The 56,429-nt window shown below is 74.0% G+C and carries 51 protein-coding genes and 1 pseudogene (2 of these 52 cut by a window edge); 30 read left to right on the forward strand and 22 right to left on the reverse strand.

Annotated elements, in window-relative coordinates; all coding sequences use genetic code 11:
• Positions 1-464: the end of a putative bifunctional diguanylate cyclase/phosphodiesterase gene (locus tag ACFPP6_RS28725; protein ID WP_382048336.1), read on the forward strand. The gene continues 1,708 nt to the left of window position 1, outside the view; 464 of the gene's 2,172 nt are visible here — the last part of the coding sequence; its start codon lies beyond the left edge, outside the window; the stop codon is at positions 462-464.
• Between the two features lie 103 nt (positions 465-567).
• On the opposite strand, the gene ACFPP6_RS28730 is transcribed toward ACFPP6_RS28725, so the two are convergent.
• The gene (locus tag ACFPP6_RS28730; protein WP_382048339.1) at positions 568-1,032 is read right to left on the reverse strand and encodes a DUF779 domain-containing protein; all 465 of its coding nucleotides are present in this window, start codon (positions 1,030-1,032) and stop codon (positions 568-570) included.
• 266 nt (positions 1,033-1,298) lie between these two features.
• Between ACFPP6_RS28730 and ACFPP6_RS28735 the strand changes: the two genes are divergently transcribed.
• The 6 genes from ACFPP6_RS28735 to ACFPP6_RS28760 all read left to right on the forward strand — a co-directional run bounded on the left by ACFPP6_RS28735 (position 1,299) and on the right by ACFPP6_RS28760 (position 6,105).
• Positions 1,299-2,021: a GGDEF domain-containing protein gene (locus ACFPP6_RS28735; protein WP_382048342.1), complete on the forward strand. Its 723-nt coding sequence runs from the start codon at positions 1,299-1,301 to the stop codon at positions 2,019-2,021.
• Positions 2,022-2,526: 505 nt separating this feature from the next.
• Positions 2,527-3,912: an outer membrane protein assembly factor BamB family protein gene (locus tag ACFPP6_RS28740; RefSeq protein ID WP_382048345.1), complete on the forward strand. Its 1,386-nt coding sequence runs from the start codon at positions 2,527-2,529 to the stop codon at positions 3,910-3,912.
• Between the two features lie 288 nt (positions 3,913-4,200).
• Positions 4,201-4,608 (forward strand): hypothetical protein, encoded by a 408-nt coding sequence (locus ACFPP6_RS28745; protein ID WP_382048347.1) that lies wholly within the window; start codon positions 4,201-4,203, stop codon positions 4,606-4,608.
• Between the two features lie 102 nt (positions 4,609-4,710).
• A complete protein-coding gene (locus ACFPP6_RS28750; RefSeq protein WP_382048557.1) occupies positions 4,711-4,887 on the forward strand; it encodes a helix-turn-helix transcriptional regulator in 177 nt (58 codons plus the stop codon).
• Positions 4,871-5,287 (forward strand): hypothetical protein, encoded by a 417-nt coding sequence (locus ACFPP6_RS28755; RefSeq protein ID WP_382048350.1) that lies wholly within the window; start codon positions 4,871-4,873, stop codon positions 5,285-5,287. Before ACFPP6_RS28750 ends, ACFPP6_RS28755 begins: the two co-directional genes overlap by 17 nt.
• 566 nt (positions 5,288-5,853) lie before the next feature.
• Positions 5,854-6,105, forward strand: a complete 252-nt coding sequence (locus ACFPP6_RS28760) for a hypothetical protein (protein ID WP_382048353.1) — start codon at positions 5,854-5,856, stop codon at positions 6,103-6,105.
• Positions 6,106-6,383: 278 nt separating this feature from the next.
• Here ACFPP6_RS28760 and exaC read toward each other — a convergent pair whose 3' ends face one another.
• Together exaC and ACFPP6_RS28770 are read right to left on the reverse strand one after the other, a co-directional pair.
• On the reverse strand, positions 6,384-7,907 hold the full coding sequence (exaC, locus tag ACFPP6_RS28765; RefSeq protein WP_382048356.1) for an acetaldehyde dehydrogenase ExaC: 1,524 nt from the start codon (positions 7,905-7,907) through the stop codon (positions 6,384-6,386).
• 72 nt (positions 7,908-7,979) lie between these two features.
• Positions 7,980-9,287: a GAF domain-containing protein gene (locus ACFPP6_RS28770; RefSeq protein WP_382048560.1), complete on the reverse strand. Its 1,308-nt coding sequence runs from the start codon at positions 9,285-9,287 to the stop codon at positions 7,980-7,982.
• Positions 9,288-9,457: 170 nt separating this feature from the next.
• Between ACFPP6_RS28770 and ACFPP6_RS28775 the strand changes: the two genes are divergently transcribed.
• Both ACFPP6_RS28775 and ACFPP6_RS28780 read left to right on the forward strand, forming a co-directional pair.
• On the forward strand, positions 9,458-9,757 hold the full coding sequence (locus tag ACFPP6_RS28775) for a hypothetical protein (RefSeq protein WP_382048359.1): 300 nt from the start codon (positions 9,458-9,460) through the stop codon (positions 9,755-9,757).
• A 372-nt stretch (positions 9,758-10,129) separates the two neighbouring features.
• Positions 10,130-10,822 carry a hypothetical protein gene (locus ACFPP6_RS28780; protein ID WP_382048361.1) on the forward strand — a complete coding sequence of 231 codons (693 nt, stop codon included), beginning with the start codon at positions 10,130-10,132 and terminating at the stop codon, positions 10,820-10,822.
• A 179-nt stretch (positions 10,823-11,001) separates the two neighbouring features.
• On the opposite strand, the gene ACFPP6_RS28785 is transcribed toward ACFPP6_RS28780, so the two are convergent.
• Entirely contained in the window at positions 11,002-11,181 is a 180-nt protein-coding gene (locus tag ACFPP6_RS28785) for a zf-HC2 domain-containing protein (RefSeq protein WP_382048364.1), read from the reverse strand.
• Positions 11,182-11,251: 70 nt separating this feature from the next.
• On the opposite strand from ACFPP6_RS28785, the gene ACFPP6_RS28790 reads away from it, so the two are divergent.
• A complete protein-coding gene (locus ACFPP6_RS28790) occupies positions 11,252-11,827 on the forward strand; it encodes a sigma-70 family RNA polymerase sigma factor (protein ID WP_382048367.1) in 576 nt (191 codons plus the stop codon).
• 89 nt (positions 11,828-11,916) lie between these two features.
• On the opposite strand, the gene ACFPP6_RS28795 is transcribed toward ACFPP6_RS28790, so the two are convergent.
• Both ACFPP6_RS28795 and ACFPP6_RS28800 read right to left on the reverse strand, forming a co-directional pair.
• A complete protein-coding gene (locus ACFPP6_RS28795) occupies positions 11,917-12,396 on the reverse strand; it encodes a copper chaperone PCu(A)C (protein WP_382048370.1) in 480 nt (159 codons plus the stop codon).
• A complete protein-coding gene (locus ACFPP6_RS28800) occupies positions 12,393-14,960 on the reverse strand; it encodes a heavy metal translocating P-type ATPase (RefSeq protein ID WP_382048563.1) in 2,568 nt (855 codons plus the stop codon). Before ACFPP6_RS28800 ends, ACFPP6_RS28795 begins: the two co-directional genes overlap by 4 nt.
• A gap of 621 nt (positions 14,961-15,581) precedes the next feature.
• Between ACFPP6_RS28800 and ACFPP6_RS28805 the strand changes: the two genes are divergently transcribed.
• The 3 genes from ACFPP6_RS28805 (at position 15,582) to ACFPP6_RS28815 (ending at position 19,144) form a co-directional block, all read left to right on the forward strand.
• Complete coding sequence (locus ACFPP6_RS28805; protein WP_382048373.1) at positions 15,582-16,856, forward strand: cytochrome P450 family protein; 1,275 nt, start codon at positions 15,582-15,584, stop codon at positions 16,854-16,856.
• Between the two features lie 7 nt (positions 16,857-16,863).
• Positions 16,864-17,832: an L-tyrosine/L-tryptophan isonitrile synthase family protein gene (locus tag ACFPP6_RS28810; protein WP_382048376.1), complete on the forward strand. Its 969-nt coding sequence runs from the start codon at positions 16,864-16,866 to the stop codon at positions 17,830-17,832.
• Positions 17,833-17,974: 142 nt separating this feature from the next.
• Positions 17,975-19,144, forward strand: coding sequence for a serine hydrolase domain-containing protein (locus ACFPP6_RS28815; protein WP_382048566.1), 1,170 nt, complete (start codon positions 17,975-17,977; stop codon positions 19,142-19,144).
• Positions 19,145-19,273: 129 nt separating this feature from the next.
• Here the strand turns inward: ACFPP6_RS28815 and ACFPP6_RS28820 are convergent, their stop codons facing one another.
• From ACFPP6_RS28820 to ACFPP6_RS28830, 3 genes are all read right to left on the reverse strand, one after another.
• On the reverse strand, positions 19,274-20,095 hold the full coding sequence (locus ACFPP6_RS28820; RefSeq protein ID WP_382048378.1) for an ABC transporter ATP-binding protein: 822 nt from the start codon (positions 20,093-20,095) through the stop codon (positions 19,274-19,276).
• Between the two features lie 4 nt (positions 20,096-20,099).
• Positions 20,100-21,101, reverse strand: coding sequence for a FecCD family ABC transporter permease (locus ACFPP6_RS28825; RefSeq protein WP_465269384.1), 1,002 nt, complete (start codon positions 21,099-21,101; stop codon positions 20,100-20,102).
• A 78-nt stretch (positions 21,102-21,179) separates the two neighbouring features.
• Positions 21,180-22,241: an ABC transporter substrate-binding protein gene (locus ACFPP6_RS28830; protein ID WP_382048384.1), complete on the reverse strand. Its 1,062-nt coding sequence runs from the start codon at positions 22,239-22,241 to the stop codon at positions 21,180-21,182.
• A gap of 321 nt (positions 22,242-22,562) precedes the next feature.
• On the opposite strand from ACFPP6_RS28830, the gene ACFPP6_RS28835 reads away from it, so the two are divergent.
• Entirely contained in the window at positions 22,563-23,282 is a 720-nt protein-coding gene (locus tag ACFPP6_RS28835; protein ID WP_382048569.1) for a PIG-L deacetylase family protein, read from the forward strand.
• Positions 23,283-23,320: 38 nt separating this feature from the next.
• Here the strand turns inward: ACFPP6_RS28835 and ACFPP6_RS28840 are convergent, their stop codons facing one another.
• The 3 genes and pseudogenes from ACFPP6_RS28840 to dhaL form a co-directional block, all read right to left on the reverse strand.
• On the reverse strand, positions 23,321-24,592 hold the full coding sequence (locus ACFPP6_RS28840) for a PP2C family protein-serine/threonine phosphatase (protein WP_382048387.1): 1,272 nt from the start codon (positions 24,590-24,592) through the stop codon (positions 23,321-23,323).
• A gap of 81 nt (positions 24,593-24,673) precedes the next feature.
• Entirely contained in the window at positions 24,674-25,195 is a 522-nt protein-coding gene (locus ACFPP6_RS28845) for a PTS-dependent dihydroxyacetone kinase phosphotransferase subunit DhaM (protein WP_382048572.1), read from the reverse strand.
• Positions 25,175-25,795 (reverse strand): annotated as a pseudogene (dhaL, locus tag ACFPP6_RS28850) (dihydroxyacetone kinase subunit DhaL); the annotation flags it as partial. The pseudogene dhaL and the gene ACFPP6_RS28845, both read right to left, overlap by 21 nt.
• A gap of 251 nt (positions 25,796-26,046) precedes the next feature.
• On the opposite strand from dhaL, the gene ACFPP6_RS28855 reads away from it, so the two are divergent.
• The gene (locus tag ACFPP6_RS28855; RefSeq protein ID WP_382048390.1) at positions 26,047-26,727 is read left to right on the forward strand and encodes an esterase/lipase family protein; all 681 of its coding nucleotides are present in this window, start codon (positions 26,047-26,049) and stop codon (positions 26,725-26,727) included.
• A gap of 115 nt (positions 26,728-26,842) precedes the next feature.
• Here ACFPP6_RS28855 and ACFPP6_RS28860 read toward each other — a convergent pair whose 3' ends face one another.
• Positions 26,843-28,108: a glycoside hydrolase family 18 protein gene (locus ACFPP6_RS28860; RefSeq protein ID WP_382048392.1), complete on the reverse strand. Its 1,266-nt coding sequence runs from the start codon at positions 28,106-28,108 to the stop codon at positions 26,843-26,845.
• 368 nt (positions 28,109-28,476) lie between these two features.
• Between ACFPP6_RS28860 and ACFPP6_RS28865 the strand changes: the two genes are divergently transcribed.
• Entirely contained in the window at positions 28,477-29,649 is a 1,173-nt protein-coding gene (locus tag ACFPP6_RS28865) for an acyl-CoA dehydrogenase family protein (protein ID WP_382048395.1), read from the forward strand.
• Between the two features lie 121 nt (positions 29,650-29,770).
• Here ACFPP6_RS28865 and ACFPP6_RS28870 read toward each other — a convergent pair whose 3' ends face one another.
• Positions 29,771-30,148: a hypothetical protein gene (locus ACFPP6_RS28870; protein WP_382048398.1), complete on the reverse strand. Its 378-nt coding sequence runs from the start codon at positions 30,146-30,148 to the stop codon at positions 29,771-29,773.
• A 206-nt stretch (positions 30,149-30,354) separates the two neighbouring features.
• On the opposite strand from ACFPP6_RS28870, the gene ACFPP6_RS28875 reads away from it, so the two are divergent.
• The 5 genes from ACFPP6_RS28875 (at position 30,355) to fxsA (ending at position 36,188) form a co-directional block, all read left to right on the forward strand.
• Positions 30,355-30,798: an Lrp/AsnC family transcriptional regulator gene (locus tag ACFPP6_RS28875; protein WP_030365423.1), complete on the forward strand. Its 444-nt coding sequence runs from the start codon at positions 30,355-30,357 to the stop codon at positions 30,796-30,798.
• Between the two features lie 84 nt (positions 30,799-30,882).
• On the forward strand, positions 30,883-32,526 hold the full coding sequence (locus tag ACFPP6_RS28880) for an amidohydrolase (protein ID WP_382048402.1): 1,644 nt from the start codon (positions 30,883-30,885) through the stop codon (positions 32,524-32,526).
• Between the two features lie 526 nt (positions 32,527-33,052).
• On the forward strand, positions 33,053-34,744 hold the full coding sequence (gene lnt / locus ACFPP6_RS28885; RefSeq protein WP_382048405.1) for an apolipoprotein N-acyltransferase: 1,692 nt from the start codon (positions 33,053-33,055) through the stop codon (positions 34,742-34,744).
• Positions 34,741-35,502 (forward strand): glycosyltransferase, encoded by a 762-nt coding sequence (locus tag ACFPP6_RS28890; protein WP_168094108.1) that lies wholly within the window; start codon positions 34,741-34,743, stop codon positions 35,500-35,502. The genes lnt and ACFPP6_RS28890 overlap by 4 nt, the downstream gene beginning before the upstream one ends.
• 62 nt (positions 35,503-35,564) lie before the next feature.
• Positions 35,565-36,188 (forward strand): FxsA family membrane protein, encoded by a 624-nt coding sequence (fxsA, locus tag ACFPP6_RS28895; RefSeq protein WP_382048408.1) that lies wholly within the window; start codon positions 35,565-35,567, stop codon positions 36,186-36,188.
• Positions 36,189-36,329: 141 nt separating this feature from the next.
• Here fxsA and ACFPP6_RS28900 read toward each other — a convergent pair whose 3' ends face one another.
• Together ACFPP6_RS28900 and yczE are read right to left on the reverse strand one after the other, a co-directional pair.
• On the reverse strand, positions 36,330-36,704 hold the full coding sequence (locus ACFPP6_RS28900) for an RNA polymerase-binding protein RbpA (RefSeq protein ID WP_004948858.1): 375 nt from the start codon (positions 36,702-36,704) through the stop codon (positions 36,330-36,332).
• Positions 36,705-36,960: 256 nt separating this feature from the next.
• Entirely contained in the window at positions 36,961-37,668 is a 708-nt protein-coding gene (gene yczE, locus ACFPP6_RS28905; RefSeq protein WP_382048412.1) for a membrane protein YczE, read from the reverse strand.
• A gap of 154 nt (positions 37,669-37,822) precedes the next feature.
• On the opposite strand from yczE, the gene ACFPP6_RS28910 reads away from it, so the two are divergent.
• Positions 37,823-39,346 carry an SCO1417 family PLP biosynthesis transcription factor gene (locus ACFPP6_RS28910; protein ID WP_382048415.1) on the forward strand — a complete coding sequence of 508 codons (1,524 nt, stop codon included), beginning with the start codon at positions 37,823-37,825 and terminating at the stop codon, positions 39,344-39,346.
• Positions 39,347-39,767: 421 nt separating this feature from the next.
• Here ACFPP6_RS28910 and ACFPP6_RS28915 read toward each other — a convergent pair whose 3' ends face one another.
• Together ACFPP6_RS28915 and ACFPP6_RS28920 are read right to left on the reverse strand one after the other, a co-directional pair.
• Positions 39,768-41,390: a hypothetical protein gene (locus tag ACFPP6_RS28915; protein WP_382048418.1), complete on the reverse strand. Its 1,623-nt coding sequence runs from the start codon at positions 41,388-41,390 to the stop codon at positions 39,768-39,770.
• Between the two features lie 57 nt (positions 41,391-41,447).
• Positions 41,448-41,642 carry a hypothetical protein gene (locus ACFPP6_RS28920; protein WP_058047788.1) on the reverse strand — a complete coding sequence of 65 codons (195 nt, stop codon included), beginning with the start codon at positions 41,640-41,642 and terminating at the stop codon, positions 41,448-41,450.
• A 351-nt stretch (positions 41,643-41,993) separates the two neighbouring features.
• Between ACFPP6_RS28920 and ACFPP6_RS28925 the strand changes: the two genes are divergently transcribed.
• The 4 genes from ACFPP6_RS28925 to ACFPP6_RS28940 all read left to right on the forward strand — a co-directional run bounded on the left by ACFPP6_RS28925 (position 41,994) and on the right by ACFPP6_RS28940 (position 45,809).
• A complete protein-coding gene (locus ACFPP6_RS28925; protein WP_168093846.1) occupies positions 41,994-42,407 on the forward strand; it encodes an ankyrin repeat domain-containing protein in 414 nt (137 codons plus the stop codon).
• Positions 42,408-42,697: 290 nt separating this feature from the next.
• Positions 42,698-43,930 carry a glycosyltransferase family 4 protein gene (locus ACFPP6_RS28930; RefSeq protein ID WP_382048421.1) on the forward strand — a complete coding sequence of 411 codons (1,233 nt, stop codon included), beginning with the start codon at positions 42,698-42,700 and terminating at the stop codon, positions 43,928-43,930.
• Positions 43,930-44,871 carry an NAD-dependent epimerase/dehydratase family protein gene (locus ACFPP6_RS28935; RefSeq protein WP_382048424.1) on the forward strand — a complete coding sequence of 314 codons (942 nt, stop codon included), beginning with the start codon at positions 43,930-43,932 and terminating at the stop codon, positions 44,869-44,871. Before ACFPP6_RS28930 ends, ACFPP6_RS28935 begins: the two co-directional genes overlap by 1 nt.
• The gene (locus tag ACFPP6_RS28940) at positions 44,868-45,809 is read left to right on the forward strand and encodes a phytanoyl-CoA dioxygenase family protein (protein WP_382048427.1); all 942 of its coding nucleotides are present in this window, start codon (positions 44,868-44,870) and stop codon (positions 45,807-45,809) included. Before ACFPP6_RS28935 ends, ACFPP6_RS28940 begins: the two co-directional genes overlap by 4 nt.
• A 239-nt stretch (positions 45,810-46,048) precedes the next feature.
• Here ACFPP6_RS28940 and ACFPP6_RS28945 read toward each other — a convergent pair whose 3' ends face one another.
• From ACFPP6_RS28945 to ACFPP6_RS28960, 4 genes are all read right to left on the reverse strand, one after another.
• A complete protein-coding gene (locus ACFPP6_RS28945; RefSeq protein WP_382048430.1) occupies positions 46,049-47,008 on the reverse strand; it encodes an aKG-HExxH-type peptide beta-hydroxylase in 960 nt (319 codons plus the stop codon).
• Positions 47,009-47,379: 371 nt separating this feature from the next.
• Positions 47,380-48,219, reverse strand: a complete 840-nt coding sequence (locus ACFPP6_RS28950; protein ID WP_382048432.1) for a class I SAM-dependent methyltransferase — start codon at positions 48,217-48,219, stop codon at positions 47,380-47,382.
• 22 nt (positions 48,220-48,241) lie between these two features.
• A complete protein-coding gene (locus ACFPP6_RS28955; RefSeq protein WP_382048435.1) occupies positions 48,242-49,063 on the reverse strand; it encodes a class I SAM-dependent DNA methyltransferase in 822 nt (273 codons plus the stop codon).
• Positions 49,064-49,100: 37 nt separating this feature from the next.
• A complete protein-coding gene (locus ACFPP6_RS28960; protein WP_382048438.1) occupies positions 49,101-50,564 on the reverse strand; it encodes a YcaO-like family protein in 1,464 nt (487 codons plus the stop codon).
• Positions 50,565-50,750: 186 nt separating this feature from the next.
• Between ACFPP6_RS28960 and ACFPP6_RS28965 the strand changes: the two genes are divergently transcribed.
• The 4 genes from ACFPP6_RS28965 to ACFPP6_RS28980 all read left to right on the forward strand — a co-directional run.
• Positions 50,751-51,506: a sulfotransferase family protein gene (locus tag ACFPP6_RS28965; protein ID WP_382048441.1), complete on the forward strand. Its 756-nt coding sequence runs from the start codon at positions 50,751-50,753 to the stop codon at positions 51,504-51,506.
• Complete coding sequence (locus tag ACFPP6_RS28970) at positions 51,503-52,933, forward strand: sulfotransferase family protein (RefSeq protein WP_382048444.1); 1,431 nt, start codon at positions 51,503-51,505, stop codon at positions 52,931-52,933. Before ACFPP6_RS28965 ends, ACFPP6_RS28970 begins: the two co-directional genes overlap by 4 nt.
• 80 nt (positions 52,934-53,013) lie before the next feature.
• On the forward strand, positions 53,014-54,900 hold the full coding sequence (locus ACFPP6_RS28975; RefSeq protein ID WP_382048447.1) for an ATP-binding cassette domain-containing protein: 1,887 nt from the start codon (positions 53,014-53,016) through the stop codon (positions 54,898-54,900).
• Between the two features lie 77 nt (positions 54,901-54,977).
• Positions 54,978-56,429 carry the 5' portion of a glycoside hydrolase gene (locus tag ACFPP6_RS28980; RefSeq protein WP_382048450.1) on the forward strand. 546 nt of this gene lie beyond the right edge of the window, so 1,452 of the gene's 1,998 nt are visible here — the first part of the coding sequence; it begins with the start codon at positions 54,978-54,980; its stop codon lies off the right edge, out of view.

The following is a 56,429-nucleotide window of genomic DNA, read 5'->3' on the forward strand; positions in this document are numbered from 1 at the left end:
TCGCCGACACGGTGGCCGTCCTCGACAGCTCCGGCCTGGACCCGTCGGCCCTGTGCCTGGAGGTCACCGAGAACGCCCTCATCGGCGCCGACGAGGAGGAGCTGCGGCCGCTGCGCCAGCTCGCCGACCTGGGCGTGGACATCGCCCTGGACGACTTCGGCACCGGCTACTCCAACCTCTCCTACCTGCGCAGACTCCCCGTCAGCACGCTCAAGCTGGACCGTTCCTTCACCCGCGGCATGCAGTGCGCGCCGGCCGACCCCGTCGACGTGAAGATCGTCGAGGGGATCGTCTCGCTCGCCCACACCCTCGACCTGTCGGTGACGGTCGAAGGGGTGGAGACGGGCACGCAGGCGGAGCATCTGCGGATACTGGGGTGCGACACCGCCCAGGGCTGGTACTACGCGCGGCCGGGCCCGCCGGAGCGGCTGCACACGCTGTCGCTGGTGGACGCGGCGTCGTGACGGGCGTGCCTTTTGGGATGGGCGTGCTCTTCGGGATCGGCGTGCTTCTTCAGGATGGGCGTGCTTCTTCGGGATGGGCACGCCTTTTGGGATGGGCGTTCCGTCAGCCGAGCTGCTGAGCCTCGTGATCCGTCAGGAGCCGTGACCGCAGCAGGAAGCGCTGCCCTTCCGGAGCTTCGAGGGAGAAGCCGCTGCCGCGGCCGGGCACCACGTCCACGGTGAGGTGGGTGTGGCGCCAGCGCTCGAACTGGTCGGCGGACATCCAGAAGCCGACCCGTTCCGCGACGCCCTCCACCGTCAGCTCGGCGAGCAGGACGTCCGAGGCGCCCGTACGGAACTCGCCCTCCGGGTAGCACATCGGCGAACTGCCGTCGCAGCAGCCGCCGGACTGGTGGAACATCAGGGGGCCGTGCCGCTCGCGCAGCAGGCGCAGGAGGCGGGCTGCGGCGGGGGTGAGGGCGACGCGCGAGAGGGGGGCTTCGGGGCGGCCGTCGGGGTGGCCTTCGGAGCGAGCGTCGGGGCGGCCTTCCGGACGGCCTCCGGGGCGGCCGGTCTTTTGCGGACTCACCGTTGATCTCCCTTGTCCGTAGGGTTTCCATCGGGTTTCCGTCGGAGTGCACAGCCTGCCCCGATCGGCTCCGGTCTGCCAGGGGTGTGCGGAGTGGGGAGGGCCACGGGCGGGGCCCGGGGAAACGGGGGATCTCCAGCATGACCGGATCCACCCGCCGGCCCGCTCGTGCCCCACCGCGACGGCGTACTCGCGTCTCGACGCGCACTCACGTCGCCCACGGCGAGGGAAGCGACGGGCCACCTCTCTGTTCCGGAAGGTGTCCGATGAACCTCGTGCTCCAGGCCTTACCGATCGCCGCCCCCACCATCGGATGGGCCGCCCACGCCCTCTTCCTCGTCCGCCGCCTGCGCACCGCCCGCACCGACCCGCTCACCGGCCTCATGTGCCGCGAGGAGTTCACCAGCCGGGCGCAGCGGGCGGTGAAGCGGCCGCACGCCGCCGTCCTGCTGCTCGACCTCAACGGGTTCAAGCAGATCAACGACACGCACGGGCACGACGTCGGCGACCAGGTCATCGCGGCGGTCGGGCGGCGGCTGTCCGCCTGGTGCCGGGAGCGGGGCGGTTTCGCGGCGCGGCTGGGCGGCGACGAGTTCACCGCCGTGGTGCGCCTCGCGCCGGACGCCGACCTGGACTCCGAGCTGACGTACAGCCTCTCCGCACGTCTCTCGGCGCCGCTGGAGACCAGCAGCGTCACCCTCTCCCCGCGTGCCTCCATAGGCATCTGCCGCACCAGCCACCGGCCCGGCGCCGCCCTCTCGGACCTGCTCCGGGGCGCGGACGAGGCGATGTACACGGCCAAGCGACTCGGCGAGCACTGGCGTCCCGCAGGCCCCGTCGACGTCTACAGCACCACCAACGGCCGCCGCGACGGCCGTTCCGGCACCCCTTCCGGCACCCGTTCCGGCACCCGCTCGGGCGTACGTGCGGGTGTCCGCTCCGGCGCCCACCTGACGCTGCTCGCACCGATGCGCAGGAACGCGTCGTAACCGGGACCGTCACCGCCGTACCTGACACCGCCTCACCCCCGTACACCTCACCCGCACCCGGCGCCCGCACCCCGCCCGGCGGGCCGCCGGGGAATCCGACTTGGTATGACTAGTCCCTTACGAGGGAGAGAAGGAGATTCGAGGCCGAATGGGCGAGCCCTTGAACGAGAACGGCGAGGAAGACTTCGTCATCGCGCCGCCGGACGCGAAGCGACCGCCGATGCCGCCGCCGATGCCGCCGCCGATGCCGCCGTCGACGCCGCCGGCGCCGGGACCGGCACCGGCGTACGGAGCGGGGCCGACGTACGGAACGGCCTCCGGGTACGGAGCGGCACCGGCGTACGGAGCGGCCCCTCCCTACGGGGCGGCGGCCCCTCCCTACGGGGCGGCGGCCCCTCCCTGCGGACCCTACGGAACAGGCCCGTTCCCGCCGCCCATGTACGCACCGGGCGCCCCAGGCATACCCGGTACACCCGGCACACCCGGTACACCTGGCATACCGAGAGTGCCGCCGCGGAAGGGGCTGATCGCCCTGGCGGTGGCCGTAGGACTGGTCCTCGTCGTCGCGCTGGGAGCGGGCGTCTGGATGCTGCTGCCGGGTGACGGAACGAGGGACGGATCCGGCAAGGGCGGCTCCGGCGGAAGCCGGGCGACGGTGTCGTGGAGCCTCCCGTACACCAGGTCGGGGCTCGATCACCCCAGGATGATCCGTGGCGTGTGGTTCACCGACAAGACCGTGGTCAAGGCCCTGCCGGACCGCGTCGTGGGCCTGGACCCGAAGACCGGCAAACAGCGGTGGGAGGCCCCCACCCCCGGTTCGGGCAGCGTCATGTGCCAGGCGTCTGCGGACTCCACGGCGGGCATCGCGATCCTCGCCCGCGGCGCCGGGCGGGCGTGCCACACCTTCTACGCCGTCGACCTGACGTCGGGCAAGACATTGTGGGAGCACTCCACCGACTCCGACGAGTGGGCTCCTTCCGGCGGCCCCCGGATCGCCCGCAGCGGCGACGTGGTGGTCGTCTCCGCGGACGACCACGTCACCACGGCGTACCGGGTGAGCGACGGCAAGCAGCTGTGGAAGGACGACGACAAGGGCCTGTACGAGGACGACGAGGCCAAGGACACCTGCCGGGGCGACGGTTACACGGGAGGCAAGCAGCTCGTGCGCATCCAGCACTGCATCCTCGGCAGCAAGGACCCGGGCACGTACCTCGCCGCGGTCGACCCGGCCACCGGCCACGCGACGTGGAAGTACCGCCTCGGCGAATACGGTGGGCAGGGACAGGTCCTCGCGACGTCCCCGATCGTCGTCGACGACCCCGACCGGCCCTACGAGGGCCGCGCGCGCGTGAGCGTCCTCGACGACAACGGCAAACTCCGCACCCGCCTCGAAGGCGCCCCCAAGCGCCGCTACGGCCTCAGCCGCGGCGACGGCAGCGCCCCGGCCACGGACGTCCGGATCACGGGCGACAAGCTGGTGATGGCGTCGGACGGTGACGGTGACGGTGGCGACAAGAACTCCGAAGACAACAACCAGCTGTCCGCCTGGTCCCTGACGACCGGAAAGCGCCTGTGGGACCAGCGCGCGACGGGTTACCTCCAGACGTACCACCTGGTGGCGACGTCGGACACCGACGACATCCTTGCCTACTCGGCGGGCAACATCCACGACCCTTCCACCCTGGTCCGCTTCGACCCGTCGACGGGCTCCCGCAAGACCGTCCGCACCTACCGCCCCACCCCCACCAAGGCCTGGACAGGCTCCGACCCCTACCCGCTCGCCCACGGCAAGTTCCTCTACCTCTCAGCGGGTTACGTCTCGGAAAACAAGGCCACCGAGTCCGAACGCCGCCTGAAGTCCCTGATGGCCCTACCGGGCACCGACAACTGAGGTTGGGGGAGGCCCGCACGCGCAGCGATGCGGGCCTCCCCGGAGCCGAAGTGCCTGACGCGGATCGGCGTCGTACCTCCTCCGATGGAACAACGCACCGATGCTGACCACACGTTCGCGGGAGCGCACGGCAACCATCTGAGCACACATGCCCTGTTGGTGACGTTTCTTCCCGCACGCCCCCGAACTGGGACCAACTCCCCCCAGAGGCGGCAATCATCCAGGATGTCACCGAAAGGCCGGGAAAGATCCCGTACCTACTGCAACATCCACCACTCGGAGGAGAACGTGACGTTCCTGAGGAACGCCGCAGTGGCCGCAGCGATCGCCGTCACCGCGATCGCCGGCCTCGCCGCACCAGCCGGCGCCGACCCGGTGCCCAACACCGCCGAAGCCCAGGCGACCAGCTCCGACGGTCAGAGCAAGACCAGCACCGCCGGGCTGGCCCCGATCTCGGCGAACACCCCGGTTCAGCGCGCCTCGAGCTCCACCGAGCGTGAACTGGCCGCGAACTGCTGGAACGGCCGCACGGACGGGGGCCGCAACTTCTTCATGACGTGCAACGGCACCTCGTACCACGTGTACGTGGACTGCACGGACGGCCGCCACTTCTTCCCGGAGACCTTCTCGGGCCAGTGGGACTTCCGCCTGACCTGCCCCGTAGGCACCCGAGCCGTCTGGGGCGGCAGCTGGTAACACCCACCACATCAGCTGGGCGCCGGGCCCGACGCCCAGCTGATGGCCACGGCGACCATGCGGCCACGCCGACCCCTGCCAGTGAACTGTTGACACCCCCGGCTGCGTGGTCTCCAAGGGCTGTCCCAACAAGCGCTGGGCACGGCGCTGGGGGTTTCCCGGCAGACGGTGAACGCCATCGAACAGGGCCGCTACGACCCGTCGCTGCCACTGGCCATACGAATAGCCCGACACTTCGGGCTCGCCGTTGAGGAGATCTTCCATGTCGACGACGCCTAGCACCGCTCGCACGCCCATGCGGTGGGCCGTGCTCGCCGTGACCGTGGTCGCGGGCGCGGCGATGGCGGTGGTCATGGCGGTGCGTGGAGACCTCATGATGGCTGTCGTCCTGCCGGCCATCAGCATCGGCTACGGGCTCATCGTGACCTTTTCCGCACCCCGCAGCGACGTCGCCGCACAGCTCAGCGGACACGAAGAGGACGAACGCCGACAGCTCATCAACCTGCGGGCGTCCGCGATGACCGGCAACGTCCTCGTCGCCGCGCTCCTGTGCGGCATCGCCTACGAACTGGCCCGCGACGAACTCGGCGGCCCCTTCACCATGCTGAGCGCCCTCGCCGGCTTCACATACATCGCCGCCTCGGCCGCCTACACCCGCACCGGGAACACGTCGCTGTAACCCCTCACCCCTGCAGGGCTACTCCGAAACCAGGGCCCTGGCTCGGGCCGACCGCACGGGAGCCAGGGGCGAGAAGCTCAAGGGCAAGGGCCGGATCGTCGGCCGTTCCCCAGAAGGAGTTCAGAGGCGGTCCGGAGCCTCCAGCCACCCGGAGGAACAAGGGCCCTGATCCAGTGCTTCACCAGTTAGGGGCGGCGGGATTCGGAGCAGGAGCAGGTAACTCCCGTCGCCAAGCGCCCCTGTAACCTGCGTCACGCAGGCATCTCCTCTTGGGTCCATTCCGGGGTAGACCCGGTCGAGTGCGCCCGCCGGGCCGGCCACGGCATCGCGGTCCTGCTCCGCGTCTACGCCCGGGTCCTCGCCCAGGGCCAGGAGCACGCGAGGCAGCCATGAGGGAGCGGGATTGAAGCCCTTGCTGCTGGCGAGGCATAGAGACGGGGCGTCGCAGCAGGCTGGCTCACCAACTGCGACTCGTCATCTTCGCAACGTCACAGAACAGTCACACCGTCAGGATGCGCCCACACCCCACGGCATGATGCCCCGCATGCGTCATGCAGGGGGAAGCGATGTCCAGTTACAGCGACGTGCAGAAGGCCGTCCGGGCCGAGAAGTTCCAGATCTGGTTCGCCTGGGTCTCTGGCGGGATCATCATGGCGATCATTACGAACGCTACCCGGGACATCGCAGTCGTCAGTGTCATCACCGAGGTGCTGTTCTTTGGCCTCGGCCTCCTGGCCACCATCGCGGCCGTGCGGATGACCAATGCCCTCAACCGCAAGGTTGAGGCCGCCCGCCGGGAAGTCCTCGGCGACGTCTGACTGTTAGGCGCCAAAGGGACGGCCTGAAGCCGAACGATCGCGGCCGCAGAGGTGGCGCCTGCCCGCGTCGTGCCCGCGGGTCTTGATCAAGGCGAGAAAGTTGGCTGCTCTCGGATTTCGTCCGTGACTGGCCCGGAACTGCTGATCAGTACTGGTACAGCCGTGGGACAGGATGGTGTATACGCCGCATAAAGGTGGGTGGGGCGGACAGATCGTGGGAGGGCGAGCACAGGGCCTCCGGCCTGCTTCGGCGCAGGTCGGAGGCCCTTTCGCACCGTCTAGAAGAAGCCCAGCTTCTTCGGGGAGTACGAGACGAGGAGGTTCTTCGTCTGCTGGTAGTGGGTCAGCATCATTTTGTGGGTTTCTCGGCCTATGCCCGACTGCTTGTAGCCGCCGAAGGCTGCGTGGGCCGGGTAGGCGTGGTAGCAGTTTGTCCAGACTCGGCCGGCTTGGATGGCTCGGCCGGCTCGGTAGGCCGTGGTGCCGTTGCGGGTCCAGACGCCGGCGCCGAGGCCGTAGAGGGTGTCGTTGGCGAGGGTGATGGCGTCTTCGAAGTCGGTGAAGGGGGTTACCGCTACGACCGGGCCGAAGATTTCTTCCTGGAAGACGCGCATGTCGTTGCGGCCTTCGAGGATGGTGGGCTGGACGTAGTAGCCGCCGGACAACTCGCCGCCGAGGTCGGCGCGGTGGCCGCCGGTGAGGGTGCGGGCGCCTTCCTGGCGGCCGATGTCCAGGTAGGAGAGGCTCTTTTCGAGCTGGTCGTTGGAGGCTTGGGCGCCGATCATCGTGGTCGTGTCGAGGGGGTGGCCCGGGACGATTTGTTCGGTGCGGGCTGTTGCCGCTTCCATGAACGGTGCGTAGTGGCCCTGTTGGATCAGGGCCCGGGACGGGCACGTGCAGACCTCGCCCTGGTTCAGGGCGAACATGGTGAAGCCTTCCAGCGCCTTGTCGAGGAAGTCGTCGTCGGCCGCCGAGACGTCGTCGAAGAAGATGTTCGGGCTCTTGCCGCCCAGTTCGAGGGTGACCGGCTTCAGGTTCTCCGACGCGTACTGCATGATCAGGCGGCCCGTGGTCGTCTCTCCGGTGAAGGAGATCTTGGCTACGCGCGGGCTGGCCGCCAGTGGTTTGCCCGCCTCCACGCCGAAGCCGTTGACGACGTTCACCACGCCCGGGGGGATGAGGTCGGCGACCAGGTCCAGCCAGATGTGGATCGAGGCCGGGGTCTGCTCGGCTGGTTTCAGCACCACCGCGTTGCCCGTTGCCAGGGCCGGGGCGAGTTTCCACGCCGCCATCAGGATCGGGAAGTTCCACGGGATGATCTGGGCCACCACGCCCAGCGGCTCGTGGAAGTGGTACGCGACGGTGTCCTCGTCGATCTCCGAGAGGCTGCCCTCCTGGGCGCGGATCGCGCCCGCGAAGTAGCGGAAGTGGTCGATCGCGAGCGGGATGTCCGCGGCCAGGGCCTCGCGGACCGGCTTGCCGTTCTCCCACGATTCCGCGACCGCCAGCATCTCCAGGTGCTGCTCCATGCGGTCCGCTATGCGGTTCAGCACGGCCGCCCGCTCGGCCGGGGAGGTGCGGGCCCACGCCGGTGCCGCCGCGTGCGCCGCGTCCAGCGCGCGCTCGACGTCCTCCGCCGTGCCCCGGGCGATCTCGGTGAACGGCATGCCCGTCACCGGCGTCGGGTTCTCGAAGTAGCCGCCCTGCTTCGGCGGTACGTACTCGCCTCCGATCCAGTGGTCGTACCGCGGGCGGTACGAGACCACCGCGTCCGGGGAGCCGGGGTTCGCGTAGCGAGGCATGGCAGGGGCCTTCCGGTCCGGTTCCTGAGCGTCGCTCCGTCGCTTTCGGAGTCGACAGTGACCGGTCAGACGCTAGGGCCGTCCACGTTGCGCCAACGTTGCCCGGCCCGTGTGCAGGCCCTGCGCGTACGTCTCCCGTAACCTCCTCGCCTCCGCCGCCACCCCCGCCCGCTGCGGCGCGCTCGCCGGCAGCGCCGCCAGCAGCCTCTCCCACACCTCCAGGTCCTCCTCACCCCACCGGCTGTCCGCCCACAGCTGCAGCGCCCACGCGTCCCCGCCGCTCAGCACCGCCCGCCGCAGCCGCCCCTCCATCAGCCGCCGCACCCGGCACACCCCCGGCGCCTCCGACGAGGGCAGCAGCGGGCCGCCGTACGCGCGCAGTGCGCTGCGTACGTCACCCGCCTCCAGCTCGCGCTCCACCCGGGCGACGTCCGTCTCGACCGGTTCGCACAGCCGGTACGGGCGGGAGGCCAGCAGCGGCCCCACCAGGCGCCGCAGTCGCGACAGCTCGGCCCGTAGCGTCACCGGCGGCACCGGGCGGTCCCCGTACAGCTCCGCCGTCAGCCGATCTCCTGTCAGCCCCTCGGGGTGTCCGGCCAGCAGCACCAGGATCTCGCTGTGCCGTCTCCCCAGGTGTATCCGGCGGCCGTCCGGTGTCGTCAGCGTCGCTTCGTCCTGGCCCAGGGCCGTCAGCCCGTGGTCGCGGATCCCTCCCGTCCCGCGGTCCCTCTCGGCCAGCCTCGCCTCCGCCGCCAGGGCCGTCGCCCGCACCAGCGCCAGGCTGTGCGGCGCCGCCAGGTGGTCGCCGCCCGTCAGGTCCACCGCGCCCAGCAGCCGGCCGGTCCGCGGGTCGTGCACGGGAGCGGCCGCGCACGTCCAGGGCTGGACCGCGCGGTTGTAGTGCTCGGTGGCGAAGATCTGCACGGCGTGGTCCAGCGCGAGCGCCGTACCGGGCGCGTTCGTGCCCGCGTGCCGCTCGTCCCAGCGGGCACCGGCGACGAAGTTCATGGCCTCGGCCCGGCTCCGCACACCCCGGTGCCCCTCGACCCACAGCATCCGGCCCGACGCGTCGCAGACCGCCAGCAGGTGCGCCCCGTCGTCCGCGATCGTGCCCAGCAGCTCCCTGAAGAGCGGCATCACGGACGCCAGCGGATGCGCTCCGCGGTACTCCTCCAGCTCCGCGTCGGCCAGCTCGACCGGCGCGAGGAAGTCCGCCGCGGGCAGCGCCGCCGCCGACCGCCGCCACGAGTCGGCGACCACCGCCCGGACCCGCGGACTCACCCTCCCCTCGCTCACGAACTCCTCGTGCGCCCCGCGGACCGTACGGCTCCGCTCGTTCGGATCCTCGCCGCCCGCCATCGCCAGCCAGGGATTGACCACATCGACCACATCGATCGCATGGAGCGCATGGATCGCATTGACCACGTCGACCACGGGGATCCTCCACCCTCCGAGTCCTTCCGAGTCCTACGGGGCTTGCGGTGCGCGCCGTTCCGCCACGACGCTTCCCTTACCCATCGGACACGAACGGAAGAGACGAAGAAACAGCCATGCCCAAAGTTCTGCTCGACATCCTCGAGCGCACCGCAGCCGCCTACATCACCACCTTCCTCGGTCTCCTCCTCGCCGACGGGTTCGACCTCACCGACGTCTCCGCGCTCAAGGCCGCGGCCATCGCCTCCCTGCCCGCCGCCCTCTCCGTGATCAAGGGCGCGATAGGCACCCGCTTCGGCGAGAAGGGCACCGCCGCCTGGCTGCCGGAGCGCAGCGGCAACAGCAGTCGTGGCAACAGCAGCAGTGGTGGCAACGGCGGCCGTACGCGTACGCGCAAGCCGCGCGCCGGAGGCTGATCGTTCACACGGGGTGTGAGCCGCGCACCCGCGATCGACCCCGCACACACGTTCCCGCGCCCGCCCGCCGCGCGCTTGACTCGTTTCTGCGAGTCCCAATGGAGCGACGGGACCCGGGCCGTCGGTCCTTCCCCCGAGCCGGCGGACCCACCGCCTCGTACCGCCGGGCGGACGGTACGGGGCGGGCCCGTGCGCCCGAGCGGGGGGTCGTACGGGCGTCACCGCGTACCCCGCCGTCGCGTCGCGCGGCGCGGGTGCAACGATGTGGTCGTCATGAGAGCAGGGCCGCAGCCGGAACAGGGACCGCGAGCGCTGCGAGCCGCCGTGTTCGCAGCGGTCTGTGTGCTGCTCGCTGCCCTGGGTCACGCGGTCATGTCCGGGACGACCGTCCCCTGGTGGGCCGTCGCCGTCGCGCTGTGCGGTACGGGCAGCGGGGCGTGGTTCCTGGCGGGACGCGAGCGCGGCCCGCTGCTGATCACGCTCGCCACGGTCGGCGCCCAGACCGGGCTCCACTTCTTCTTCGGCCTCGCCCAGAACGTCGTCGTGAACACGGCACGGGCCGCCCGCCTGGGGCTGGACCCCGGCATGCCGATGCCGATGCCGACGTCGATGCCGACCTCGATGGATATGCCCGCCGGGCACTCCATGGCCCCCATGCCCTCCATGCCGTCCATGGACGGCATGCCCATGGACATGGGCTCCACCGGTTCCATGGGCATGGGCTCCATGGACATGAGCTCCATGGGCGACATGGCCGGCCACTCCATGTCCATGCACGCCGGCCACGGCGCGCTCGGCATGTGGTCCGCGCACGTCCTCGTCGCCGTCATCTGCGGCATGTGGCTCGCCGGCGGCGAACAGGCGGCCTTCCGGCTCGCCCGCACCCTGCGCAGCAGCCTCTTCACCCCGTTCCTCGTCCTCTTCCGCACGGGGGCGGCCCTCTCCGGCCCGCCGCGCATCCGCGCCGACCGGAGCCGCGCCGCGCAGCGCCTGCGGCAGCTGCTGTACGCGCACGTCCTCGCCACACGTGGTCCACCGGCCCGCGTCGCCGTCGCCTTCGGCTGACGGCGACCTCCCGCGCCGAACCACGTCACCGGGCCCGCCCGCTCCTCGGGCTGCCCGGATTCCAGGAAGGACACAGGGCGATGACCCCTGCCCGTACGCGGGTCGTGCCACGCCGGCACGCCGTCCCCGCGATCCCGGCTGCCGAGCCGGCCTCTTATCCGGCTTGTTCGACTGTTCCCTCAGTCCATGCCGAGCCCCGCCGCGAGCACTCTCAGCCGGCGTACCCGCTCGCCCCACGCGTTGCACTCGGCGCATCCGCGCACATGCGCGTCGAGGGCCGCGCCGGTCACGCCCGGCGGCAGCTCCTCGCCGTCGACGCTGGCGGATATGGCGGTACGGAATTCACTGCAGTGATGCACCCTGCCATCGTCCCCGGTGCCGCTTTTGCCCGGTGCATCACCCCCCGGTCCTTCCGTAAGGGAGGCCCCCGTGCGTGACGACGAAGCCGTGACCACCTGGGCGCTCGCCGCCCGCACCGGTGATGCCGACGCCATCGAGCGCTTCATCCGCGCGACGCAGAGCGACGTACGCCGCTACGTCGCCCGCCTCAGCAACGACCCGCAGGGCGCGGACGACCTCGTCCAGGAGACGTACCTGCGGGCCCTGGGCTCGCTGGAGCGCTTCGAGGGCCGCTCCTCCGCCCGTACGTGGCTGCTGTCCATCGCCCGGCGCACGGTCGTCGACCGGCTGCGCTTCAACGCCGCCCGCCCCCGCCTGTCCGACACGGACGACTGGCAGTCGGCCGCCGAGCGCGCCCAGACGGCCCAGCTGCCCGGCTTCGACGAGGGTGTCGCACTGTCGCAGCTCCTGGACCGCCTGCCCTACGAGCGCCGCGAGGCGTTCGTCCTGACCCAGATGCTGGGCCTGCCGTATGCGGAGGCAGCCGTCGTCGCCGGCTGCCCCATCGGTACGGTGCGGTCGCGCGTGGCCCGGGCCCGCGAGGCGCTGATCTGCCAGCTGGAGACTGCCGAGCGGGACGCCGTGCGCATACCGGTCGCGGCCTAGCAAGCACAACAGGCACCCACGAGAGCGGGGCCGGGAGGCCGGGCGTCACGCCCGGCCTCCCGGCCCCTTTCCACGAGTCTTCGAGTCCGTCAGCTCCCCGGCCGCACGACCTCCGCCTCCACCCGCACCGCACCCGCCCCGCGGAACTTCAGGACGACGGGCAGCCGGTCGCCGAGCCTCAGCCGCGGCGGGGCCGAGACCATGACGTCCAGGCCGTGCGGGGACATCTCCAGCGTGCCGCCGGCCGGCACCGCCGCCGACCGCACCATCTGCATGGTGCCCGCGCCCTTCTTGACCACGGTGCGGCTGAGCATCGCACCGCCTGCCGTCGGAGCGTCGACGCCGACGAGCTCGTCGTCCACGTCGCCGTCGTTCCGTACCCGGAAGAACGCGGCCGTGTCGTCCCGGCCGAACGGCAGCAGCACGCGCGCGTCCTCGACCGTGACGGCCGGGGGCCGGCCCGCCGCGCCCGAGGCGGTCCAGGCGCCGAGCCCGCCGAGGGTCACGGCGCAGGCCAGGACGGGGACGAGCGCGGCGCGCCCGGCAGCGGTCAGTCCGGAGAAGTTCACGCGTCACCTCGCGGGGCCAGGGCGGCGGCGCCGGAGCGTCGGCCGGTGGAAACAGACGATGCAGAAGGCGTAGAAGACGTAGAAGCTGCAGAAGCTGCAGAAGCTGCAGACGACGCAGACCTGCCGTGCGGACGCCGTCCCGCCGACGCCCGCGACGGCACCGGCTGCCAGCCCCGCAGCCGCAGGCTGTTCGCGACGACCAGCACCGAGCTGACGGACATCGCCGCGGCCGCGACCATCGGGCTCAGCAGCCCCACGGCCGCCAGCGGCAGCGTGACGAGGTTGTAGCCGAACGCCCAGGCGAGGTTGGCGCGCACCGTCGCCGACGTGCGCCGGGCCAGGCGGACGGCGTCCGCCAGGGCGCCCATGTCCTCGCGGACGAGCGTGACGTCCGCGGCGCCGATGGCCGCGTCCGTGCCGCCGCCCATGGCGATGCCGAGGTCCGCGCCGGCCAGCGCGGCCGTGTCGTTGACACCGTCGCCGATGACCGCCACCCGGCGGCCCTGGGCGCGCAGCTCCCGTACGAGCTCGGCCTTCTCCTCGGGCGTGGCCCGCGCATGGACCTCCTCGATGCCGAGCTCCGCGGCGACGGCGCGCGCCGCGCCCTCGCTGTCGCCCGTCGCGAGGACGGGCCGGAGGCCGAGGCGCTTGAGGTGGTCGACGGCGCGGTAGGAACCGGAGCGCACGGTGTCGCCCAGGACGATCACCGCTTCCGGCGTGCCGTCCACGCGGACCAGGACCGCGGTCCGCCCGTCCCGCTCGGCGTCGCGCACGGCCGAGGCCAGCGCCTCGGGGAGCGGCGCCGCTGCCGCGGTGGTGTGGCCCTTCGTACGGGGCGCGCGCCCCGCACGCTGCGGGCGTCCGGCCGCCGTGTCCGGACGTACGACCTCCACGAGCCGTCCCTCGACCCGTCCGGCGACGCCCTTGCCCGGGGTGGCGGTGAAGTCGGTGACCTCCGGGAGACGCGGTGCGGGATCTGCGGCGTCCGGCGCCTCCGGGGCTTCGGCTGCCGGAGCGCCCGCTCCTGGGGCCTTCGCCCGCGGCGTCTCGGCCGCCGCCGATGCCGCGGGCTCCGAAGCCGCTGCCGCGGCAGCGGACGCCCGCGTCCCCGCCGCACCCCGCGCATACGCGCAAACCGCCCGGCCCACCGGATGCTCCGACCCCTGCTCCGCCGCCGCGGCCAGTCGCAGTGCCGCGGTCTCGCCGATGCCGTCGGGGCGGGCCGTCACGCCCGTCACCGTCATCGAACCCGTCGTCAGGGTGCCGGTCTTGTCCAGGACGACCGTGTCCACGCGCCGCAGCCCCTCCAGCGCCTGCGGCCCGCCGACCAGGATGCCCAGGCCGGCGCCGCGGCCCGTGGCCGCCAGCAGGGCCGTGGGCGTGGCCAGGCCGAGCGCGCAGGGGCAGGCGACGACGAGGACGGCCACCGCGGCGGTGACGGCCGCCTGCGTCGAGGCGCCCGCGCCGAGCCAGAAGCCGAGGACCGTCACGGCGACGGCCAGCACGGCCGGGACGAAGACCCCGGCGACGGCGTCGGCCACGCGCTGCGCCTTCGCCTTGCCCGCCTGCGCCTCCTCCACCAGCTTGGCGATCCGGGCGATCCGGGTGTCGGCGCCGACGGCCTCGGCCCGTACCTCCAGCAGCCCGCCGGAGTTGACGGCGCCGCCGACGACGGACGTGCCCGGCCCGGCCTCCACGGGCGCGCTCTCGCCCGTGACCAGCGACAGGTCCAGCGCCGAACTGCCCGCGACGACGACGCCGTCGGTCGCGACACGCTCACCGGGGCGCACGACGAAGCGGTCGCCGACGCGCAGCTGCTCGATGGGCACCCGGCGCTCCGTACCGTCCGCCGCCCGCACGAGCACGTCCTTCGCGGCGAGCGAGGCGAGGGCCCGTAGCGCGGAGCCCGTGCTGTGCCGGGCCCGGGCCTCCAGCAGCCTGCCGATCAGCACGAACAGGGGAACGCCCACGACCGCTTCGAGGTAGACGTCCGCCGTGCCGACCGTCATCGACGGCACCAGCGTGAACGGCATCCTCATGTCCGGCCGTCCGGCCCCGCCGAAGAACAGGGCGTACGCGGACCAGGAGTAGGAGGCGATGACGCCGAGCGAGACGAGCGTGTCCATGGTCGCGGCGGAGTGCCGCAGCCCGCGCAGGGCGCGCTCGTGGAAGGGCCACGCGCCCCAGACGGCGACCGGCGTCGCGAGCACGAAGCACAGCCACTGCCAGTTGCGGAACTGCAGGCCGGGGGCCATGGACAGCACCAGTACGGGGACGGACAGCACGGCCGTGATCAGCAGCCGGGTCAGGGCGCCCGTGGCCGCCGCCCCGCCCTCCTCGCCTGCCGCGCTCTCCTTGCCTCCCCCGGAACCCGGCGCGGGGGCGGGATCGGGCAGCGCCGCCGTGAAGCCGGCGCCCTCGACGACCGCCATCAGCTCGGCGGGGGTGACCCCGGCGGGGTGGGAGACGCGGGCCCGGCCGGTGGCCAGGTTGACGGTCGCGCTCACGCCGTCCAGCCTGCCGAGCTTCTTCTCCACGCGCGCCACGCAGGCGGCGCAGGTCATGCCGCCGACGATGAGTTCGGTGGTCGCGTTCTCCGCGTTCTCCGCGTTCTCCGCGTTCTCCGCGGTGCCGGTGTCGGCCGCGGCGCCGGTCGTCGAGCTCATCGCCCACCCATGCCGTTCATACCGTTCATGCCGTGCATGCCATCCATGCCGCCCATCCCTCCACCGGACCCCGACCCCGAGCCCGACCCGGATCCACCGGTGCGGTGTATCCCCGGAGCCGCCGGGCCGGCTGCCGTGCCGACGGCGTACGCGACGCCGAAGAGTGCGGCAAGGAGCAGGACGAAACCGATCAGGGTCGCGTACGGGCTGCCGTACGGACTTCCGGACGGAGTTCCGGATGGGCTTCCGGATGGAGAGGGGGAGCGACGAGCGGTCATCTCCGCATCGTGGCACGCTGCACAGCCGGTTCAGCCGCCTTCCGCCCGCTCCCGGCGCGTGAGGATTGTCCCTTGTGTCCGCGGGAACCAGAACCCCTCGCCGGCCGACTACCTGGAGATAGAGAACCCGTGCGGCAGAGGCGCCCGTAAACCTGTGCGAACAACCCCCCGACCGGCGGGAACTCACCCCGCCGCCCGTCCGACTTCTCAGGGGTCCACGACTTCGCGAGGAGCCCTCACCGTGTCCCAGCCCGAGCCGACCGAGCTGCCCGACCCCGTCCCCCTCTACGGGCCCGAGTACAAGCGGGACCCGTACCCGCTGTACGCGCGGATGCGGGAGGCGGGCCCGATCCACCGGGTCCTGTTCCCCAGCGGGGTCACCGCCTGGCTGGTCACCGGGCACGAGGCCGCCCAGAAGACCCTCGCCGACCCCCGGCTCGGCAAGAACCACGACCGCGGCAACGACCGCTGGCGCGCCCGCGCCTCGATCATGCCCGAGCCGCAGCACTCGCAACTGCAGGTCCACCTCCTCCACCAGGACCCGCCCAAGCACACGGCGATGCGCCGCCTGGTGACCGACGCGTTCGCGCCGCGGCGCGTCGAGGGGATGCGGGCGCGCTTCCAGGAGATGGCCGACGCGCTCGTGGACGCGATGCCGGCGGACGGGGACGCGGACTCCGCCGACCTCGTGCAGTGCTTCGCCGCCCGCTTCCCCTTCCAGGTGCTCGCCGAGGTCATCGGCCTGCCGCCGTACCTGGCCCGGCGCTTCCGCCGCGAGTGGGGCAAGGTCGTCGCGCCCGTCGGGCCCACGGACCCGGGACGGCCGGCCTACGAGGCGCTGCTGCGCGAACTCCAGGGCTACATCGCCGAGGTCGTCGAGGACCGGCGACAGGCGTCCGGCGACGGGCTGCTCAGCCGCCTGGTCACCGCCCGCGACGCGGGCGAACTGACCCCGGAGGAGCTCGACTCCATGATCTTCCAGCTGCTGGTCGCCGGCCAGGAGCCCGTCACCAACCAGATCACCACCGCCATGGTGAACCTGCTCCGCCACCCCGAGGCCCTGGCGCGGCTGCGGGACGAGCCGGACCTCATGCCCGCCGCCGTCGAGGAACTCATGCGCCTCGACAGCGCCTTCGAGCTGACGACCTGGCGCTTCCTCGCCGAGGACGCCGACCTGCACGGCACGCGCGTGCCCGCCGGCGACTCCGTGATCGTCTCCCTCTGCGCCGCCAACCGCGACCCCGAGCGCTTCCCCGACCCCGACACGCTCGACCTCGACCGGGCCCAGGGACCCCACCTGGCCTTCGGCCACGGCATCCACTTCTGCCCCGGCGCGGCCCTCGCCCGCATCGAACTCCAGGTGGCCCTCGGCACCTTGCTCGCCCGGCTGCCCGGCCTGCGGCTCGCCGTGCCCGACGGGGAACTCCCCTGGATCCCGGCCGTCCTCGGCCGCGGCACCTCTGCACTGCCGGTCTCCTTCGACCGGGCCGCCGTCTGCCCCATGGGCCGTGGGTGAGTGCCGCATGTCCCACGCCACGCTGACCTCTCCCGTTCCCGTGACCCCCGCTCCGGCACCTGACACATCCGCCTCGTCCGTCGAGGCGCGCATCCTCCGCCTCCTCCTGCCGTACCACCGCACCACCGGCGCCGGGTCCGCGGACCCCGCCGGCTTTCCCGAGCAACTGCGCCAGATACGGCAGTTCACGGACGCCGGCGAGCCCGTCCTCTTCACCCTCCCCGGGTTCCCCTGCAAGTCGCCCAACCCCGCCAAGGTCCTCGGCCACCTCCCCGACGAGGGCGAGCGGCTCTCCCTCGCCTTCCTCGACCGGCTCTGCTCGCGCATCGGCGCGGTCTACGCACCCGGCGCGCGCATCCTCATCTGCTCCGACGGGCACATCTTCGGGGACCTCATCCACGTACCGGACGAGCACATCGACGCCTACGGCGACGCGCTCCGCGACCTGATCGCCGGGGAGGGGCTCGGCCGCCTCGACACCTTCGACCTGCGCGACGTCCACGGGGACCTCGACCACGACACCAAGCGCAGGCTCGTGACCGAGGCCTACGCGCCCTCGGTGGAGGAGCTGCGGGCCCTCGTCCGCAGCGACGAGGAGACGGCGCGCCTCTACCGCGGCATCACCCGCTTCCTCGTCGAGGACACCGCGGACTTCGACGGCACGCGGTCCGCGCTGCAGCGCGAATGCCGGACCCGCGCCTACGGGGTCATCGCGCGCAGCCGCGCCTGGGGCGACCTCATCGCCGACTGCCACCCCAGGTCCGTACGGCTGTCCATTCATCCCCAGCGGCCGGGCGCGGAGAAGTTCGGCATCCGGCTGCTGGACGCGGCCGACGCGTGGGCCACGCCCTGGCATGCCGCCGTCCTGCGGGGGCGCGGGGGAGAGGCGCGGCTCATGCACCGGGCGGAGGCGGAGACGCGGGGGCGCCTCGTCCTCCGCGCGGGGCGCCCGAGCCACTTCGAGGAGTGGGGGTAGGGGGAGGCGGTACGGGTGGCTGCGGCTGTGCGGCAGCTGGCCACCCCGCGGTCCCGAAAGCGACGCTTCCCCCGGGAATGCCCACCCTCGTACGGCTGTTGTGATCTTCGACCAGCACGTGATCGACAACAGGGGGCAGACCATGGCGCGCGACAACGGCCAGGTACAGGGGACCGTCGCGGAGGGGTTCGAGGGCGTGCGGGAGGCGTTCGCCGCGGTGCTCGGCGGGGAGCGGGACGCGCCCGAGGCGCAGCTCGTGGTGCACGTCAACGGCCGCCGGGTGGCCGACCTGTGGGGCGGCCCCGGCACCACGGCGGACACGCTGACCGGCCTCTACTCCATCACCAAGGGTGCCGCCCACCTCGTGGTCGCGCTCCTGGTGCAGGACGGCGTCCTCGACCTGGACCGCGAAGTGGCCGCGTACTGGCCGGAGTTCGCGGCGGAGGGCAAGGGCCGGCTCACGCTGCGCGAGCTGCTCGCGCACCGCTCCGGAGTCGTCGGGGTCGACGGCGGCTTCACCACCGAGGAGCTGGCCGACGACCGGCTGGCGGCCGCGCGGCTCGCCGCGCAGCGGCCCTTCTGGGAGCCGGGAACGGCGTACGGCTATCACGCCTTCGTGATCGGCGCCCTGACGGGCGAGGTCGTGCGGCGGGTGACCGGCCGGTCGATCCAGGAGATCTACGAGGAGAGGATCCGGGCGCCGTACGGGCTCGACTTCCACCTGGGACTGCCCGAGGCACTCGAAGCGCGCTACGCGGACGTGCTCCCGCTGCTGCCCACCGCGGAGGAGTCCGAGCGGCTCGCGGCCGGCGCGCCGGCCCCGGACAGCGTCAAGGGCATCGCCTTCAACCAGAACGCGACCCCGCCGACCGACCTCGTGGCCCTCGCCAACACCCGTGCCGTCCGGGCCCTGGGCCCCGCCTCGGCCGGTGGGGTCGGCACCGCACGGGGCGTGGCCGGGATGTACGCGGCGGCTATCAGCGAGGTGGACGGCCGGGCCCCGCTGCTGAAGCCGGAGACCGTCACCGAGTTCGCCCGCGTCCAGTACCGCGGGACCGACCAGGTCACCGGCAACGAGGACGTCTTCGGCCTGGGCTTCGAGGAGCTGAGCGGCCGCTACCCCTTCCTCGGCCCGGACGCCTTCGGCCACAGCGGCGCGGCCGGCTCGCTCGGCTTCGCGGACCCGGACAGCGGCGTGGCCTACGCGTACACGCGCCGCCGCTTCGCCTTCCCGTCGGGGTTCGGCGCGGGCCTGGAGAACCACCGGCTCGCCGAAGCCGTGGTGCGGGCGGCGGCGGCCGCGGCGCGCTAGTCGGCGGTCGGCAGGAAGCGCGCCGCGCCGGTCCACGCCCTGCAGTAGGGGCGCCTGCAGCACACGCTGACCCACGTCCCGCACTCAGCGCACCCGCACCAAGCGCCCTGCAGCCACCGCACCGGCCGGCTAGCCGTCCGCCGTCAGCGCCTCCGCCGGCCGGGGCAGCGCCGGCGCCGCCGCCGGTGACCTGTGGTCGAAGGCGATCAGGGGGTCGCCCGTCAACGGGTGGTCGATGATCGCCGCCCGGACGCCGAAGACGTCCGCCAGCAGCTCCGGGGTGAGGACGTCGCGCGGCGGGCCCGAGGCCACCACGTGGCCCTCGTGGAGGACGTGGAGGCGGTCGCACAGGGACGCCGCCGCGTTCAGGTCGTGCAGGGACAGCAGCGTCGTGCGGCGCTGCGCCCGCAGCAGGGCCAGGAGTTCCACCTGGTGCAGGACGTCCAGGTGGTTCGTCGGCTCGTCCAGGACGAGGGCCTCCGGATCCTGGGCCAGCGCCCGGGCCAGCAGCACCCGCTGCCGTTCGCCTCCCGACAGGGCGGAGAAGCGCCGCTTCTCCGCCCCGGCGAGGCCCACGCCCGCCAGGGCAGCGGCCACGATGTCCTTGTCGGCGGGGTCGTCGCCCGCGAACGCCCGCTTGTACGGGGTGCGGCCCATGGCCACGACCGCCCGTACCGACAGTTCGAAGTCGCTGCCGCGCTCCTGCGGGAGCGCGGCCACCCGCCGTGCCGCCTCGGGGGCGGTCAGCGACCTGATGTCCGTACCGCCGACCAGCACGCGGCCGGCGTGCGGCCGCAGATAGCGGTAGACGGTGCGCAGGACCGTCGACTTGCCGCTGCCGTTGGGCCCGACGAGCCCGGCGATCTCCCCGTCCTCCGCGACGAGGTGCACCCCGGAGACGATCGTCCGGCCCGACAGCGCCACGTCGAGGTCCTCGATGGCGATCCGCATCTCCCTAGCCCCTCTCCAGGCGGCGGTCCAGCAGGTACAGCAGCGTCGGGGCACCGATCAGCGCCGTGACCACGCCCACCGGCAGCTCCTGGTCCGGCAGCGCCGTACGGGCCACCAGGTCGACCACGACGAGCAGGACGGCGCCGAACAGCGCCGCCACCGGCAGCAGCACGCGGTGCGCGCCGCCCACGACCATCCGGCACACGTGCGGCACCATCAGCCCCACGAAGCCGATCGCCCCGGAGACCGACACCAGCACGCCGGTGAGGACGCTCGTCACCACGAACAGCTCGCGCCGCAGCCGCGTGACGTCCACGCCCAGCCCGGCCGCGGTCTCGTCGCCCATCAGCACGGCGTCGAGCGCACGGGCGCGCGCGAGCAGCGCGGCGAGGCCCAGGGCCACCGCCGCCGCGGGCACGCCGAGCGTCGTCCACTGGGCACCGCCGAGCGAGCCCATCAGCCAGAACAGCACGCCGTGCGTCTGCTGGTCGTCGCCCGCCTGCAGCACCAGGTAGTGCGTGAAGCCGGACAGGAACTGCCCGATCCCCACCCCCGCGAGCACCAGCCGCAGCGGCGAGAAGCCGCCCCCGCGCCGGGCCATCGCCCACACCAGCGCGAACGACGCGAGCGCACCGGCGAACGCCGCCGCCGACAGCCCCAGTCCGAGCAGCCCGCCCGCACCCGCCCCCAGCACGATCGCCGCGACCGCGCCGAGCGAGGCCCCGCTGGAGATGCCCAGCAGGTACGGGTCCGCGAGCGGATTGCGGACGAGGGCCTGGACGGCCGTGCCGACCAGGCCCAGGCCGGCGCCCACCACGGCCGCGAGCAGCGCCCGCGGCACCCGCAGCTGCCACACGATCAGATCCCGGGTGCCCGGCACCGGCTCCTGCCCGCTGATGCCGCGCGTGACCGAGGACCACACCTCGCCGAGCGGCACGTCCGAGGAGCCCAGGCACACCGACGCGGTCAGCGCGACGAGCAGGGCCGCGGCGAGCGCCGCCGCCACCCACGGCGCCCGCGCCCCCGGCTCGCGCTCCTCCGCCCGTTCCGCGGTGACCGCGGCGGGCGCCCCCACCGGACCCATCTACTTGACCCGGTCCGGGTGCAGCGTGTGCGCGATCTCGCGCACGGTGTCCGCGCTGCGCACGCCCCCGATCGTGGTGCGCTCCGAGCCGATGCGCAGGAAGCGGCCCTCCTTGACGGCCGTGAGGTCCTTGGTGGCGGGGAAGTTCTTCAGGAACTCCGCGGCCTCGTCGAACGCCTTGGCGTTCGCCTCCTCGCTGCCCCGGTTGCGGACGCCCAGCTGGATCCAGTCCGGGTTCTTTGCGACGACGTCCTCCCAGCCCACGGGCTTGAAGTCGCCGTCGCAGCCGTCGAAGACGTTACGGCCGCCGGCCATGCCGATCACGGCGTTGGCCACCTGCCGGTTGCACACGGCCATCGGCTGCTTGGTGCCCGCGTCGTAGTCGAAGAAGAAGTACGACGGGCGCTTGTCCTTCGGGACGTCCCTGAGGGCGTCCTGCACCGCGCCCGTCTTCTTGCGCATCTCCTGGACGAGCTCGGCGGCGCGCGCGGAGGTGCCGGTGACCTTGCCCAGCTCCTCGATGTCCGCCTCGACGCCCGACAGGTCCGTACGCGGCGCCTTGCTCATCGCGACACAGGCCGTCGACTTCAGGAAGACGTGCTTGATCCCGGCGGTCTCGAACTCCTTGGCCGTCGGCGCGTCACCCATCTTGCCCATGTTCTTCATGGACGAGAAGGCGTCGACGTACAGGTCCGCGCCCGAGCCCAGCAGCTTCTCCTTGGGGATCACCGTCTTCCCCAGCACCGGCACCTTCGCCGCGCGGTCCGCGTACTGCCCCGGCATGGCGCCCTTGCCGGGCGGGAAGCCCGTGCCGGCCACCTTGTCGCCCGCGCCCAGCCACATCAGGAGCTCCAGGCCCGCGGCGTTGCTCGTGACGATCCGCTTCGGCGCCGACTCGAAGGTGGTCTTCGCGCCCATGCAGTCCGTGACGCTCACCGGGAATCCGGACCGCGCGCCGGCCGCGGCGTCGTCGGACTTCTTCGCCTCACCGCCACCGCCGCCGCAGGCCGTCGCCGACAGGGCCACAGCGGCCAGTACACCGCACCACGCACGAGGGCGCATCAGACAACTCCAGGAATTTCGGTTCGCCACGGGCCCGCCGGTGCGGGTCCGGATCAGGTAGTCGGACCGCAGGCCCGCCGGGTTCCCGCGTGTCGCGAAGAAGTGCGACGTAGGCTGCACCGAACGCCCCGCCGACGACACGCGGCGCGCGGGCGGGGACGGATCCGGCAGGTGAAGGAGACCGTGATGGCGGATGCGACGAATACGACGGATGCGACGGCCGGCGCGACGACCGGCGCGGCGGCGGATGTGACGGATGCGGCGACGGCCGCGTCCGGGGGGCCCGACGCGCAGCCGCAGGCCCGCGACCAGCTGAAGGAGATGCCCACCGACTGGCGGCGCGCCCTCGCGATCGTCGCCCACCCCGACGACCTCGAGTACGGCGCCTCCGCCGCCGTCGCCACCTGGCTGGACGACGGGCGCGAGTGCGTCTACCTGCTGGCCAGCGTCGGCGAGGCCGGCATCGACACCCTCGCCCCCGCCGAGGCCGGGCCGCTGCGCGAGCGCGAGCAGCGGGCCGGCGCGGCCGCCGTGGGCGTGGAGACCGTCGAGTTCCTCGGCCACCCGGACGGCGTCATCGAATACGGCACGGCCCTGCGCCGCGACTTCGCCGCCGCCATCCGCCGCCACCGCCCCGAGCTCGTCCTGACGCTCAACCACCACGACACCTGGTCCTGGGGCGACTCCGTCTTCTGGAACACCCCCGACCACCGCAACGTCGGCCGGGCCGTCCTCGACGCCGTCGCCGACGCGGGCAACCGCTGGATCTTCCCCGACCTCGCCGAGGAGGGGCTCCTGCCCTGGGACGGCGTGCGCTACGTGGCGGTCGCCGGCTCCCCGCGGCCCACCCACGCCGTCGACGCGAGCAGCGGCCTCGACCGGGCCGTCGCGTCCCTCCTCTGCCACCGCACGTACATCGAGGCGCTGACGAAGGAGGACCCGGAGACGTACTGCCGCACGTTCCTGGAGGGCAGCATGCAGGGCGTCGCGGCACGGTTCGGCGGCCGGCCGGGCGTCTCCTTCGAGCTCTTCGACCGCTGACGGGGCGGGAGCGCCACGGGGGGCACCGGGACCCCGGCCTACGTCACCGGGACCCCTTCCGCCGTCCCTTGCGCCGTCCCCTGCGCCGCCCCCTCCGGGCAAGCCGCCTCGTGCGTGCCGTGGTACTCCGACGCCCGTTCCAGCACCAGCACCGCCACGTCGTCCTGCAGCCGCCCGCCGGTGTGCGCGTCGAGGTCGGCGCGCAGCCTGCCCAGCAGTTCGGGCGTGGGCAGGGCGGCCCACGCGTCCAGCCGTTCGGCCAGGGGGTAGAAGCCGCCGTCGGGTGACCGGGCCTCGGTCACCCCGTCGGTGCAGGTCAGCACCCGGCAGCCGGGCGGCAGGGCGACGCGCCGGACCGTCCGGGGCGAGGCGGCCAGGTCGCCGAGGCCCAGGGGCAGTCCCGCGTCGGCCGGTTCCAGTTCGCGGGCGCCGCCCTGCGCGTCGATCAGGAACGGCGCCACGTGCCCGCAGTCCACGAACGTGACGGGCACCGGGCCGCTCGCACCGGGCTGTTCGGAGCCCTCTTCGGTGCCGAAGACCAGCGCCGTGACGAACTCCTCGGCGGCCCGCATCCGCGCGTCCTCCGGCCGCCCTCCGTGCCCGCCGTGTCCGCCGGGCTGCAGCCGGGCCTGGTACTCCGCGGACCGGTGGTAGCGGTACAGCCCCTGTTCCATCGCCCGCACCGAGCTCTCCAGGTCGCGCCGGTGGTAGGCCGCCTCCCGGAAGGCGGTCAGCACCGCCGCCCCCGCGCCCAGCGTGCCGAGGCCCTTGCCGCGCACGTCGCCGATCAGCACGCGCGTCCCGTACGGCGTGTCGACCACCTCGTACAGGTCGCCGCCGACGAGGGCTTCCCGATGCGAGGAGACGTAGAAGCCGTCCACGACCACACTGCGCGTCCGCAGCGGCAGCGGCCGCAGCAGCGCCCGCTGCGCGGCCTCGCCGGTGGCCCGTACGCGCTCCAGCAGGGCGTCGCCGTCGCGCCGCAGCCGGGCCACGGCGATGCTCGCGCCCACCATCAGCGCGTTGCCGACGAACGAGCCGACCCGGTTGACCGCCACCTCGCTGTCGGCCACGCCGTGGTGCGCCACCATCAGGCAGAAGTCGACGACGCCCACGAACACCGTCTGCCGGTACGTGCACAGCGCCGCGGCCGTCATCGGGGCCAGGGCCGCGAAGACGTCGAGGCGCAGGTTCGACGGCGTCATCAGGTCGACGCACACGATGCCCGCCAGGTAGGCCAGGACGAACGCGAAGGGCAGTCTGCGCGACGACGACACCTGGCGGGACCTCCACGCCGGAACGAGGCTCATAGGGGCATTTGTGCCATTACACCCTGGCACGGGTGGTGCCCCCCGACCATCGATGCGATCTTGGTGCCGCCGCCTCTTGACTCAGAGTTTGCGGTATGTGCGGGCGTCGTCGGCCGCGGCGAGCACGGCGGCGAGGTCGCCGCCGGCCGACGCCGTCACCAGACCGGTCACCGCGCCCTCCACGAACGGCGCGTCGGCGATGCGCACGTCGGTACCGCCGAAGCCCTCGGCGAGCAGAGCCTTCACCGTGAGCACCGCGCTGCCCATGTCGCAGAAGACCACCACGCCCGCGCCCCGGTCCGCCGCCGCGACCGCCCGCCGCACCAGCTCGGCGCTCGTGCCCACGGACCCGTCGGGCAGCCCGCCGGCCGGCGCGGCCGGAGCCGGGTCGCCCGTGCCGACCAGGGCCTCCGCCAGCGCGGCCGTCGAGGCGGCCACCTCGCGGCTGTGCGAGACGAGCACGATGCCGACCCGGCCCGCCGGCGCGGCCTCCTCGGCAGCCGCCGCTTCCCCGGTCTCCCCGGTCTCCTCCGCCTCCTCCGCCTCCCGCACCGGCGGCGCCGCGCACAGCTCCGGGTCGGTGGCCTCGTACAGCGCGGTCACCAGCAGCGCCGACGACGTGGCGCCCGGGTCCTGGTGGCCGATGCTGCGCTCGCCCAGATAGCTGGCCCGTCCACGGCGGGCCTGCAGCGGGATCGTCGCCTCGGCGCCCTCGCGGGCCGCCCGCGCCGCGGCGTCCAGCGCGGCCACGACGCCCTGCGGCAGGGCGGCCACGTAGGCGTCGGCGGCCGGCTGGAGGGCGTCGACCATCGTCTTGTCGCCGGGAGCCGCGTCCCCGAGCCGCCGCACGCTCGCCACGGCCGCCCCCAGCGCCCGCCCCAGCGCCTCCGGCTCGACGACGGGGTCCTCGCCCAGGATCTTGCCCATCCGCCGCAGCACGGTCCCGAACAACGGCCCGGACGCGCCGCCCACGGTGTTCGTCAGGTGCACGCCGACGGCCGTCAGCAGCGCCCCCGGCGTGGCCGGCGGCTCCGCGGCCACCGCCTCGGCGGCGGAGGTGAACCCGCGCTTGAGGTTGGCGCCGTGGTCGGCGTCGCCGATGGCGGCGTCGAGTTCGGTCAGGCGCGCGGACTCCGCGACGATCACGCGCGTGGCGCGGTCGAGGAAGCGGCGGAAGAAGTCCAGGTCGAGCGGGACGGTCATGTGCGGTGGCTCCTCGTCGCAAGGACATGCAAGTACACCGGTGCACAGGCCTGCTGACGCGTGGACACGCAGGTACGGGCCCGGTCCGCCTCAGCGTAGTGCGGGAGTCTCGTCCATGTGATCGCCGGTCGTGCGTCCGTGCCCGGGCAGGGGGGCAGGGTGCCTGGCGCGGGTGGTGCGCGAGGGGTTCCGGGTACGGGCCGGATCTGCCATAGTGCCGCTTCCGTCCGGTCCGGTGGAGAGGTGGCCCCATGCGTCGGCTCGCTCTGTTCCTGCTGGCGGTCGTCCTGGGCGCGGGCGCCCTCGGAGCCGCCCCCGCCCCCGCCCACGACGAGCCCCCGCCGAACCCGGTGGTCTTCGTGCACGGTCGGAACGCCGGGCCCGGGGTGTGGGGCGGGATGCAGGACGACTTCGCCGCCGCCGGGTATCCGCGGGAGCGGCTGTACGCCTGGTCGTACGACACGGGCAAGTCGTCGAACGAAGTCCTCGCCGGGGAGTTCGCCGCCTACGTCGACGGCGTGCTGGCCCGGACCGGCGCGGCGCGGGTCGACGTCGTCACCCACAGCCTGGGCGCGCTGCCCACGCGCTGGTACCTCGCGTTCGGCGGCGGTACGGGCAAGGTCGCGCACTGGGTCTCGCTCGGCGGCCCCAACCACGGGACGAGCCTGGCCTATCTGTGCGCGCTGTGGGACCAGGGCTGCAAGGACATGACGCCGAGGTCCTACGTCCTGTCGCACCTCAACGCGGGCGACGAGACCCCCGGCCCCACGCGCCACGCCACGTGGTGGTCGTCGTGCGACGAGCAGATCGCGCCCGTGTCGAGCACGCCCCTCGACGGGGCGGACAACCATCAAGTGGCCGGCTGCCTCAAGCACAACGACCTGCTCACCGACGACACCGTGTCACAGCAGGTGCTGACGTTCCTCCGGTGAGCCGTCCGGCGCCTACCGCAGCCGGTGGCCCTCCGTCGTCCGGTCCGGGCGCGGGAGCGCGGTCCGCCCTCACGGGAGGAGAGAGGGCGGACCGCGGGTTCGTGGGGATCCGGCGTCAGCGGATGGCCTTGATCAGCTCACCGTTCGCCGTATCGCCGCTCAGCTCCCAGAAGAAGGTGCCGCCCAGCCCCTGCTGGTTCTTGTACGCCATCTTCCCGGCGATCGTCGACGGGGTGTCGTAGCTCCACCAGTCGCTGCCGCACTTGGCGTAGGCCGTGCCCCCCACCGTGCCGTTGGCCGGGCACTTGGTCTTCAGGACCTTGTAGTCCTCGAAGCCGCCCTCGTAGGTGCCCTTGGCCGGGCCGGTCGCCGTACCGCCCGGGCCGGACTGCGTCACGCCCGTCCAGCCGCGGCCGTAGAAGCCGAGGCCGAGCAGGAGCTTGGAGGAGGGGACGCCGAGCGCCTTGAGCTTGGTGATCGTGGCGTCGGTGTTGAAGCCGGCCTTGGGGATGCCGCTGTAGGAGGTCAGCGGGGAGTGCGGGGCCGTCGGTCCCTTCGCCTCCCAGGCGCCGAAGTAGTCGTAGGTCATGGGGTTGTACCAGTCGACGTAGCGGGCGGCGCCCGCGTAGTCCACGGCGTCGATCTTGCCGCCGTTCGACGCGTCGGCGGTGATGGCTGCGGTGACCAGGTTGCGCGTGCCGAACTTCGCGCGCAGCGCGGCCATCAGCTTCACGAACCCCTCGCGGCCGCTCGTGTCACAGGTCAGGCCGCAGGCGTTGGGGTACTCCCAGTCGATGTCGATGCCGTCGAACACGTCGGCCCAGCGCGGGTCCTCGACGAGGCCGTAACAGGACTCGGCGAACGCGGCGGGGTTCCTGGCCGCCTCGCCGAAGCCGCCCGACCAGGTCCAGCCGCCGAAGGACCAGACCACCTTGAGGTTCGGGTGCAGCTTCTTGAGCTTGCGCAGCTGGTTGAAGTTGCCGCGCAGGGCGCCGTCGTCCCAGGTGTCGGCCTTGCCGTCGACGCTGCCGGCCGCGTCGTAGGCCTTGTCGTAGTCGGCGTAGGCGTCCCCGATGGTGCACTTTCCGTTGGTGACGTTGCCGAAGGCGTAGTTGATGTGGGTGAGTTTGGCGGCCGACCCGGACGTCTCGATGTTCTTGACGTGGTAATTGCGGTCGTACACGCCCCAGTTGGTGAAGTAGCCGACCACCTTGCCGCCGGCGGCGGTGTCGTCGGGACCCGCGGCGGTGGGCGACGCGGACGCCGGTCCGCCGAGGACCGTGGTGGTGATCAGGGCCCCGGCGGCGGCGAAGGCGGCCAGGAGGGTGCGGGCCGAGCTGAGGGTGAGCGGTCTGCGGGAGGTGCGGGATCGTGCGGGCATGGGGTTCTCCTCGGTGGGGTGGGGAGAGCTCTCGGGGGGTGACCTGCACTTGTGCCTGCGTTCAGCCGCCGCAGCGATTGGCATGCACGCGCTGAGCGGTGGCAGGACCATAGAAGGACTAGACCAGTGCGGTCAATGGTTTGGACCAACCCCGTTCACGACTCCGTCAGGAGCGCGTTGTCCCTGGTGCACGACTTGTCAACCCGTGACGTCCGCCCGCCGATCGGGCATACTCCAAGCCGCCACAGCCGCAGGTCATCCCGTGTCGCGACCCGGCGCGGAATCATCGGCTGGGGGATCACCGACGGCGGCGCCACACCCTTGCGCGCCCGTCGTCGCAGCGCCCTGACAGGGAGGAGAGCGCCGCCATGACCGACCACGGCCCCCAGCCGGTGGAGCGTCAGCTGCCCACCGAGGAGTCCCGCGACCTGCTCGCGCTCGTACGCGACCTGGTGCAGCGGGAGATCGAGCCCGCCGCGGCCGGGGAGGAGGAAGCCGGGCGCTTCCCCCGCGAGGTCTTCCGGCTGCTGTCCGCCTCGGGCCTGCTCGCCCTCCCCTACGCCGAGGAGTTCGGCGGCGGCGACCAGCCCTACGAGGTCTACCTCCAGGTCCTGGAGGAGCTCGCGGCGGCCCGCCTCACCGTGGGCCTGGGCGTCAGCGTGCACACCCTCGCCTGCCACGCCCTCGCCGGCTTCGGCAGCAAGGAGCAGCAGGCCGAGCACCTGCCCGGCATGCTCGGCGGCGGCCTCCTCGGGGCGTACTGCCTCTCCGAGCCCTCCTCCGGCTCCGACGCCGCCTCACTGCGCACCCGCGCCACCCGCGACGGCGACACCTGGACCCTCGAGGGCACCAAGGCGTGGATCACCCACGGCGGCGTCGCCGACTTCTACACCGTCCTGGCGCGCACGGGGGGCGAGGGCGCCCACGGCATCACCGCCTTCCTCGTGCCCGGCGACGCCCCCGGGCTGTCGGCCGCACCGCCCGAGCGCAAGATGGGCATGAAGGGCTCGCCGACCGCGCAGCTGCACTTCGACGGGGTGCAGGTGCCGGACGCGCGCCGCATCGGCGAAGAGGGGCAGGGCTTCACGATCGCCCTGTCCGCGCTGGACTCGGGGCGGCTGGGAATCGCCGCCTGCGCGATCGGCGTCGCCCAGGCCGCGCTGGACGAGGCGCTCGCCTTCACCGCCGGGCGGCGGCAGTTCGGCCGGCCGATCGCCGACTTCCAGGGCCTGCGCTTCATGCTCGCCGACATGGCCACCCAGATCGAGGCGGGCCGCGCGCTCTACCTCGCCGCGGCGCGGCTGCGCGACGCCGGCCTGCCCTTCTCCCGGCAGGCGGCAATGGCCAAGCTGTTCTGCACGGACGCGGCGATGCGGGTGACCGTCGACGCCGTCCAGCTCCTCGGTGGCTACGGCTACACCGCGGACTTCCCCGCCGAGCGCTACATGCGCGAGGCCAAGGTCCTGCAGATCGTCGAGGGCACCAATCAGATCCAGCGCATGGTGATCGCCCGTCACCTGGCGGGCCCCGAGAGCCGCTGAGGACCGCTGCGCCGGGCACCGGCACGGCGGGATCCGGAGCAGCAGGAACCGCGACGGCGGGCGGGCGAACCGCAACGGCGGGCGGGCGCCACGCGCTCCGCCCGCCGGGAATCCTCGGCCGTCAGGACGGCCGGCGCATCTCCGGGACGCGGACCGGGCGGGATCCGGGGCCCCCGATGTGGGAGAACGGCTGGGTGCGCCAGTCCAGGCTCTCCGGCAGGGTGAGCAGCAGCGCCGTGTCGAATTCCTGGCCGTCCAGCGACTCGTCCACGGCGGGGGCCTCTTCCATGGCGCGGCCGGAGCCGGGGCACACGGTGAGCCCGAAGGGATTCCACGGCGAGGGGCACAGCGCGTGCTCGGGGAGCACGTCCTCGTCCGGGAGAAGGGCGATCGGGCGGGCGCAGTCCGGGCACGTCACCCGGAACATCGTGCTGGTGTCGACCTCGTACGGCTCGTACGGGCTGCCGTCGCCGTCGTTAAGGCGTTCCAGGCTGGGCATAGTCTTTCTCCCCCTCGGATCGGCCGGCCACGTCGCGGCCTCGGCCACAGCAAGCACTTCCCGCGCCGCGAGCCGGGTAATCGCCACATCACGGAGGACACGGGTGCATATCTGTGTTGTTCGTCACATGTCTTTGTGCCTGGGTATGCGCCCCCATGGAGCCGTCGACTGTGCCGCTCCGGCCGGAACCCAGTAGGTTGATCCGCGTGGAGGAGCTGGACAGAGAAATCGTGGAACTGCTCGTCAAGGACGGGCGGATGAGCTACACCGACCTGGGGAAGGCCACGGGCCTGTCGACCTCGGCGGTGCACCAGCGCGTGCGCCGGCTCGAACAGCGCGGTGTCATCCGCGGTTACGCGGCGGTGGTCGATCCCGAGGCGGTCGGGCTGCCGCTCACCGCGTTCATCTCGGTGAAGCCGTTCGACCCCAGCGCCCCCGACGACATCGCGGACCGCCTCGCCGAGATCCCCGAGATCGAGGCGTGCCACAGCGTGGCCGGCGACGAGAACTACATCCTCAAGGTGCGCGTCGCCACGCCGCTGGAGCTGGAGCACCTGCTGGCGCGGATCCGGTCGCTGGCCGGGGTGTCCACGCGCACGACGATCGTGCTGTCCACCCCGTACGAGGCGCGGCCGCCGCGCGTCGGCTGACGCCCCGCCCCGTTCCGTGACCGGGGCTCCGAAGGCCGAGCCCCGGTTACGGAACGGGGCGGGGCAGGGGAGAGACTGATCCCCATGACCGAGCCCCACGCATCCCAGGACACCCCGCGCACCGTTCTGCTGCGCAACGGCGACGTGCACAGCCCCGCCGACCCGTTCGCCACGGCCATGGTCGTCGAGCGCGGCGCCGTCGCCTGGGTCGGCTCCGAAGGCGCCGCCGACTCCTTCGCCGAGGGCGTCGACGACGTGGTCGACCTCCAGGGCGCGCTCGTCACCCCCGCGTTCACGGACGCACACGTGCACACCACGGCGACCGGCCTCGCGCTCACCGGCCTCGACCTCACCGGCACCGGCTCCCTGACCGAGGCCCTCGGCCGGATCCGGGCCCACGCCGCCGCCCACCCGGCCGACCGCGTCCTCCTCGGCCACGGCTGGGACGCCAGCGCCTGGCCCGAGCAGCGGCCCCCGGCCCGCCGCGAGCTGGACGAGGCCACCGGCGGCCGGCCGCTGTACCTCACCCGCTCCGACGTCCACTCCGCCGTCGTCACCACGGCCCTGCTCGACCTCGTGCCGGGCCTCACCGGGCTCGGCGGGTACCACCCCGACGGTCCGCTGACGGGCGAGGCCCACCACGCCGTGCGCGCCGCCGCCCACGACGCGGTCACCCCCGCGCAGCGCGCCGAGGCCCAGGCAGCCGCGCTCGACCGCGCGGTCTCCCTGGGCATCGGCTCCCTGCACGAGTGCGCCGGTCCGCAGATCTCCAGCGCCGACGACCTCACCGGGCTGCTGAGCCTGGCCGCCGGCCGGCGCGGCCCCCGCGTCGTCGGCTACTGGGCGGAGGCCATCACGTCTGCGAACGAGGCGGACCGCATCCGCGAGCTCGGCGCGCTCGGCGCCGCCGGCGACCTCTTCGTGGACGGCTCCCTCGGCTCGCACACCGCCTGCCTTCACGAGCCCTACGCCGACCTGCCCGGCGGCACCGGCGCCGCCCACCTCGACGCCGCGGCCGTCGCCGCCCACGTCGCCGCGTGCACCGAGGCGGGCATCCAGGCCGGCTTCCACGCCATCGGCGACGCGGCGCTGACCGCCGTCGTGGAGGGCGTCCGGGCCGCCGCGGACAAGCTGGGCCTGGCCCGCGTCCGCGCCGCCCGGCACCGCGTCGAGCACGCCGAGATGCTCACTCCCGAGCACATCGCGGCCTTCGCCGAGTTCGCCCTCACGGCCTCCGTACAGCCCGCCTTCGACGCCACCTGGGGAGGCGACACGGCCATGTACGCCCAGCGCCTCGGCGTCGAGCGGGCCCGCACCCTCAACCCGTACGCGGCCCTGCTGCGCGCCGGCGTCCCGCTCGCCCTCGGCTCCGACAGCCCCGTCACCCCGCTCGACCCGTGGGGCACCGTCCGCGCCGCCGCCTTCCACCGCACCCCCGGGCACCGCATCTCGGTCCGGGCCGCGTTCACCGCGCACACGCGCGGCGGCTGGCGGGCGATCGGCCGCGACGACGCCGGCGTCCTCGTGCCCGGCGCACCCGCCGACTACGCAATCTGGCAGGGCGGCGACCTCGTGGTGCAGGTGCCGGACGAGCGCGTGGCGAGCTGGTCCACCGACCCGCGCTCGGGCACTCCCGGCCTGCCGGACCTCACCCCCGGCACCCCGCTCCCCGTCTGCCTGCGGACCGTCGTGGGCGGGCACACCGTCTACGAGCGGCCGAACGAGTGACTCCGCGCCCGGCGCGTACCGCCGAACGATGAGACGTCGGCCTGTCGCCACTCGTGATCACTCGCCGTACTGACCTGCTGATTTGGTGCATATCTCCAGGTCACAGAGGTGTTGACAGGGTGCGGGAGACGGCCGGTAGGTTCTGCGGAGTCCACCACAGGACGTCCGGCCGGTGCACTTCCACACAGTCGTCGAACGCAGCTGGGCCATGGGGGCGGTGCGCCGGGGAGCGGCCACCGCCACTGGCAGCCAGGTTCCAGCGCACGGGGGCGAGGGAGGTGCTGCCGGGCCGGCAGGTGCGACCCGGGTGGGGCCCGGACGTTCAGTAGACAACGGCTCTCGGTCGACCCGCAGCCAGCGGGTCCCAGGTCGGCCCGAAGGACGCCGGGCCCCCATTCGACCCACCCCTCGGCCCATCCCTCTCCTCCCGCCCTCCGCGGCCTTCCCCGCGCACCCAGGGCGGGCACGGCGCCCCGATCGAGGTACCGTCGGGCACACCACCGCAAGTCAGCAGGAAGGCTCGCCCGTGCCCCCGGGTCCCGAAACCACCGCCGGAGCCGCCGCGGCATCCGCCCCCGCCGGCGAGGAGCGCCCGCCGGAGCCCCCGGAGGACGCCCCCGCCCCGCAGGAGCGCCCCCGCCGCGCCGTGCGCCTCGCCCGGCTCGCGCGCCGCGAGGCCCGCCGCACCGGTGCCGCCGTGCTCGCCGGCGTCGCGCTCGCGCTGTCCTTCCCGCCGTACGACGTCTGGCCGCTGTCCGTCGTGGCCGTCGCCGCGCTGGCTCTGCTGACCCGCGGCCGCACGGCCCGCCAGGCGGCGTGGACCGGCTTCGCCTTCGCGCTGCCCTTCTTCTTCGTGCTGCTGCGCTGGCTGCACGTGGTCGGCTACGACGCCGTCTTCGGCCTGTCGCTGGTCGAGGCCCTGTTCGTCGCCGCGCTCGGCGCGGCCCTCGCCCTCGTCTCGCGGCTGCCCGCGTGGCCGCTGTGGGGCGCCTGCCTGTGGGTCGCCCAGGAGCTGGCCCGCGACCGGCTGCCGTTCGGCGGCTTCCCCTGGGGCCGGCTGGCCTTCGCCAACACCGGCTCGCCCTTCACGCCGCTCGCCGCGCTCGGCGGAGCCCCGCTGGTGACCTTCGCCGTCGCCCTCTCCGGCGGCCTCCTCGCGTACGCCGCGGCCGCCCTGTGGCGGCTGCGCCCGGCAGGGGCCCGCACGGTCCGCGCCGCCCTCCCGGGCGTCGAGGCGCTCGCGCTGGCCGCCGCCCTCCTGCTCGCCGGATACGCCGTGCCCGTGCCCACGAAGGCCGACGACGAGGTCAAGGTGGCGCTCGTCCAGGGCAACGTCCAGCACGCCGGCATGGACTTCCTCGGCCGCCCGATGATGATCCTCGACAACCACGCCGAGGCCACCCTCCAGCTCGCCCGCGACGTCAAGGCGGGCAAGGTGCCCCGGCCCGACCTCGTCATCTGGCCCGAGAACTCCTCCGACCTCGACCCGTTCCAGTACCCGCAGGCGTACGACCGCATCGACCAGGCGGTGAAGGCCATAGGCGTGCCGGTCCTCGTCGGCGCCCTGGTGGACCACCCGGGCCGCAGCGGCTACATCGACAACAAGGGCATCGTCTGGGACCCGAAGACCGGGCCCGGCGCCTCGTACGCCAAGCAGCACCCCGTGCCGTTCGGCGAGTACGTGCCCTTCCGGAGCGCGCTCAGCAAGGTCATCACCCGCCTCCAGCGCGTCCAGCGCGACTTCTACCCCGGCGACCACACCGGCGTGATGCAGGTCGGCCCGGCCCGGCTCGGCGACGTCATCTGCTTCGAGGTCGCCTACGACGAGATCGTCCGCGACACCGTCAAGGACGGCGCCCGGGCCCTCGTCGTCCAGACCAACAACGCCACCTACGGCCGCACCGGCCAGCCGGACCAGCAGCTGGCCATGTCGCGGCTGCGGGCCGTCGAGCACGGCCGGGCCGTCGTCACCGCCGCCACGAGCGGCATCAGCGCCGTGGTCGCCCCGGACGGCACGGTGCAGCAGCGGAGCGAGGAATTCACCCGGGACGTCATCAGCGCCACCATCCCGCTGCGCGACGGGACGACCGTCGCCGACCGTGTGGGTGCGGGGCCCGAATGGGCGCTCGCTATGGTGGGGCTTCTGTCCTGTGCGGCCGCACTCCTGATCGGCCGTCGGGTACGTATGGACGAGCGGAACAAGAGGGGCCAGCAGTGAACGACGACGGGCAGCGCAGATACGGTCCGCTCGGCACGACCTTGGTGATCATCCCGACCTACAACGAGGCGGAGAACATCAAGAACATCGTCGGCCGGGTGCGGGCGGCCGTGCCGGAGGCGCACGTCCTCGTCGCGGACGACAACAGCCCCGACGGCACCGGCAAGCTCGCCGACGAGCTCGCGGCCGACGACGACCACGTCAAGGTGCTGCACCGCAAGGGCAAGGAGGGGCTCGGAGCCGCCTACCTGGCGGGCTTCCGCTGGGGCCTGGACAACGACTACGGCGTCCTGGTCGAGATGGACGCGGACGGCTCCCACCAGCCGGAGGAGCTGCCCCGCCTGCTCACCGCGCTCAAGGGCGCCGACCTGGTGCTCGGCTCGCGCTGGGTGCCCGGCGGCCGGGTGGTGAACTGGCCGAAGTCGCGCGAGATCCTCTCCCGCGGCGGCTCCACCTACTCCCGGCTGCTCCTCGACGTGCCGATCCGCGACGTCACCGGCGGCTTCCGGGCCTTCCGGCGCGAGACGCTGGAAGGCCTCGGCATGGAGGACGTGGCCTCCCAGGGCTACTGCTTCCAGGTCGACCTGGCCTGGCGCGCGGTCAAGGCCGGCTTCCACGTCGTGGAGGTCCCCATCACCTTCGTCGAGCGCGAGCTCGGCGACAGCAAGATGAGCCGCGACATCGTCGCCGAGGCCCTGTGGCGGGTCACCTCCTGGGGCGTCGGCTCCCGCGTCGGCAAGGCGATCGGCCGCAAGTGAGGCCGTAAGCGCCCCATAAGCCCCGACCCCGGGTTCCGCCGCAGGCCAGGCACACTTGAGGCATGACGTTCGGAGCACAGCAGACGATGAACGGCCGCCCGCCGCAGCGGCGGCGCGCCCGCAGGCTCATCCCTCTGGGAGTGGCCCTCTGGGCCGTCCTGGAGATCTGGCTGCTCACGCTGGTGGCCGGGGCCGCCGGCGGGCTCACCGTCTTCGCCCTGCTGGCCGGCGGCGTCGTCCTCGGCTCCTACGTGATCAAGCGGGCGGGACGGCGGGCCTGGAAGCGGCTGACGGTCTCCCTGCAGCCGGGCGGCGCGCCCGCCGGGCCGGGCGCCCAGGAGAGCGGCGGCAACGCCCTCACCATGCTCGGCGGCCTGCTGATCATCCTGCCGGGGCTCCTGTCCGACGTGGCCGGGCTGCTGTGCCTCTTCCCGCCCACCCGCGCCCTGCTGCGCAAGAGGGGGGAGCGGTGGCTCGACCGCCCGGCGGCCCCCGGCACCCTCGGGGACGCCTTCCGGCAGGCCCGCAGCGCCGATCTCGGCGGCATGGGCGGCATGGGCGGGATGAGTGGCGCGGGTGGCACGGGCGGCATGGGCGGGCCCGGCGGCAAGGTCGTCCAGGGCGAGGTCATCCGTGACGACGAGCCGCCGGCGCCGCGCCCCGGCGGCCCCCAGCTGCCTCGCTAGCCCGCCGGCCCGTCGGCCCGCAGGAGCGGGTCTCGCGCCGGCTGCACCGGCTGCACCGGCGCATGACAAGGGCCCGGGCCACTGCGTGATACCGCAGCGGCCCGGGCCCTTGTCAATGCAATCTGCAATCGCTCCCGCCGGTCAGGCGGACTTGCGGGTGTCCCGCGGATGAACGGCAATGTTCATGGCACCGGAGCGAAGGACCGCCAGCCGTTCGGCCAGCACCTCCTCCAGCTCCTCGCGGGTACGCCGCTCCATGAGCATGTCCCAGTGCGTACGCGCAGGCTTGCCCTTCTTCTCCTCAGGACCATCGCCGTCCACCAGGAGTGCCACGGCGCCGCACGCCTTGCACTCCCACTCCGGCGGAATCTCCGCCTCTACCGAGAACGGCATCTCGAATCGATGGCCGTTCGGGCATGCGTACTCCACCGCCTGGCGCGGGGCCAGATCGATGCCGCGGTCGGTCTCGTAGCTGGTAACCACAAGTCGCGTGCCGCGGAGAGCTCGCTCACTCATGAATCGTGCCTCCCGGGCTTAGTCGCCCACAGGACAGGTGTCGCTGTCGTCGTCATCCGGTCAACGTCCGGTCGGCGGTGAAGATTCCCGTTGAGGGACATGCGTCGCCCGTCGTGCCGCCCCTTGTTGTACCCACCAACGCCCGTTTTGTCACATCTGGCAACGGATGTCACCCTGTGTTTCTGTCGCTTTAGCGTGCAGTAACGGTTCGTTCGGTGGGTCGAAGGCGTACACTACCGGCCCGCTTGATCCTGGCCTAAACCAGGTCCGGAATTTCGCGTCCGGCCGGGTGTACGGGGGCCGGAGCGGGGGCCTCCGGAAGGGCGAACAGGCGCAGGAAGAACTGCGACAGCGGGCCGATCGCCAGGGCGTAGAAGACCGTTCCCAGGCCCACCGAGCCGCCGAGCACGAACCCCGTCGCCAGCACGACCACCTCGATGCACGTGCGCACCAGCCGTACGGAGCGGCCCGTCCGCCGGTGCAGCCCCGTCATCAGCCCGTCGCGCGGGCCCGGGCCGAACCTGGCCGAGATGTACAGCCCGGTCGCCAGCGCGCACAGCGCCACCGCGAAGGCCAGCAGCGGGATCCGTATCCACAGCGACCGCGGGTCGGGCACCAGGCTCAGCGTCGCGTCCATGGCCAGGCCGATGACCAGCACGTTGGAGACCGTCCCCAGGCCGGGCCGCTGCCGCAGCGGGATCCACAGCAGCAGCACCAGCGCGCCGATCGTGATCGACGCCGTGCCGATCGACATCCCCGTGTGCTCCGCGACGCCCTGGTTCAGCACGTCCCACGGTGCGAGCCCCAGTCCCGCCCGCAGCTGCAGCCCCGCGCTCACCCCGTACAGCGCGAGCCCGACGTAGAGCTGCAGCAGCCGGCGGGCGAGGGACGCCCCTCCCGGCGTGCCTTCCGATTCGGGCGCGCCTTCCGACGACCCCTCCGGCGGTCCCCCTGATGCGGACACGGTTCCTCCTGAACGCTCGGCACGCGCCTCAAGGCGGCGTGGACGGTACAAGCGGCGGCCACTTGCAGTGGTGCAAGTGGCCTGCCGCATGACAGTCTGGAGAACAGGTGGACGCAAGATCCATGGCCAATCTTCGGAAGGTGGACCGATTCGGATGAGTCATTGGACTTCCTCGGTGGGGGCGCAGAAGCTCGCCCGCCTCCTCGGCTCGCAGCGCGACCGCGAGGCGCAGGGCGGGCGCGGCACCGTCACGCCGCTCGGCGGACGCCGCGCCCCCGCCTACCGCTCGCTCGCGGACGGCATCCGCCTGCTCGTCCTCGAAGGCCGCGTCCCCGTCGCCGCCCGGCTGCCCGCCGAGCGCGAGCTGGCCGCCGCCCTCTCCGTCAGCCGCACCACGGTGGCCGCGGCCTACGAAGCCCTGCGCAGCGAGGGCTTCCTCGAGTCCCGGCGCGGCGCCGGCAGCTGGACCGCGGTGCCCGCCGGCAACCCGCTGCCCACCCGCGCCCTGGACCCCCTGCCCCCCGAGGCCGCCGGCTCCGTCATCGACCTCGGCTGCGCCGCCCTGCCCGCGGTCGAGCCCTGGCTCGGCCGCGCCGTCCAGGGCGCCCTGGAGGAGCTCCCGCCCTACGCGGCCACCCACGGCGACTACCCCGCCGGCCTGCCCGCCCTGCGCCAGGCCATCGCCGACCGCTACACCGCCCGCGGCGTGCCGACCATGCCCGAGCAGATCATGATCACCACGGGGGCGATGGGGGCCGTCGCCGCCATCTGCCGGCTCTTCGCCGGCCGCGGCGAGCGCGTCGCCGTCGACTCGCCCTCGTACGCCAACGTCCTCCAGCTCATGCGCGAGGCCGGCGCCCGCCTGGTGCCCGTCGCCATGGCCGACGGGCTCGGCGGCTGGGACCTGCCGGCCTGGCGCCAGGTGCTGCGCGACGCCGCCCCCCGCATGGCCTACGTCATCGGCGACTTCCACAACCCCACCGGCGCCCTCGCCACCGAGGAGCAGCGCCGGCAGCTCGTCGAGGCGGCGCGCGCCGCCGGCACCCTGCTCGTCGCCGACGAGACCATGGCGGACCTCTGCCTGGAACCCGGCCTGGAACTGCCGCGCCCCGTCTGCGCCTTCGACCCCGCCGGCAACGCCGTCATCACCGTCGGCTCCGCCAGCAAGTCCTTCTGGGCCGGCCTGCGCATCGGCTGGGTGCGGGCCGCGCCCGAAGTGATCCGCAGTCTGGTCGCCGCCCGGGCCTACGCCGACCTCGGTACGCCCGTGCTCGAACAGCTCGCCGTCACCTGGCTGCTGACCACCGAGGGCTGGGACGCCGCCGTCGCCATCCGGCAGACCACGACGCGCGAGAGCCGCGACGCCCTCGTCGCGGCGGTCCGGCGCCACCTGCCCGAATGGGAGTTCACCGTCCCGCGCGGCGGCCTCACGCTGTGGGTGCGCACCGGTGGCCTCTCCGGCTCCCGCATCGCCGAGGCCGGCGAACGCCTCGGAGTGCGCGTGCCGTCGGGCCCCCGCTTCGGCGTCGACGGCGCCTTCGAAGGCTACGTCCGCCTCCCGTTCACCGTCACCGGCGCCGTCGCCGAGGAAGCCGCCTCCCGCCTGGCCGAGGCCGCCCGCCTGGTGGCAAGCGGCGCGACGGCGGCGGTCGAGGCGCCGCGGACGTATGTGGCGTAGCGGGGCGGCCGGCACCTGACCGGTCCTGCCCGGCCCCCGCCCGGGGACGGCCGTCCGCCGGCCCGGCCTCCGGCGTCGCCGACCTGGCATGAGGCGCGCGGGGCACCGCCGGGCTGGGGGGCTGAGCGCCGTCGCGGCGGAGTCACTGGTGCGGGCGCCTGTGATCCCGGACGGGCGAGCAGCCTGAGGGTCGGAGGCCTTCTCGGCGGGCCGGCGACCTTCTTCCGCCGCGACGGTGAGTGACCGGCGACGAGGTGATCGGCGGTGCCGGGCCGGTATGAGGCTCGGCGGGGCACCGCCAGGCCGCGAGCGTGGGCGGATCTGCCGTGGCCGTTCGGCGGGCTGGCCATTTGAATCCGCCGCGACGGCGAGTGACCGACCACGAGGTGATCGGCGGTGCCGAGCCGGGGCGCGCTCCGGGCTAGGTGGGTTGGACCGACAGGGGGCCCGGGTCGCTGCCGGGGTGGTCGTCGGTGGTGTAGGCGCCCCTGGCGTATCCGGCTTCCGGGGGCGGGCCGGGGGTCGCGCCGGACGGGGGCGGCAGGAGTGCCAGGATCGCCTGTCGTTCGCGTTCGGACGTGTCCTCGTCGTACGGGTCGGGCGTCGACGGGACCTGCATCCGGTGGACCGGGCCCGAGCCGAGGCGGGCGTAGCCGCGTCCGGCCGGGGCCTCCGGCGGGGGCGTGCTCTGCGGCGGGGCGCCGAGCACGGAGCGCACCTGGTCGGCGGTGACGGCGCCGAGGACGACGCGGGCGCGCGTGTGCGTGAGCACCGGCTCGGAGAGCAGGGACGTGTTCGCGCCGTCGTCCAGGTGATCGCCCACCACGACGGTGACGTTGGCGATCCGCCCGTGCCGCAGCGGCACCTGCAGCAGCCCCTGGGGATCGGGCCGCCCCTCGCCCGCGGCGAGGTGGCTGAGCGCGGTGGGCCGGTCGATGAGGATCCACAGGGGGCGGCGGACGTCCTCGGGGGTCTGGTGGCCCTGCCGGCGGGCGTGGTTGGCCGTGAGGAGGCGCCGTTCGGTCTCGTGGGTGGCCCACTCCAGGGCGGCGAGGGCGCCGGCGGGCGACGATTCGACGGCCAGGACGCCGTCCCGCCCGCGGAGGAAGGCGAATTCGCCGGATCCGCTGCCGTCCACGGCCAGGATGTCGCCCTGCTGCAGGGCCTGGAGCGCGAGCGAGCGCAGCAGCGTGCTGGTCCCGGCGGCGGGCCGGCCGAGGACCAGCAGATGCGGCTCGGTGGAGCGCTGGCCGGTGCGCCACAGCACCGGCGGCTCGTCGCGGCAGTCCGAGCCGTCGAGGAGGACGGGCAGGGTGCGGTGCACGGCGCCGGGGTCGGTGAAGCCCAGGACGCTCTCGCCGGGCGCGGTCACGAACCGCTGGGCGAAGACGTCGGCCGGCAGCGGCGGCAGGACGTACAGGTGGAGGCGGTTGGCCTCCTCGTCCCAGTCGAAGCGGTACTCCCGCCCGCGGCCGGCCTTCATCTGCAGCAACTGCTCGATCCTGGCCCGGGATTCCGGTTCGCCGTCGGTGAAGTAGGCCGGGTAGCGCAGCTCCAGGGAGACCAGCCGGCCGCTGTGGTCGAAGGCGTGGGACGCGAACGCCTCCTCCCGGTCGCCGTCGTACGCGTAGAGCGGGGCCGGGTCCTCCGGGACGGAGAGGTAGGGCACCAGGGCCTCGTACAGCGCCTGGAGGCGTTCGCCCTCGCCTTCGCGGACCACCGTCTCGTGCACGGATCCGCGGTCGCGCCCGGCCCACGCCGCCAGCGTCATCAGGGCGATGCCGGCGAGCGCGGGCCCGTACGGCACGAGCGCCACGATGGCGATGCAGGACCCCACCAGCAGCAGGGTGGGCCCGCGCCGGTCGCCCGGCGTCTCCGTCCACTTGCGCCACGCGCCGGCCGCCAGGGCGCGCAGTCCGCGCGCGATGACGATCAGCGGGTGGAATATGTCGGCCGCGCTGTCGGCCGCCGTGCGCGCGAGATCCTGCCCGCGGGCGATCCGCCGGCTGTCGGTCAGGCCGCGGGGGAGCTGTCGTGGGTCCACGTCGGTCTCCTCCTGCGGACGGGGCGGCCGGTGCTCGTGGCCGTGTGTGGGGGGCGGTCAGAACTTGAGGCCGCCCAGGAGCCCGGCGAGGCTCGCGCTGCCCGCTCTGATGCTGGGGGCGATGGCGGTGCTGGAGAGGTAGAAGCCGAAGAGGGCGCAGACGATGGCGTGGCTGGCCTTCAGGCTGTCCTTGCGGAAGAACAGGAAGACGATGATGCCGAACAGCACGACGCCGGAGATGGACAGAATCATGACGTTCTCCTGAGTGGTCGAGGGGTTCACCATGAGCTCCTCAAGACTCACAGAAAGTATTAATGCGACAAAAGGACAGCGCAGTTCGATCACGGTCCGGAAGTCTTGATCGGCAAGGAGCGGATCTTCACCCGCGGAGGGGCAAAGAGGGGCAAACCGCCTGACCGCGGCTCCGGGCCGCACCGCGGGGCGCGAAACCGGCCAGCCGCGCCGGCTCCTGGGCGAGCGATTCCCGATTCACCCGAACGGGCGCGTCCGTGCCTGCCGGACACCGTGCCGCGGCCGTACATAGGGTGGGAAGTACACCGACATCGCGTGCTGTCCAGGCGCCCAACCGGAGGACCGCAGACCATGACCGAGCAGACCCCCGAGACCGAGCCCGCCCACGACCCCGAGGTGCTCCAGCTCGCGGCCAAGGTCTTCGACCTGGCGCGCCACGGCGACACCGACACCCTCGCCGCCTACGTGGACGCGGGCGTGCCGGCCAACCTCACCAACGACCGCGGCGACTCCCTGGTCATGCTGGCCGCCTACCACGGCCACCTCGACGCCGTGACCGCCCTCCTCGAGCGCGGCGCGGACCCGAACCGGGCCAACGACCGCGGTCAGACGCCCCTCGCGGGCGCGGTCTTCAAGGGCGAGGACGAGGTCGTCCGCACGCTGCTGGCGCACGGGGCCGACCCGGCCGCCGGGGCGCCCTCGGCCATCGAGGCCGCGGGCGTGTTCGGCCGGCAGGACCTGCTGGAGCTCTTCCGGGGCGAGTGACCCCGGGGCGGCCCGCCTTGCGGCGAGCCCTCCCGTGTCGCTCAGGCGACGCCCGCGCCGCGCCGGCGCCCCGGCCCACCCGTACGCGGGCCCGGGCGTCCGGCGCGCCGGCCCGCATCACTCGCGTGGCCTGCATGGCTCGCGTGACCCGTAGGGCACGCATGCCTCGCGTGGCTCGATGACGAGGCTGGCTCGTTCGCGGTCTTCCGCAGCGGCGCGCCCCGGAGCGCAATGAGAGGCCGGTGGTTCGCGCCGGCGGCCGCCAAGCCCGCTCCGGAGGTCGCCCAGTCATGCGGATCGCCTACCTGCACTCTGGAAGCATTCCCTCCGTCTATGCCAACGGAGTGCACGTGATGCGGATGTGCGACGCGTTCACCGACGCCGGGCACGACACCGCGCTGTACGCCCTGCCCGGCACGGCCCCCGCGGAGGACGTCCACGCCTACTACGGCACCCGCAACCGCTTCCCCATTCGCACGCTCCCCCTGCCCTCGGTACCGGGGATCGGCGTCTGGCTCCGGGCCCGCCGCCTGCGCGCCGAGATCCTGCGCCACGGCGTCCCCGACCTGCTCTACGGGCGCGACCTGCACGGCCTCGTCGCCGCCTCCGGGCTCGCGCCGCTCGTCTACGAGACCCACCTCCTGTGGCACAGCAAGGCCGTCCGCGCGGCCGAACGGCTGCTCTTCCGCAGCCCCGGCCTCGCCCGCGTCGTCTTCGTCTCCCAGGCGCTCGCCGACGACTACCGCGCCGCCTTCCCCCGGCTCGGCGCCCGGCTGGGCGCCCGGCCAGGCACCGACCTCGTCACCGCCCACGACTGCGCCGACCCGGTCCCCGCGGGCGGGCCCGTGGCGGAACTCCCCGGCAGGCGGGGAGCGGTGAAGGCCGGCTACGTCGGCCACCTCTACCCCGGCCGCGGCACCGACGTCATCCTCGCCCTCGCCGGCCGCCTGCCCGACGTCGACTTCCACCTCGTCGGCGGCACCGAGCAGGACCTGGCCCACTGGCAGGGCCGCAACACCCGCACCAACGTCTACTTCCACGGCCACCTGCCGCCCGCCGCCCTGCCCCCGTACCACCGGGCCTTCGACATCGTCCTCGCCCCGTACCAGCAGCGCGTGGCCTGCGCCGGGGGCATCGGGGACATCGCCCGCTGGGTCTCCCCGATGAAGCTCTTCGAGTACATGGCGTACGGCAAGGCGATCGTCGTCTCCGACCTGCCGGTCCTCCGGGAGGTCATGGCCGACGGGCGCACCTGCCTGATGTGCCCGCCCGGCGACGTCGCGGCGTGGGCGGACGCCGTCATGGCCCTGGCCGCCGACCCCGCCCGGCGCCGGGCCCTCGGGGAGGCGGCCCGGCGGCAGCTGCTGGAGCGTCACACGTGGCGGGCGCGCGCCGACCGCGTCCTGCCGCCCGGGGTCCGGGCGGCGCCACGGGGGCCCGTGGATCCCGGGAACCCGGTAGAACCCGGGAATCCCGTAGAACCCGGCGAACCCGCGGACCTGCCCCGGGAAGGGCGTCCCTGATGCGCGCCGTCGTCACCGGCGCGGCCGGCTTCATAGGCTCCCACCTCTGTGCGCACCTCCTGGCCGCCGGCGACAGCGTCGCCGGCATCGACGCGCTCACCGACTCCTACGACCCGGCCCTCAAGGAGCGCAACCTGCGCGGCCCGATGAGCTGCCCGGCCTTCACCTTCCACCGCGCCGACCTGCTGGACGCCGCGCTCGACCCGGTGCTCGACGGTGCGGACGTCGTCTACCACCTCGCCGCCCAGCCCGGCATCCGGCCGTCCTGGGGGCGCGAGTTCGCCCTCTACGCCGACCGGAACGTCCTGGCCACCCAGGTGCTCCTGGAAGCCGTCCGGGGCCGCCCGCTGGCCAAGTTCGTCTACGCGTCCAGCTCCTCCGTCTACGGTGACGCCCGCGCCTTCCCGACGGCCGAGACGGCGTGCCCCCGGCCCGTCTCTCCCTACGGGGTGACCAAGCTCGCGGCCGAGCACCTGTGCGAGCTGTACCGCACGGCCCACGGGGTGCCCGCCGTCGCCCTGCGGCTGTTCACCGTCTACGGGCCCCGGCAGCGGCCCGACATGGCCTTCGCCCGGCTCCTTGCCGCGGCGCGGGGCGGCGCGCCGTTCCCGCTGTACGGCGATGGCGAGCAGACCCGCGACTTCACCTACGTCCAGGACGTCGTCACCGGCATGCGGGACGCGGCCCTCTCGGGCTTCACCGGAGTGGCCAACATCGGCGGCGGCTCGCCGGTGTCCATGAAACAGGCCATCGCCGCCGTGGAAAGCGTCGCCGGGCCCGTCGCCGTGGTCCCGCGGCCGCCGGGACCGGGCGACGCCCGGCACACCGGGGCCGACATCACCGTCGCCGCCCGCGCCTTCGGCTTCCGCCCGCGGACGGCGCTGCACGACGGGATCGCGGCCATGGCGGGCGGCGGGGAGCACCGGGACGGGGCGCAGTGACGGGGCCGGACGCGGGGCCGGCCTCCGGCGCGGCCCCCCGGCCCGTGGCCGGGCCCGCCGCCCTGCACACCGTCGAACCGGGCCCGTACGGCATCCCCGTCTCGCTGCGGCACGTCCTCGACGGCGCCCTCGTGGCCGTCAAGGGCGGACTGCGCCACATCGGCGCGCTGGCAACGATCCGGCGGGAGGCGGCCCGCGCCGTGGCCGCCGCCCTGCCGGAGGGTGGTGCGGCCCAGGTCTCCGGGGCACTGGAAAACGCGCACCGCCACGCGGACACCACGCAGATCGCGGCCGTCCGCACCGACCTGGAGACCCGCCTGAGGCCCTTCTCCCGCACCGTCCTGCACGACGTGGCCAGGGCCCTGGACCCGCAAGGAGCCCGGCTCTACCTCAGCGGGCACGTCGGGATCCGCATCATGCCGCCGCAGCGCTCCGTCGGGGCCGGGGGAGGAGAACTGGCCGGGCTCGAAGGCTTCCTGACCCCGCGTGACGCCCATGTCGACTCCTGGTTCAACACCGCCGTCAACTCCGTCAACCTCTGGATGGCCGTCGGCCCGGTCCGCAGCGGCAACGGCCTGCTGTTCTACCCCGACGCATACCGGCGCCCCCTCCGCCACGACGGACACACGCTGCTCCCCGGCCAGCCGATCGGCGCCCCGGCCGACATCGAACTGGACCCCGGCGACATCCTCCTCTTCGCCGGCGACCACCTCCACGCGTCCCAGCCCAACACCACGGACGAGACCCGCTTCGTCATCACGAAGCGGCTGTGCGTAGGGGTACCGCGATACCCGTCCGGAGCGACGGGCTGGGTCCCGTACGAGGACCCCCGTCTCTGGGGGACGCGGTGGGAAAGCTGGGCGACATGGCGGTCACGCCTGACGGCGGGAGGCGTGAGGGACGCACTGAGGACGGCCCGGGGGCGCGGGGGAAGGTGACTCCGCGGACGCCCGGGGGCGATTCGGCACCGCCGGCCCGGCGCGTGGGGGCTGATCGCCGCTGCGGCGGGACGTGAACCCGAACGGTCCGGCCCTGGAGGACAGCAGCCGTCGCGGCCGGTCGTCCACGGGTGTGCTGCCGGCCCGTGCAGGGCTCGTGTCCCGGTGCCGCAGGCATCGGTTCGCGCCGCAGCGGCGAGGCGTGGGGTGCGCAGTCCGGTGCTGCCGGCGCTGCCGGACTACGTGGCGTCCCGTGCGATCGTCGCGCACTGCCGCAGCAGCCCCGCCCCGTGTTCCGTCAGGACCGTCCTGTGCGCGGTGAGGGACGTTACCGCCGTTCCCAGGTCCGTCAGCAGGCGGTCGTGGCGGGCGCGTACCGCCGCTCGCCCGGCGGCAGGGAGCGTGCCCTCGTCCGCCGTCCGGCGGTGGAGGAGGACGCAGCGGGCCAGGACCACCGTCTGCTGGAACAGGCCGCTGAGCGGGCGTGGGTCGGGGCGCAGGGGCGTGGCCAGGGGGCCCGCCGTGTCGTCGGCCGCGGGGTGCAGGAACGGCGCCCGGACTCCCGCCACGTTGCAGCGGTTGTGCGTGCCCTCGTGGACCAGCGCCTCGGCCAGCCGGGCCGGGCCGGGGAGCCCGGAGCGGGTCGCCGAGAGCCGCCTGCGGTTGATCAGGACCGCGCCGTGGACGGTGAAGTCGGTGAACCCGTCGATCGCCATGCCGTCCAGGAGCGCCACCTGGCGGACCACGGTGCGGAGTTCGTCCAGCATCTCGGGCCACACGTCCTGAAGCAGCCGCACCGCCGCCTCCAGGGCCTCCTGGTCGGCGGTCCGCCACGGCCCGAGCGCGGCAGTGACCGGCTGCCCGTCGGCTCCGGGCCGGGACGGCAGCTGGGCCAGGGCGCGCCGCAGGCTGCGCAGCAGATGGGGGTGGTCCGCCGGGCCGGCGAGCTCGACCGGCCACGCGGCGGGCCCGGTCGCGGCGGGGGCGGGCGGCCCGGCCCAACCGTTCGCCGGTGCCCCACCCGCGCCCGCACCCCCGCCCCCGCGCCGCACCGCGCCCTGCGCCCGGTGCGCGGCCTCCACGGCGGCCGGGTGCAGGGGGAGCGGCGGCAGCCCCGCGCCCTCCGCCACCGCCGTCAGCAGCCGCTGCAGCGCCTGCTGGTCGGCGTGCGCCGTCGTGAGGTCCGGTTCGACGTCCACACAAGCCTCCTGCCTCGCCCTCGTCCCCACCCCCGTCGCACGGAGCGGCCGACCGGACACCTGCCCGGTCGGCCGCCGGAGTGCAGCCCGCGCAGCGCGGCCGGGCTACTCCTCGAACGGTATGTCGACCATGAGGGCGAGCTCGGGGAGCTCCTCGACCGGGACTTCCTGGACTTCTACGATGTCCTGGGGCATTTCCGCTCCTTCGGCGGTGAGGGGGTCTTGCGTTCGACGAGGCGTCGGAACACCGGCGCACCCGGCTGACATGGTGCCCGCGCGACACCGTGATCGCCATGGTGGAACGGGCCGTTCCGAGCCGCCCGCATCCGCCCGCCGACCAGCGGTTTCCACGTGTCCGCGGCCGCCGTGGCTCAAAGGACGTCCTTCCCGGCGTCCGGCGCGGGCTTGCGGGCCAGCAGTGAGAACGAGAGCGGCACGGCGGGAACGTCGGCGGGCAGGTGCCACCACCCGTCGTCGCGCTCCTCCAGGAAGGGGAACATCGGCCAGGCCACGAACGGCCACTCGTGCAGGAACTCGATGACGAGCCCCGCCTCCAGCAGCGCGTTCACCATGCCCCCCAGGGTGTGCCCCCAGGAGAACTCCCAGCCGTCCGCCTCGGCCTCCGGCACCGCCAGCGGGCTGCGGTAGCGCCAGCGCAACGGCTCGCCGGAGCCGAAGTACGGGTAGCGGACGGCGAGTTCCCGGCTGTCCGTGCGGTTGTCGAAGAGCCAGGCCGTCGGGTGGGACTCGAAGAGGTAGAACCGGCCGCCCGGCGCCGTGAACCGCGCGACGACCGCCGCCCACCGGCGCAGGTCCGGCAGCCAGCCGAGCACCCCGTGCGAGGTGTAGACGAGGTCGAAGGTCTCGTCCAAGTGCCGCGGCAGGTCGTAGACGTTGGCGCAGAGGAACCGGGCCGACGGGGCGACGTCGCGGGCCAGGGAGCGCGCGGTCTCCGTCCCCTCGGCGGAGAAGTCGACGCCGGTCACGCGCGCCCCGAGCCGGGCCCAGGAGAGCGTGTCCAGCCCGACGTGGCTCTGCAGGTGCAGCAGCGACAGGCCCGACACGTCGCCCACCTCCTCGACCTCCAGCCGGCGGATCCGCATGCCGCCGCGGCGGAAGTCGTCCAGGCCGTAGAAGGCGGAGGCGGCCTTCAGGGGCGTCCACGCCTCCCACTGCCGCCGGTTCTCCGCCATGTACGCCTCGGGGTCCATGGCCGCCCTCCCTTCCCCCGGGTCACTCCGGGCGTTCGTAGACGGAGACGTGGTACGCGCTGGACGACGTGAACGGCGCGCCCGTCCAGTCCCCCCAGCGCTCGCGCAGCCGCAGCCCCGCGAGGCGCGCCATCAGGTCCAGCTCGCCCGGCGCCGCGTACCGGAACGACACCGTCGTGCGGTGCATGCCGAGGCCGCCCGCGCCCTTGTCGAGGACGACGTAGTGGGAGCGGTAGCGCTGCGCCGCCCGGTCGGTCTCCCGGAACCGCAGGACGACCTCGCCGTTGCCGGTCGGCAGCACCTGGCCGCCCGTGGACCGGTCGTCCGCGAGGGCCTCGGGCACGTGCGCGTCCAGGACGAACAGGCCGCCGCGGCGCAGCCGCCGGGCCGCGCCCGCGAAGCAGTCCACCTGGGCGTCCTGGCTGGGCAGTTCGGCGAACGTGCCGCTGACGACGTAGACGAGCGCGTACGTCCCCGGAAGGCCGGAATCAGCCCCCGCTCCGCCCCCGGCTCCGGTATCGGGCCCGGAATCGGCGCCGGCCCCGGCCCCGACCGTACTGAAGTCCCCCATCGTCACCGGGATGTGCTCGCCGCCGGGCTTGGCCCGCAGCTGCTCCACCATGGCCGGGGAGGCGTCGATGCCGTGGACCTCCACGCCGCGCGCCGCGAGCGGCACCGCGATCCGGCCGGTGCCGATGCCCAGCTCCAGGGCCGGCCCCGGCCCGGCCGCCTCGGCGAGCCCGGCGAGGGCCGCCACGGTGGCCGCGGTGGTGCCGGACGCGGCGAACCAGGAGTCGTAGCGGGCGGCGAAGGCGGTGTAGTCCGGCGAGCCGGATGAGGTCATGGTCGAGCCCTTTCTCGCGGTCGGCCGGCCGGGGCGGTCAGCCGAAGGGATGGGGGAGCGCGCCGGGCATCCGGCTGTCGTCGGCGGGCAGGGGCCGGGCACCGGGGGCGATCACCCGCACCACGCGGACTCCTTCCGCGCGGATACCGGGGGTGTCGGTGTCGACGAGCAGCACGTCGCCGCCGGTGTGCGCGGCGAGCGCGGCGAGCCCGCCGGACGGTTCGGCCGGCCGCCGGTCGCATGAGCCCCGCCCGTACGGGGCTCGCACCGCGTCCACGGGCCCGCCGCCGGACCCGTCCACGCGGTCGCCCGGTCGCGTCCCCGGCCCCTCCCGCCGCGGCCGGGGCATCGTGGTGTCGCCGGGCCCAGCCGTCACCCCATCCGTCACCCCATCCGTAACCCCGTCCGCCCGGCTCTCCGGCCCGGCCCGTTCCGGCCGTGCCCCGGTCGCGTCGCCCCGCCCGCCGTCGAGCGCATCCCCCGCCCCGCCACGCCCCCGCCCCGTCCAGTGCCCCAACGCGTCCTGCCCGTGGAAGGCCCACAGGGCGTGTTCCAGGGCCGTGCGGGGCGGGGTGCGGCCGCCCCAGCCCTCCCACGTGCGCAGGGCCACGGGGCTGGTCATGCTCCAGCGCACCATCAGGGCCTCGTAGGCGGCCCTGGCCACCGTCGCCGCGCGGTCGCCCGCCCGCGCGCAGCGGGCGCCGAAGCTCTGGCCGGGGCGGCCGGGCGGCGCCCCGCCGTGGACGCAGACCACGGCGCACTCCGTGCCGGCCGGTGCGGGCAGTGCCAGGAGGGCGGCCCGCAGGCCCAGGGCGGCGAGGAGGAGCCGTACGGGCCCGGGCAGCAGGTCGTCCGCGGGGACGGCGCGCGGCGGCACACCGGGCCCGTACCAGCTGCGCCGGATCACGTCCCGTTCGAGGAGCTCGTAGGCGGCGTGACCGGCCGCTGCCTCCCGGTCCGGCCGGGCTCCCAGGCCCGTCGATCCCGCCCCCGACGTCGTGCCGCAGCCGGGCGGCGGGCGGTGCTGGAGGAACACCTCGCCCGCCGGGACCAGCAGTTCGGCGCCGGTGAGCGCGGAGCGGGCCGGAACCCACAGCTGGCGCACCGCCCGCGCGTCCGTACCGCCCGTGCCGTCGCCGAACTCGGCCGGGTCCAGGGCGGGCACGCCGCGCCGCCGCCAGCCGTCGTGGTCGCCCACCCAGCGCGCCGCGCTCTCGGCGGCCCGTCCTGCCAGCACGTTGCCCATGCGCTCCAGCAACTCGCCCCGGGCGCGCAGCGCGACGTCGGCCCGGTCGTCGCCGGCGGCGCCGCCGATGAGGACCCGGGCCGCGCCGCTCGCGCTCGTCCGGCCGAACTCCGGTGACCGCGCGGCTGTGCGCGCGAAGACCACGCCCGGTCCCTCGGCGAACGGGGCGAACACCTCGGGCCGCCAGCGTTGCGCACGTCCGGAGCCGTCCGGGGACGGCGCGTCTCCCGGGGCGTCCGGGTGCGGTGTGGTCATCGCCCTCGATTGGACCAAAGGCGCAGCGCCGGCACAACGGCACCCGCCGCAACCGGCGTTGCGGCGGTGAATTCCGGCCGCCCGGCGTGCCGTTGACAATTCCGTGCGATCCGGCACGGTGGCGACGGCGCACGGGCCACCGGGCCCGGAACCGTCCCGCCACCCCCGCGAGGAGGCCGCGAGCACATGACACCCGACCGCGCAGTCCGCCCCGGATCCGTTCCCAACCCCGGACCCGTTCCCCGCCCGGGTTCCGCCCCCCGCCCCGGACCGCCGGCCCCCGCCGCCCGGCCGAAGATCTTCGGCATCGGCCTGTCGCGCACCGGAACCCGGTCCCTGACCGTCGCCCTGCGCACGCTCGGCTTCGACGTGGCCCACTACCCGGCCGACCCGGGCACCTACGCGGCGCTCCTGGCCGGCACCGCCCGCTTCCCGCTGCTCGACCACCGTGACGGCATCACCGACATCACCGTCGTGCCGTACTACCAGGACCTGGACCGGGCCTGGCCGGGCGCCAAGTTCATCCTCACCGTCCGCGAGGAGGAGGGCTGGCTGGCCTCCTGCCGCACCCACTGGAAGCCGGCGATCGACGGCAAGGCCGGCCGGAGCGAGGTCTACCCCCAGCTGCAGCGCTTCCTGCGGGCCGCCGTCTACGCGAGCCACGAGTTCGACGCCGGGCGGTTCCGCACGGTCGCCCGCCGTCACACCGCCGAGGTGCTCCGCCACTTCGCCGGCCGCCCCGGCGACCTGCTGGTCCTCGACATCACCGCCGGGCAGGGCTACGAGCGGCTGGCGCCCTTCCTCGGCGTCCCCGTCCCGGACGGGCCCTTCCCGCACACCAACGCCTACGCGAGGGTCCCGGCCGGGGACGCCGCAGCCGACGGCACCGCCGGGCCCACCGCGCCCGCCGGGCCCACCGCGCCCGCCGGGGGCGCGCGGTGAGCGCGTCCGGCCGGATCCGGACCCTCCCCGGGGACTTCTCCCCGCCCGGCGGGCGCCACGTCGACCTGGTCCTGCGGACGGTCGGCGAGCGCACCACCGACCTCGCCCTGCGCCTCGCCCTCGAGAACATCCGCCCGAACCGCGTCCACATCGCCGAAAACATCCGGCCGTTGTCCGCGGCCGTGGACCGGATCCTCGCCATCGACCACCACAAGGCCTCGCACGTCGTCCACTTGGACGCCGACTGCCTCGTCCTGGAGGACATGCGGCCGTTCCTGGACGCCAACGAACTGGCCTACACCGACTGCTTCGTGCACGACCGCTTCCGAGGCCGGGTCCACTGCGGCGTGCACATCACCCGGGCGGACCTGGTGCGGGGCATGCGCGGGGCGGACCTCGGCGCCTTCGCGCGGGACTGGCTGGGCCCCGTGCTGCGCCCCGAGGCCTTCCGCCGCCACCTCGCCCGCCGGGAGCTCCAGCCCGGCGTCCAGCTCAAGGGCTTCCGCATCCTGCACGACCACCTCCAGGACTACGCCGACATCTACGCCAAGTACGCGCTGCGCGAGCTGCGCAGCCGCGACGAGGGCACCCGGGCGCGCCTGGAGGCCGCCATGGCGCAGTGGGGCGACGGCCCCGACTTCACGGTCGCGCGGGAGGCGGTCCGGCACAGCCGCGAGCGCGTGCCGCAGGCCGTGACGCCCCTTCAGCTCGCTGCCCGTATCGAAGAGCTGCCCGCCGTCGCGGCGCGCGAGACCGCGGCCCTCGGACTGCCTCCGCTGCCGCCCCCCGCCATGGCGGACGTGTACGAGGCCGCCGAGGGCCTCCCGCGCGAGGAGCGGGTCAAGGTCTTCGGGCTCGGCCTGCCCGGCACGGGGACGCGCAGCCTGACCACCGCGCTGCACGAACTGGGCTTCGACCTCGCCTCGTTCCCCTTCGGCGCGGGCGACATGGAGGCCCTGCGCCGCGGTGACGGCCGCTTCCCGGCCCTGCGCCACTACGACGGGCTGGCCGACGTCTTCGCCCTGCCGCACCTCTCCGAACTGGACGCCCTCCACCCCGGATCCCGGTTCGTGCTGACCGTGCGCGACAAGGAGGGCTGGCTGCGCGCCGCCGAGCGCCTGTGGGACACCGGCTGGCCCGCGGGAGCGCCCGCCGCGGAGCGGGCAGCGCAGCACGAGGCCCGCCGGCTGTTCCAGGAGCGGGTCTGCGGCGGGCACGGCTTCGACCGGGAGCGGCTGGCCCGGGCGTACGACGCCCAGACCGCCCGCGTCCGCGCCCACTTCGCCCGCCGCCCCGGCGACCTGCTGGTCCTCGACGTCTGCGGCGGCGAGGGCTGGGAGAAGCTCGCACCCTTCCTCGGCCGGCGGGTCCCGGCCGTGCCCTTCCCGCACACCAGGACGAATCCGCTGGACCTCCTGCCCCGCTGAAAGCGGTCCTGCATCCCCTAAAGGGCCACGGGACGGAGAGTTCCGCCACGCGGCGGCCGGTGTGACGGCACCATGACCCGGTGACGAACGCGACCGCCCCGCGCATCCCCGCCCCCGCCGCGCAGCCGGACCTCGACCTCGGCTGGGACGACCCGCACTTCCACCGCGTGGTCTCCGCGAGCCTGCGGCAGATGGCGGGCCGGCTGCCGGCCGTCCTCGGCCGGGCGGCCCGGCTGGGGTGGGCGGCGGACCGGGCGGCCACGCTGCAGATACTGGCCGCCCAATGCGTGGCGGCCGCGGCCGCGGCGGTCGCGCTCGCCGCCACCGCGCGCGTCATGGCCGGGCTCTTCGGCCCCGGCTCGGCCGCCGGGCACCTGTACGCGGTGCTGCCCGCGCTCACCGTCGCCGCCGCGGCCGCCGCCGTGCGCGCCTGCGCGGACGCCACGGCCCAGTACGCGGCCCTGCGGCTGGCCCCCGAGGTCACCGCCCTGGCCGACGAGCGCATCCTGGCCGACACCCCCGAGGTGGAGCTGACCGCCTACGACCGGCCCGAGTTCAACGACGCCCTGCAGGCCGCCGGCACGGGCGCCCAGGCCACCCAGGACCTGATCACCGACGCCCAGGTGCTGCTCTCCGCCGTCGCCCAGCTGATCGCCGCGGCGGTCGTACTCACCGCCCTGCACCCCCTGCTGCTGCCCCTGCTGGCCCTCGCCGTGCTGCCCAAGGGAGCCGCCGCCGTCGCCGCGGCCCGCATCGCCCACCGCGCCGCCCACACCAGCCTCGCCGACAACCGGCTGCGCTACCTCCTGCGCCGCTTCAGCACCGAGCCGCGCACGGCCGCCGAGATCCGGGCCGGCACCATGGCCCCGTACCTGCGCCAGTGGTACGCCCACCTCACCGACCGGATCCGCACCCGGCACCGCGCCGCCGCCCCCCGCGTGCTGCTGGTGACGCTCTGCGGCGCGGCGGGCTCCGGCGCCATGCTCGCCCTCACCTGGCTGACCGTCGGCGCGCTCGTCCTCGGCGGCGCCATGGGCCTGGCGGTCGCCGCCACCGCGGTCGTCGCCGTACGGGCCTCCACGGCCGCGCTGACCGCCCTGGTCATGGCGGGGGCCCGGCTCTTCCGCACCTCGCTCTACCTCCAGGACTGGCAGGCGTTCCTGGACCTGGCCGAGGAACTGCGGGCCGTGCGGGGCCCGCTGCGGCTCGGGGCCGGCGGCCCCCGGGAGATCCGCGCCCACGACGTCTCCTACCGCCACCCCGGCGCCCCGCCCGGCAGGCCCGCCCTGGACGGCGTCAGCGTCACCCTGCGCTCGGGCGAACTCGTCGCCCTGGTCGGGGAGAACGGCTCCGGGAAGACCACCCTCTCCCGGCTGCTGACGGGGCTGTACCTGCCCACGGCCGGGCGGGTCACCTGGGACGGCACCGACTTGGCCGAGACCGACCCCCAGGACGTCTGGTCGCGCGTAGGGCTGGTCCCGCAGGACTACACGCGCTGGCCGATGGCGGCCCGCGAGAACATCACCCTGGGCCAGCCCCGCGGCGGCGACGACCTGGTGCACGCAGCGGCCCGCGCCGCGGGCGCCGACAGCGTCCTCGACGGCCTCCCCGGCGGCCTGGACGCCCTCCTCGCCAAGTCGTTCTGGGGCGGCCACGACCTCTCCGGCGGCCAGTGGCAGCGCTTCGCCGTGGCGCGCGCCTTCTACCGCGAGGCCGCCGTCCTCGTCCTCGACGAACCCACGTCCGCGATGGACCCCCGCGCCGAGCACACCGTCATCAGCCGCTTCAAGGAGCTCGCCGCGGGACGCGCCGCCGTGTTCGTCACGCACAATCTGACCAACACCCGCATCGCCGACCGCATCGTCGTCCTCGCGGAGGGCCGCGTCGTGGAGGAGGGCACCTTCGAGGAACTCTCCGTCGGAGGAGGACTCTTCGCGGAGCTGTACAAACTTTCCCAGGACCGGTGACGCGGCGCGGGGCCGAAATGACCGCGGCAACGCCGGGTTCTTAAAACCCTCTTACCTGCGTTCGTTATCAACTCCCCATGCACCTCTTCACCTCCTGCCGCACCGCCCGCGCCGCCGCCGTCGTGCTCGCGGCCACCCTCCCGTGCATCACCCTCGCCGAGCCCGCCCACGCCGCCGCGCCCGCCCAGACGGTCCGCGTGCACGGCCAGTCCGTCGACGTCCCCGTCCGCGGCGGCACCGCCACCGTCGACACCGCCACCCTGCGCGTGACCGCCCGCACGGCCGCGGGCGGCACCGTGGAGCTCTCCGCACCGGCCGCGACCGCCCCCGGCGCCCCCGGCGCCGTCACCACCACCGCGGACGGCGCCCGCTGGACGTACCCCGGCACCGGCCTGGAGGTCACCGCCCGCGCCGACAAGGGCCGGCTCCTCGTGACCGTCCGCTCCACCGGCGCAGCCGACCGCACCCTGAAGTGGCCCGTCACGGGCGCCGGTTCCGCCTCCGCCGCACTGCAGCTGCCGCGCGGCGAAGGGCTGTCGATCCCCGCCCGGGACACCTTCTGGAACTCGCCCGAGGCCGGGCTCGCCGGCAGCGAGACCCCCATGGACTCCGGCCTCTCGCTGCCCCTGTGGGGCTGGTCCGCGGGCCGGACCGGCGTCAGCTACCTCGTCCCCACCGACATCGGCACCACGCTCGGTGTGACCTCCGAGCAGGGCGCGCTGCGCGCCACCGCCGCCCACGCGTTCTCCCGCGGCGAGGGCACCACCGACTACACCGTCGCCTTCAGCCTCACCGACGGCTCCCCGGTCGCCCCCGCCCTCGACCACCGCGCCTGGCTGAAGGAGCACGGGCAGCTCGGCAGCCTCAAGCGCAAGATCGCGGCCGTCCCCGCGAACAAGAAGCTGCTCGGCGCCTTCCACGCCTACACCTGGGGCCCGGCCCGCACCGCCGACGGCGTCCGCAAGCTGCGCGCGCTCGGCGTGGACCGCATGTGGCTCGGCTACGACGCCGACGACCAGCCCATGACCCCGGCCGCCGTCAAGGCCGCCAAGGAGGCCGGCTACCTCGTCGGCCCCTACGACTCCTTCGCCAACGGCCAGGACCCGCAGAAGTCCGACGCGCCCACCTCCGTCTGGCCGGACGAGGTCTACCCCGGCTTCTGCGTCCAGCGCGCCGACGGCTCGCCCGAGCCCGGCTTCCACGACCGCGGCTGCTACCTGAGCACCGAGGCGTTCGAGAAGGCCGAGCCCACCCGCCACTACCTCGCCGACCGCACCCGCAAGATGACCGCCAACGGCGCCGACAGCTACTTCCTCGACGTCGACGCGGCCGGCGAGCTCTACCGCGACCACAGCGCCGCCCACCCCCAGACCAAGGCCCGCGACCGCGCCAACCGCCTCGCCCGCATGAAGCGCCTCGCCGACGGCGACCGCCTCGCCCTCGGCTCCGAGTCCGCCGGCGCCTGGGCCAACGAGGTGCTCTCGTACAACCACGGCTCCGGCACCCCCGTCCACGACGGCCTGTGGGCT

Origin of the sequence: Streptomyces aureoversilis (assembly GCF_042657885.1) — a bacterium.
GTDB lineage: Bacteria > Actinomycetota > Actinomycetes > Streptomycetales > Streptomycetaceae > Streptomyces > Streptomyces aureoversilis.

Bases quoted from the DNA above. Each gene is read 5' to 3' on its own strand.
- ACFPP6_RS28950 (WP_382048432.1), bottom strand. From the start codon at position 48,219: ATGGACCCCGAGGCGTACATGGCGGAGAACCGGCGGCAGTGGGAGGCG.
- ACFPP6_RS28955 (WP_382048435.1), bottom strand. From the start codon at position 49,063: ATGACCTCATCCGGCTCGCCGGACTACACCGCCTTCGCCGCCCGCTAC.
- ACFPP6_RS28965 (WP_382048441.1), top strand. From the start codon at position 50,751: ATGACACCCGACCGCGCAGTCCGCCCCGGATCCGTTCCCAACCCCGGA.
- ACFPP6_RS28800 (WP_382048563.1), bottom strand. From the start codon at position 14,960: ATGACCTGCGCCGCCTGCGTGGCGCGCGTGGAGAAGAAGCTCGGCAGG.
- ACFPP6_RS28830 (WP_382048384.1), bottom strand. From the start codon at position 22,241: ATGCGCCCTCGTGCGTGGTGCGGTGTACTGGCCGCTGTGGCCCTGTCG.
- ACFPP6_RS28840 (WP_382048387.1), bottom strand. From the start codon at position 24,592: ATGAGCCTCGTTCCGGCGTGGAGGTCCCGCCAGGTGTCGTCGTCGCGC.
- ACFPP6_RS28935 (WP_382048424.1), top strand. From the start codon at position 43,930: ATGCGCGCCGTCGTCACCGGCGCGGCCGGCTTCATAGGCTCCCACCTC.
- ACFPP6_RS28870 (WP_382048398.1), bottom strand. From the start codon at position 30,148: ATGCCCAGCCTGGAACGCCTTAACGACGGCGACGGCAGCCCGTACGAG.
- ACFPP6_RS28865 (WP_382048395.1), top strand. From the start codon at position 28,477: ATGACCGACCACGGCCCCCAGCCGGTGGAGCGTCAGCTGCCCACCGAG.
- ACFPP6_RS28900 (WP_004948858.1), bottom strand. From the start codon at position 36,704: ATGAGTGAGCGAGCTCTCCGCGGCACGCGACTTGTGGTTACCAGCTAC.
- ACFPP6_RS28780 (WP_382048361.1), top strand. From the start codon at position 10,130: ATGTCCGGGACGACCGTCCCCTGGTGGGCCGTCGCCGTCGCGCTGTGC.
- exaC (WP_382048356.1), bottom strand. From the start codon at position 7,907: ATGCCTCGCTACGCGAACCCCGGCTCCCCGGACGCGGTGGTCTCGTAC.
- ACFPP6_RS28860 (WP_382048392.1), bottom strand. From the start codon at position 28,108: ATGCCCGCACGATCCCGCACCTCCCGCAGACCGCTCACCCTCAGCTCG.
- ACFPP6_RS28960 (WP_382048438.1), bottom strand. From the start codon at position 50,564: ATGACCACACCGCACCCGGACGCCCCGGGAGACGCGCCGTCCCCGGAC.
- ACFPP6_RS28810 (WP_382048376.1), top strand. From the start codon at position 16,864: ATGTCCCACGCCACGCTGACCTCTCCCGTTCCCGTGACCCCCGCTCCG.
- ACFPP6_RS28815 (WP_382048566.1), top strand. From the start codon at position 17,975: ATGGCGCGCGACAACGGCCAGGTACAGGGGACCGTCGCGGAGGGGTTC.
- ACFPP6_RS28760 (WP_382048353.1), top strand. From the start codon at position 5,854: ATGTCCAGTTACAGCGACGTGCAGAAGGCCGTCCGGGCCGAGAAGTTC.
- fxsA (WP_382048408.1), top strand. From the start codon at position 35,565: ATGACGTTCGGAGCACAGCAGACGATGAACGGCCGCCCGCCGCAGCGG.
- ACFPP6_RS28775 (WP_382048359.1), top strand. From the start codon at position 9,458: ATGCCCAAAGTTCTGCTCGACATCCTCGAGCGCACCGCAGCCGCCTAC.
- ACFPP6_RS28880 (WP_382048402.1), top strand. From the start codon at position 30,883: ATGACCGAGCCCCACGCATCCCAGGACACCCCGCGCACCGTTCTGCTG.
- ACFPP6_RS28920 (WP_058047788.1), bottom strand. From the start codon at position 41,642: ATGATTCTGTCCATCTCCGGCGTCGTGCTGTTCGGCATCATCGTCTTC.
- ACFPP6_RS28835 (WP_382048569.1), top strand. From the start codon at position 22,563: ATGCCCACCGACTGGCGGCGCGCCCTCGCGATCGTCGCCCACCCCGAC.
- ACFPP6_RS28820 (WP_382048378.1), bottom strand. From the start codon at position 20,095: ATGCGGATCGCCATCGAGGACCTCGACGTGGCGCTGTCGGGCCGGACG.
- ACFPP6_RS28735 (WP_382048342.1), top strand. From the start codon at position 1,299: ATGAACCTCGTGCTCCAGGCCTTACCGATCGCCGCCCCCACCATCGGA.
- ACFPP6_RS28925 (WP_168093846.1), top strand. From the start codon at position 41,994: ATGACCGAGCAGACCCCCGAGACCGAGCCCGCCCACGACCCCGAGGTG.
- ACFPP6_RS28930 (WP_382048421.1), top strand. From the start codon at position 42,698: ATGCGGATCGCCTACCTGCACTCTGGAAGCATTCCCTCCGTCTATGCC.
- ACFPP6_RS28855 (WP_382048390.1), top strand. From the start codon at position 26,047: ATGCGTCGGCTCGCTCTGTTCCTGCTGGCGGTCGTCCTGGGCGCGGGC.
- ACFPP6_RS28755 (WP_382048350.1), top strand. From the start codon at position 4,871: ATGTCGACGACGCCTAGCACCGCTCGCACGCCCATGCGGTGGGCCGTG.
- ACFPP6_RS28910 (WP_382048415.1), top strand. From the start codon at position 37,823: ATGAGTCATTGGACTTCCTCGGTGGGGGCGCAGAAGCTCGCCCGCCTC.